The sequence below is a fragment of the Aureimonas glaciei genome, assembly GCF_014643375.1.
Classification (GTDB): domain Bacteria; phylum Pseudomonadota; class Alphaproteobacteria; order Rhizobiales; family Rhizobiaceae; genus Plantimonas; species Plantimonas glaciei.
In genome coordinates this window covers 111507-169177 of record NZ_BMJJ01000002.1, presented here as the reverse complement: position 1 = coordinate 169177, position 57671 = coordinate 111507, and the positions used below count along the sequence as shown (strand labels likewise).

General features: G+C 66.9%; 40 protein-coding genes and 1 tRNA gene (2 of these 41 cut by a window edge). 26 read left to right on the top strand and 15 right to left on the bottom strand.

Translation table 11 applies throughout. The features are described 5' to 3' along the window. A protein-coding gene (locus IEX88_RS04795; protein WP_188849446.1) for a hypothetical protein crosses the window boundary here: on the bottom strand, positions 1–11221 show its 5' portion. The gene continues 9278 nt to the left of window position 1, outside the view; 11221 of the gene's 20499 nt are visible here — the first part of the coding sequence; it begins with the start codon at positions 11219–11221; its stop codon lies off the left edge, out of view. Positions 11222–12166: 945 nt separating this feature from the next. Between IEX88_RS04795 and IEX88_RS04790 the strand changes: the two genes are divergently transcribed. The 9 genes from IEX88_RS04790 (at position 12167) to IEX88_RS04750 (ending at position 23610) form a co-directional block, all read left to right on the top strand. Next, a complete protein-coding gene (locus IEX88_RS04790) occupies positions 12167–14086 on the top strand; it encodes a methyl-accepting chemotaxis protein (protein ID WP_188849445.1) in 1920 nt (639 codons plus the stop codon). Position 14087: 1 nt separating this feature from the next. Continuing rightward, a complete protein-coding gene (locus IEX88_RS04785; RefSeq protein WP_188849444.1) occupies positions 14088–15551 on the top strand; it encodes a chemotaxis protein CheW in 1464 nt (487 codons plus the stop codon). Next, positions 15548–16633 carry a chemotaxis-specific protein-glutamate methyltransferase CheB gene (cheB, locus tag IEX88_RS04780; RefSeq protein WP_188849443.1) on the top strand — a complete coding sequence of 362 codons (1086 nt, stop codon included), beginning with the start codon at positions 15548–15550 and terminating at the stop codon, positions 16631–16633. The genes IEX88_RS04785 and cheB overlap by 4 nt, the downstream gene beginning before the upstream one ends. An 8-nt stretch (positions 16634–16641) precedes the next feature. Continuing rightward, positions 16642–17487 carry a CheR family methyltransferase gene (locus IEX88_RS04775; protein WP_244639846.1) on the top strand — a complete coding sequence of 282 codons (846 nt, stop codon included), beginning with the start codon at positions 16642–16644 and terminating at the stop codon, positions 17485–17487. Continuing rightward, positions 17487–19442, top strand: coding sequence for a chemotaxis protein CheA (locus tag IEX88_RS04770; protein ID WP_188849441.1), 1956 nt, complete (start codon positions 17487–17489; stop codon positions 19440–19442). The genes IEX88_RS04775 and IEX88_RS04770 overlap by 1 nt, the downstream gene beginning before the upstream one ends. Continuing rightward, positions 19439–19693: a hypothetical protein gene (locus tag IEX88_RS04765; RefSeq protein ID WP_188849440.1), complete on the top strand. Its 255-nt coding sequence runs from the start codon at positions 19439–19441 to the stop codon at positions 19691–19693. Before IEX88_RS04770 ends, IEX88_RS04765 begins: the two co-directional genes overlap by 4 nt. 69 nt (positions 19694–19762) lie before the next feature. Beyond that, on the top strand, positions 19763–20146 hold the full coding sequence (locus tag IEX88_RS04760) for a response regulator transcription factor (RefSeq protein WP_188849439.1): 384 nt from the start codon (positions 19763–19765) through the stop codon (positions 20144–20146). Beyond that, positions 20143–20790 (top strand): chemotaxis protein CheX, encoded by a 648-nt coding sequence (locus IEX88_RS04755; protein WP_188849438.1) that lies wholly within the window; start codon positions 20143–20145, stop codon positions 20788–20790. Before IEX88_RS04760 ends, IEX88_RS04755 begins: the two co-directional genes overlap by 4 nt. A 51-nt stretch (positions 20791–20841) precedes the next feature. Beyond that, positions 20842–23610 carry a hybrid sensor histidine kinase/response regulator gene (locus IEX88_RS04750; RefSeq protein ID WP_188849437.1) on the top strand — a complete coding sequence of 923 codons (2769 nt, stop codon included), beginning with the start codon at positions 20842–20844 and terminating at the stop codon, positions 23608–23610. Between the two features lie 199 nt (positions 23611–23809). Here the strand turns inward: IEX88_RS04750 and IEX88_RS04745 are convergent, their stop codons facing one another. Beyond that, positions 23810–24823, bottom strand: a complete 1014-nt coding sequence (locus IEX88_RS04745; protein WP_308423827.1) for a zinc-dependent alcohol dehydrogenase family protein — start codon at positions 24821–24823, stop codon at positions 23810–23812. Between the two features lie 153 nt (positions 24824–24976). On the opposite strand from IEX88_RS04745, the gene IEX88_RS04740 reads away from it, so the two are divergent. Then, on the top strand, positions 24977–25873 hold the full coding sequence (locus IEX88_RS04740) for a LysR family transcriptional regulator (protein ID WP_188849435.1): 897 nt from the start codon (positions 24977–24979) through the stop codon (positions 25871–25873). A 156-nt stretch (positions 25874–26029) separates the two neighbouring features. Here IEX88_RS04740 and IEX88_RS04735 read toward each other — a convergent pair whose 3' ends face one another. After that, positions 26030–26350 (bottom strand): DoxX family protein, encoded by a 321-nt coding sequence (locus IEX88_RS04735; protein ID WP_188849434.1) that lies wholly within the window; start codon positions 26348–26350, stop codon positions 26030–26032. Between the two features lie 107 nt (positions 26351–26457). Beyond that, positions 26458–27036, bottom strand: a complete 579-nt coding sequence (locus IEX88_RS04730; RefSeq protein WP_188849433.1) for a flavodoxin family protein — start codon at positions 27034–27036, stop codon at positions 26458–26460. Between IEX88_RS04730 and IEX88_RS04725 the strand changes: the two genes are divergently transcribed. From IEX88_RS04725 to IEX88_RS04685, 9 genes are all read left to right on the top strand, one after another. Beyond that, positions 27017–28096 (top strand): LysR family transcriptional regulator, encoded by a 1080-nt coding sequence (locus IEX88_RS04725; RefSeq protein ID WP_244639843.1) that lies wholly within the window; start codon positions 27017–27019, stop codon positions 28094–28096. The two genes, IEX88_RS04730 and IEX88_RS04725, sit on opposite strands and share 20 nt — an antisense overlap. 148 nt (positions 28097–28244) lie before the next feature. Continuing rightward, the gene (locus tag IEX88_RS04720) at positions 28245–28430 is read left to right on the top strand and encodes a DUF3606 domain-containing protein (RefSeq protein ID WP_188849432.1); all 186 of its coding nucleotides are present in this window, start codon (positions 28245–28247) and stop codon (positions 28428–28430) included. A 72-nt stretch (positions 28431–28502) separates the two neighbouring features. Further along, on the top strand, positions 28503–29255 hold the full coding sequence (locus IEX88_RS04715) for a histidine phosphatase family protein (RefSeq protein ID WP_188849431.1): 753 nt from the start codon (positions 28503–28505) through the stop codon (positions 29253–29255). After that, entirely contained in the window at positions 29252–30151 is a 900-nt protein-coding gene (locus IEX88_RS04710; RefSeq protein WP_188849430.1) for an NAD(P)H-hydrate dehydratase, read from the top strand. The genes IEX88_RS04715 and IEX88_RS04710 overlap by 4 nt, the downstream gene beginning before the upstream one ends. Before the next feature lie 89 nt (positions 30152–30240). Continuing rightward, entirely contained in the window at positions 30241–30963 is a 723-nt protein-coding gene (locus IEX88_RS04705) for a DUF72 domain-containing protein (protein ID WP_188849429.1), read from the top strand. Positions 30964–31295: 332 nt separating this feature from the next. Next, positions 31296–32456, top strand: coding sequence for a glycosyltransferase family 4 protein (locus IEX88_RS04700; RefSeq protein WP_373289548.1), 1161 nt, complete (start codon positions 31296–31298; stop codon positions 32454–32456). Positions 32457–32673: 217 nt separating this feature from the next. After that, positions 32674–34947 (top strand): UDP-galactopyranose mutase, encoded by a 2274-nt coding sequence (glf, locus tag IEX88_RS04695; protein WP_188849810.1) that lies wholly within the window; start codon positions 32674–32676, stop codon positions 34945–34947. Continuing rightward, positions 34947–38183, top strand: a complete 3237-nt coding sequence (locus tag IEX88_RS04690; protein ID WP_188849427.1) for a glycosyltransferase — start codon at positions 34947–34949, stop codon at positions 38181–38183. Before glf ends, IEX88_RS04690 begins: the two co-directional genes overlap by 1 nt. Further along, complete coding sequence (locus IEX88_RS04685; RefSeq protein ID WP_188849426.1) at positions 38183–40465, top strand: glycosyltransferase family 4 protein; 2283 nt, start codon at positions 38183–38185, stop codon at positions 40463–40465. Before IEX88_RS04690 ends, IEX88_RS04685 begins: the two co-directional genes overlap by 1 nt. 253 nt (positions 40466–40718) lie before the next feature. On the opposite strand, the gene phnE is transcribed toward IEX88_RS04685, so the two are convergent. The 3 genes from phnE to IEX88_RS04670 all read right to left on the bottom strand — a co-directional run bounded on the left by phnE (position 40719) and on the right by IEX88_RS04670 (position 43247). Next, positions 40719–41525 (bottom strand): phosphonate ABC transporter, permease protein PhnE, encoded by an 807-nt coding sequence (phnE, locus tag IEX88_RS04680; protein WP_188849425.1) that lies wholly within the window; start codon positions 41523–41525, stop codon positions 40719–40721. Then, on the bottom strand, positions 41525–42211 hold the full coding sequence (locus IEX88_RS04675) for a phosphonate ABC transporter ATP-binding protein (protein WP_244639839.1): 687 nt from the start codon (positions 42209–42211) through the stop codon (positions 41525–41527). Before IEX88_RS04675 ends, phnE begins: the two co-directional genes overlap by 1 nt. 178 nt (positions 42212–42389) lie before the next feature. Next, complete coding sequence (locus tag IEX88_RS04670; RefSeq protein ID WP_188849424.1) at positions 42390–43247, bottom strand: PhnD/SsuA/transferrin family substrate-binding protein; 858 nt, start codon at positions 43245–43247, stop codon at positions 42390–42392. A 103-nt stretch (positions 43248–43350) separates the two neighbouring features. Here IEX88_RS04670 and IEX88_RS04665 point away from each other — a divergent pair, with 103 nt between their 5' ends. After that, complete coding sequence (locus IEX88_RS04665) at positions 43351–44514, top strand: alpha-D-ribose 1-methylphosphonate 5-triphosphate diphosphatase (protein WP_188849423.1); 1164 nt, start codon at positions 43351–43353, stop codon at positions 44512–44514. Positions 44515–44518: 4 nt separating this feature from the next. Continuing rightward, a complete protein-coding gene (phnF, locus tag IEX88_RS04660) occupies positions 44519–45295 on the top strand; it encodes a phosphonate metabolism transcriptional regulator PhnF (protein ID WP_188849422.1) in 777 nt (258 codons plus the stop codon). Positions 45296–45564: 269 nt separating this feature from the next. Here phnF and IEX88_RS04655 read toward each other — a convergent pair. Beyond that, a tRNA-Pro gene (locus IEX88_RS04655) sits at positions 45565–45641 on the bottom strand. Between the two features lie 431 nt (positions 45642–46072). On the opposite strand from IEX88_RS04655, the gene IEX88_RS27365 reads away from it, so the two are divergent. Beyond that, entirely contained in the window at positions 46073–46159 is an 87-nt protein-coding gene (locus IEX88_RS27365; protein ID WP_444542184.1) for a small membrane protein YohP, read from the top strand. Positions 46160–46368: 209 nt separating this feature from the next. Further along, entirely contained in the window at positions 46369–47649 is a 1281-nt protein-coding gene (locus tag IEX88_RS04650; RefSeq protein WP_188849421.1) for an NAD(P)/FAD-dependent oxidoreductase, read from the top strand. A gap of 307 nt (positions 47650–47956) precedes the next feature. Here the strand turns inward: IEX88_RS04650 and hydA are convergent, their stop codons facing one another. From hydA to IEX88_RS04625, 5 genes are all read right to left on the bottom strand, one after another. Continuing rightward, on the bottom strand, positions 47957–49369 hold the full coding sequence (gene hydA / locus IEX88_RS04645) for a dihydropyrimidinase (RefSeq protein ID WP_188849420.1): 1413 nt from the start codon (positions 49367–49369) through the stop codon (positions 47957–47959). 11 nt (positions 49370–49380) lie between these two features. Then, positions 49381–50601 (bottom strand): cysteine desulfurase-like protein, encoded by a 1221-nt coding sequence (locus IEX88_RS04640; RefSeq protein ID WP_188849419.1) that lies wholly within the window; start codon positions 50599–50601, stop codon positions 49381–49383. 40 nt (positions 50602–50641) lie between these two features. Beyond that, a complete protein-coding gene (locus tag IEX88_RS04635) occupies positions 50642–51376 on the bottom strand; it encodes an amino acid ABC transporter ATP-binding protein (protein ID WP_188849418.1) in 735 nt (244 codons plus the stop codon). Further along, positions 51376–52050 (bottom strand): amino acid ABC transporter permease, encoded by a 675-nt coding sequence (locus IEX88_RS04630; protein WP_188849417.1) that lies wholly within the window; start codon positions 52048–52050, stop codon positions 51376–51378. The genes IEX88_RS04635 and IEX88_RS04630 overlap by 1 nt, the downstream gene beginning before the upstream one ends. A 423-nt stretch (positions 52051–52473) precedes the next feature. Further along, entirely contained in the window at positions 52474–53262 is a 789-nt protein-coding gene (locus tag IEX88_RS04625) for an ABC transporter substrate-binding protein (RefSeq protein WP_188849416.1), read from the bottom strand. Between the two features lie 223 nt (positions 53263–53485). Between IEX88_RS04625 and IEX88_RS04620 the strand changes: the two genes are divergently transcribed. After that, positions 53486–53902 carry a nuclear transport factor 2 family protein gene (locus IEX88_RS04620; protein WP_188849415.1) on the top strand — a complete coding sequence of 139 codons (417 nt, stop codon included), beginning with the start codon at positions 53486–53488 and terminating at the stop codon, positions 53900–53902. A gap of 22 nt (positions 53903–53924) precedes the next feature. Here IEX88_RS04620 and IEX88_RS04615 read toward each other — a convergent pair whose 3' ends face one another. Next, positions 53925–54677, bottom strand: coding sequence for a GntR family transcriptional regulator (locus IEX88_RS04615; protein ID WP_188849414.1), 753 nt, complete (start codon positions 54675–54677; stop codon positions 53925–53927). A 140-nt stretch (positions 54678–54817) separates the two neighbouring features. Continuing rightward, the gene (locus IEX88_RS04610; RefSeq protein WP_188849413.1) at positions 54818–55567 is read right to left on the bottom strand and encodes a GntR family transcriptional regulator; all 750 of its coding nucleotides are present in this window, start codon (positions 55565–55567) and stop codon (positions 54818–54820) included. Positions 55568–55800: 233 nt separating this feature from the next. Here IEX88_RS04610 and IEX88_RS04605 point away from each other — a divergent pair, with 233 nt between their 5' ends. Together IEX88_RS04605 and IEX88_RS04600 are read left to right on the top strand one after the other, a co-directional pair. Continuing rightward, on the top strand, positions 55801–56793 hold the full coding sequence (locus IEX88_RS04605) for an ABC transporter ATP-binding protein (RefSeq protein ID WP_188849412.1): 993 nt from the start codon (positions 55801–55803) through the stop codon (positions 56791–56793). A gap of 41 nt (positions 56794–56834) precedes the next feature. Continuing rightward, positions 56835–57671, top strand: the 5' portion of a protein-coding gene (locus IEX88_RS04600; protein WP_188849411.1) for an ABC transporter substrate-binding protein. It continues 453 nt past the right edge of the window; 837 of the gene's 1290 nt are visible here — the first part of the coding sequence; the start codon lies at positions 56835–56837; the stop codon falls past the right edge of the window.

Below are 57671 nucleotides of genomic sequence, written 5' to 3'. Positions count from 1 at the left end.
AGATCGTCAGGTCGGCCGCGCCAAGGCCAATGATGCCGCGCGCCGCGCCGGCCGGACTGCCGTCGAGGATGAAGCCGTCGATCAGGTTGCCGGAGGCGCCGAGCGTGATGACGTCGTCGCCGGTCCCGGAGGTGAGGGTCGCCGCGCCGCTGCCGGGGTCGCTGAGCGAGAAGACACTGCTGCCGAAGTCGATGCCGGTCGGGGCGGTGAAGCCGATCGAGACCGGGCCGTTGGCGAAGCCGAGGACCTGCTGGTCGTTCAGCAGCAGCAGGGTGTTGTCGGCCCCGGTCGCGAAAGCGGAGATCGCCTGGCCATTGTTGACGAGGACGATGATGTCGCCGACGGCCGCATTGGCTTCGGCATAGCCGAGCGTCGCCATGTTGGCGCTGTCGCGGCCGGTTCCGTCGCCGCCGCCCGTCGCCGCACCGTCGCTGTCCACATAGAAGACCCGGCCGATGCCGAAGCCGGAGCCCGGGCTGCCGTCGAGCAGCAGGTCCTGGAAGTTGAAGCTTGCCCCGGCCGGTACCGTGCCCGGCGCTGCGATGTCCACCGTCGCCTCGATCGTCGAGCCGCGGTCGCTGGATTCGCCGTCGCCGTAGGTGAACTGCGCAGCCGACCCGTTGCTGATGACCACGCCGGTCTCGACGCCGGCGATGCTGGACGACGCCCCGCCGGGATCGGTGTCGCCGAGGCGCACGATCTGGTTGCCGGCGACGCCGGTGAGGTCGACGCCGATCGTGGCGCCGCGGGCTCCGGCATTAATGACGTCGAAATCGCCCGCCGTGATTGCCGCACCGAGCGTCGCCCCATCGAGGTCGAAGGCCGTGCCGGTGCCGCCGGCAAGGCTGATGGCAAGGCTGGCGAAATCGAGGCCGGCCCCGAGCGTGCCGGAGACGTCGACGCCACGCGCGGTGATGCCGGAGAGGGTGACAGTCCCCAGATCGATGCCGCCACCGTCCGAGCCGACATTGTTGAGGCCGATGCCGATGGCCGCGCCATCGGCGGACACCGCGTCGAAGGTGAACCCGTCGGCGCCGATGGTGACGCCGTCGAGCCCGATGGCCTGCCCGGTCGTCGTGGTGATCCTGTTGCCGAGCCTCGCCGCCACGGCAATCGTTCCGCCGCCACTCGCGGTGAACCCGTCGCCGGAGGTCGTGTCGACGACCAGCCCATCGAGAAAGTTGATCGTGTGGCCGGCGTTGCTGATCAGCGTGACGGCATCCGCCGTGCCGGTCGTCAGCGACACCGGTCCCTGGAAGGACACGCTGCTGTTCTCGATGCGGATGCCGCCGGAGCCACTGGCTGTCAGCGTCAGCGGGAAAGCGATGGAGCCGAAATCGACGCCGCCGCTGGCATTGGCGATGTCGACGAGTACCCCGCCACCCGTCTTGGTGATGCTGTCGCCGCAGATTTCCACCGATCCCGCGGTTCCCGAAATGCGCACCGCCGCGCCGCCGGCGCCGCTGTGATCGATGTCCGAGCCGAAGCAGACCGTGCCGGTGCCGCCGCTGACGTCGACGCCGTCGCCCGCGCCGATCTGGGTGACGACGCTGCCGGCACTGACCAAGACGTCGCCGGCATTGTTGGCGAAGGTGTAGGCGTCGCCGCCGCTGGCCGTCACGTCCATGAACCCAAACGCGACGGTACTGCCTGCGACGGTGTTTTCGACCAGTATCCCGGCGCCGCCATTGACGGTCGTGCCGCCGACGGTTCCGAAGATCGTCACATCGTTCGTGGCGCCGCTGACCCGGATGCCTGCATTCGTGGAGCCGTCGACCACGGCATTGACGATCGTGACGTCGCCGTTGGCGCCGACCAGGTTGATGCCGTTGCCGGCGGACCCGCTGACGAAGAGTCCGCCGATCGAGATCGTCGCCGGCGAGTTGGTGATCGCCAGGCCGTCACCGCCGCTGTCGGTGATCGACGTGTTGCCCCCGAACGACAACGAGCCGCTGGCGCCGGTCAGCGAGATGCCGGCGCCGCTCGTGTTGGTGACGGTCAGGTCATCGGCGATGAGGCCGTTGATGGCGACGGCGCTGGTCACGCCGACCGAGCCGCCATCGATGCGGATGCGCGACAGTGTGTTGCCGTCGGAAAGGGTGACGACGGGGGCGGCGACCGTCGTGGTCAGCACGGGCGAGCCGTCGCCGGCGGTGTCCGTGATATTGCCGGCCGTCGCCGTGGTCTGGATGACGCCGGCACCCGCATAGGCAAAGCCGATGTCGAGCATGCCGTTCGGGGCGTCGAAGGCGCGCAGCTGCTGGTTCGCGTCGAGGGCGAGGCTGCCGCCGGCGCTGGCGGCGTCGATCGTTGCCGCGCCGACGGGGATCAGGAGCTCGGCATTGCTCGCCTGTGCGCCGGCGATCGAGCCGGGATCGCCGATCGTCGAGCCGGTGCCCGTACCGGTCGCGGAGAAATAGTAGGCGGTCGCGGGCACGAAGCCGGGGCCGGGCGCCGCCCCGAGGAAGTCGACGTCGAGGATGTTGTAGCTGCCGCCGGCAGGTCCGGGACTGGCGTCCAGCCGGTTCGTCGCTGTGATTCGGCTGCCCTCGTCCACCGAACTCTCGCCGTCGCCGAACAAGAAGTTGGCGATGTTGGCGTCGGCGAGTTGGATGCCGGTGGTGGGTCCCGCCGCATTGCCGCCGGCGCCGCCGATCGTGGCGCTCTGTCCTGCCCCGTTCGTGTCGCCGAAGCGCACGATGCCGGTGCTGGTCGTCAGACTCAGGTCGATCGCCGTCGTACCGGTGGGAGAGGTGCTGGTGAGGTCGAAATCCGTCGCCGTAAAGCCGGCGTCGAGACTGGCGCCGCCGAGATCGACGCCGGTCGTGTTGTCCGACTCCAGCGCGATCTGCAGGCTGTCGAAGCCGATCGCGCCGTTGGTGCCCGTCACGGCAACACCGGCAGCGCCGGGATTGGTCAGCGTGGTCGTGCCGGTGAAGGTCACCGTGCCGGCATTGCCCGACAGGGCGATGCCATTGCCGGCGGTGGCGCCGATCGCCGTAGCACCGAAGCCGATATTGGCCGTGGAGCCGTCAATCGAGATGCCGTCCGAGCCAGCGCCGCTCGTTCCGGCGATCGAGACGATGCCGCCGGAGAAGGCGCCGCCGGTGACGCCGGTGAGGCTGATCGCATCCGCATTGGCGACCGTGCCGGTCGCGGCCAGGCCGCCGAAGCTGACGCCGGTCCCGATGGCGACGCCGTTCATGCTGAGGATCTGGCCGGTGGTGGTGGTGATCTGGCGCGTGCCGGCGGCCGCGACGTTGATGGTCGTGCCACCCGACGCCGTGAAGCCGGCATTGGCGCCGGAACCGATCGACAGGCCGCCGAGGAAGGAAACGGTCGGCGTGCCGGCGCCGGACAGCACGACGCCGGTGCCAGTGCCGCCCGACGTGGTCACCGTTGCCTGGCCATTGAAGTTGTAGACCGCGGAGCCCGACGCCGCGGAGATGGCGATACCGGCATTGGCGCCGGTCTGCGTGGCGTTGACGACGCTGAAATTCGTCGTGCCGCCGGTGTTGCTGGCCGCGATGCCGCCGCCTGTCCCGTCAAGGTTCAGCGTGTTGGAGAAGCTCACCGTACCGCCGGAATTGGCGAGATTGACGCCGACGCCCGCACCGCTCTGCATGTGCGTGCCGGCGAACGTCACCGTGCCGGCGCTGCGGCCGGTGACCGAAAGGCCCGTGCCGATCGCGGTCTGGGTGTTGGCCCCAATGGTGACTGTGCCGCTGCCCCCGCTGACGGAGACGGCGCCCTGATTGGTTGCCGTATTGCCGATCGTACCGCCGGTCACCGTCACCGCGTTGGTGTTGCCGGTGATCGATAGACCGGCCCCGCCCGCGCCGTCGATGTCGACGCTGGCGAAGGTGACGTCGCCATTGGCGCCGACGAGCGCGATGCCACGATTGCCGGTGTTGTCGATCGTCGTCGCGCCGAAACTGACGGACGCACCGGCGCCGTTGATCTCGATGCCGTCGGAACCCGCACCCGATGTCCCGGCGATCGAGACGATGCCGCCGGAGAAGGCGCCCCCGGTGACGCCGGTGAGGTTGATCGCGTCCGCATTGGCGACCGTGCCGGTCGCGGCCAGGCTGCCGAAGCTGACGCCGGTCCCGATGGCGACGCCGTTCATGCTGAGGATTTGGCCGGTGGTGGTCGTGATCTGGCGCGTGCCGGCGGCCGCGACGTTGATCGTGCCGCCGCCGCTGGCGGTAAAGCCGGTGCCGCTGGTGGTGGTGATGACGAGGCCGCCGTTGAAGGCGACGCTGCCGGTGTTGTTTGCCAGCGTCACGCCGTTGGACGCGCCGGTGCTCAGCGTGACGACGCCGGTGAAACTGGCCGTGCTGCCGGTGGTGTTCTGGATCAGGATGCCGCCGGAGAGGCCGCTGGCCTGGATCGCGCCGGAGAAGCTGATCGTGCCGGTGGCATGGCCATCGATGGCGAGGATCTGACCCGCCGTGGATTTGGAGACCGATCCGGCATAGCTGACATTCGCCGTGCCGCCGGTGATCGCGACGGCGGTGCCGGTGGCGCCGCTGAGCGCGCCGGAGCCGAGCGAGACGGAGCCCCCGACATTGGTGAGCGCGACGTTGTTTGCCCCGCCGGTCGACTGGGTCGAGCTGAGATTGATGCCGGCGGCGACACCGTTCAGCGAGACCGCGGCCGCGCCGAGCGCCGACAGGGAGCCGGCGGTGACGTTCACCGCGCCGCCATTGCCGGCCGAGAGGGCGGTCACGCCCGTGGTCGCGACGCCGAGATTGGCGAAGGTAACGATCGAGGCCGTCCCGGCGTTGTCGATCGAGACGCCTGACGCGCCGAGCGCCGTCGTGCCGCCGAGATTGACCGTTCCGCTGAAAGTCACGGTGTTGGCGGCCAGCGCGCCGGAAATGGTGACGCCCCCGGCGCCGGGGCCATTGGAGGTCACCGTGCCGGCATGGGTGAAGCTGCCGCCCGTGCGGCCGGACAGGCTGACGGCGAGCCCGCCAGTGTTGGCGATCGAACTGGCGGCGTCGAAGTCGAGAGCGGCGTTGCCGCCGGCGACGGCGAGCGCCGAGGCGCCGGCGAGGTCGACATTCGTCGCGGTCACCGTGCCGCTCGCATTGTCGAAGCGCATCACGCCGTTCGCCGCGCCGGTCACCGCAACATTGGTCAGCGTCGTGGTGCCGGTGGCGTTCAGGAATTGAATGGCCGTGCCGGCGCTCGTCCCGGTGCTGGTGACATTGGTCATCGTGGTGTTGGCGCCGCCGATGACGAGGTCGACGGCGTTGCCGGAGAAAGCGATGCTGCTCAGCGTCGTGTTGGTCGCGGCGGGGAGGTTGATCCCCTGGACGCCGAAATTTCGGACCGTCATGTTGGCGATCGTCGTGCCGGATACGCCCGTGCCGGTGATGCCGCGCGCCGCGCCGGCAGGGCTGCCGTCGAGGATGAAGCCGTCGATCCGGTTGCCGGAAGCGCCGAGCGTGATGACGTCGGCACCGCTTCCCGATGTCAGGGTTGCCGCGCCGCTGCCGGGATCGGCCAGAGCGAAACTGTTGACGGCGAAGTCGATCCCCGTCGGGGCGGTGAAGCCGATCGCGACGGCGCCGTTGCCGAAGCCGCGAACCTGCTGGTTGGCAAGAAGAACCAGCGTGTTGTCGGCACCCGATCCGGCAGCAGAGATGACCGCGCCATTGTTGACGAGGACGATGAGGTCGCCGGCGACGGCGTTTGCCTCGGCAAAGGCGAGGGCCGCCGGATTGGCGCCGTCGCGGCCGGTTCCGTCGCCGCCGCCGGTGGCCCCGTCGCTATCGACGAAGAAGATCCTGCCGACGCTGAAGCCCGAGCCTGGGCTGCCGTTGAGGACCAGGTCCCGGAAGTTGAAGCTTGACCCGGCGGGCACGCTGCCCGGCGCCGCGATGCGGGTCGTTGCGTCGATCGTCGAGCCACGGTCGGTCGCGGCTTCGCCGTCGCCGAAGGTGAATTGCGCCGACGATGTGTTTGAGATGACCACGCCGGTCGCAACACCGGCGACGCTGGAGGATTGGCCGCCGGCATTGGCGTCGCCGAGGCGCACGATCTGGTTGCCGGCGACACCGGTGAGGTCGACACCGGTCGTGGTGCCGCGGGCGCCGGCATTGGCGACGTCGAAATCGCCCGCCGTGATCGCTGCGCCGAGCGTCGCGCCGGCCAGGTCGAAGCCGGTGCCGGTGCCGCCGGCAAGGCCGATGGAAAGGCTGCCGAAGGTGAGCCCGGCACCCAGGGTGCCCGCCACGTCGACACCGCGGGCGGTCATGCCGGAAAGCGTCACCGTGCCGAGATTGATCGCCCCGCCGGCGGCTGAGCCGACATTGGTCAGGGCGATGCCGGTCGCCGCCCCATTGGCCGAGAGCGTATCGAGGTTGAGACCGCCGGCGCCGATCGTCACGCCGTCGAGGCCGAGGGCCGTTCCGCTGGACGTGGCGATGGTTTCCGCGCCGGCCGTCGCTGTCACCGTGAGGCTGCCGCCACCGCTAGCGAGAAGGCCGACGCCCGTGGTCGTGCGGATGGCAAGCCCGTTGGTGACGCTGAAGCTGCCGGGGCCGCTGATCGAGACGCCGCCGCCCGCGGCTGCCGAGTTGTCGACCGACAAAGTCGTGAAACGGACCGTTCCGCTGCTGGCGGCAATCGAAACACCGGCGCCGCCGGTCGCCGTAACCGATGTGGACCCGGTGAAGGCGATGGTGCCGGAGGTTCCGGTCAGTGCGATGCCGGCGCCCGTGGTGTTGGCGATCCGGATCGTGTCCGCGGTGAGGCCGGCGACGCTGCTGCCGGCGATGCCCGACACACCGCCAGTGGTCGAGATCGACGATAGCTGGTTGCCGCTGGAAAGGTTGACGACGTTCGACCCGGCGGTGGTGGTCGTCAGCGTCGGCGATGCGCTGCCCGTCAGGTTGTTGATCGTGGCGCTGAGGGCGGAGATCTGGATGGTCGCCGGACCGGTGAAACCGACCCCCAGGGTTCCGTTGGCGGTCTGGAAGCCGCGCAGTTGCTGCGATGCCGCAAGGTCGAGGCTGCCGAGGCCGCCGCCATTGGCCGCATTGATGGACGTCGGTCCGATCGGGACGAGCACATTGGCACCGCTGGCCTCGGCGCCGCCCACCGAGCCGGGGTCGAACTGGGTGGCGCCGGTGCCGGTGCCGGTTTCCGAGAAATAGTAGACGGAGGCCGGGTTGAAGCCGGCGCCGGGCGCGGCGCCCAGGAAATCGACATCGAGGAAATTGTAGTTGCCGAGGGTTGGCGCGCTCGAGGCATTGATCCCCGTCGTTGCATTGATGCGGCTGGCGCGATCCGCCGTATCCTCGCCATCGCCGAAGGTGAAGGCGGCGTTGCTGCTCGCGTCGACGAAGACGCCGGTGGCGAAGTTGTTCAGGCTCGACGGGGTGTCCACGGCCGGGTTGGGCGCTGGCGAGACGCCGATGCGGATCGACTGGCCGCCGCTGACGCCGCGCAGATCGATGCCGATCGAGCCGGCCGGCGGCGTGCCGCCGGCACCCGTGGCGACGAACGATCGGGCGGTGAACGCGCCGGTCAGGACGGCGCCGTTGAAGTCGAGCGCGACGGCACCGGCCGCGACGCCGGTGATGCCGACATCGCCGAGGCTGATCGCTCCGTTCGTACCCGAAACGTCGATGCCGTTGCCTGCCGGAGCGGCGATGGCGACATTGCCGAACGACAGGCTTCCCGCCGAGCCGGAGACCGCCAGATTGGCGCCACCGGCAAGTGTGACCGGGCCGCCGAGAGCGTAGACGCCACCGACCCCGACGAAGCGTAGCCCGGTCCCGCCGGTCGCGGTGATCGAGGACGCGCTATCGAAGCTGACGCTGCCGGAATGGCCGGCGGTGACCGACAGGGCGGCACCGGCGCCCGAATGGGCGATGTCCGCGTTGATGCCCGCAAGCGCAACGGTGCCGCCCGTCAGCGCCAGCTGGCCGATCGTCGAATTCTCGATTCGCCCGGTACCGGTCGCCGCCGTCAGAGCGAGCGACGTGACTTGGCTGCTTTGGACGCTCACGCCGCTGATGCCGTTGCCGAACACCGCGATGGCACCAGCACCGTTGTCGATCACCGTCCCGAGCAGGGCGTTGTCGCTGCCGAGGACCAGCGTATTGCGGCCTCCCTCGGTCGTCGTCAGGCGGGGCGCGCCGCTGCCGGCATTGGGGTTGCGGACGATGTTGGCATCGATGCCGGTGACCAGCAGGTTGGCAGGCGCCCGGCCACCGCCCAGATCGATCAGGTCCCCCGACAGGAAGCTGACGACGCGCTGGCCCGACGCCAGCGTCACCGAACCCGGCGCGCCCTGGATCGCTGCGCCGGCGTCGATGACGTCCTGCCCGGCGATCTGGTTGTCGACCAGCGCCAAAACGTCGGCACCACTGGCGATCGCCTGCGCCAGCGTCCCCGGGTCGTTCGCGGAACCGTCTACAATGCCAGGATTGTTGCTGCCATCGGCGTCGACATAGAAGACCTTGATGCCCATCAGGTCGGAGAAATCGCCGACAAAGGTGACGTCGCGGAGATTGTAGAGGCCGGTCGTGGCATTGAGCCCGGCGATCTCGAGCGGCCGGGCGGCGTCGATCAGGCTGGCGCGCCCGTCGGGATCGGTGGCCGAGCCGTCGCCAAACTGGAAGAGGCCGGTCGCCGCGGCGTTTCGCAGGTCGATGCCGACGGCGACGCCGCTGATGATCCCGGACTCGCCCGTCGTGACGTCGAAAATGTTCGTCGAGCCGGAATAGTCGATCCCGACGGAGCCGGCGGCGCCCGTGCCCGTGATGTCGAGCGTCTGGAAGGCCAGCGCCACCCGCGTCGACGCGAAGCCTGCCTCGTCCGTCAGGTCGACGCCGGTACCGGTACCGAGGCCGGTGATGTCGACATTGCCGAAACGGACGCTGCCGTTGATCCCGGCAATGTCGATGCCGTCGAGGCCGGGATGGGCGATCGCGGTATCGGCGAAGGTGACCGTGCCGGCATTGTCCGCCAGCATGATGCCGGTGCCGCCCGGGTTGGTGATGGTCGTCGTCCCGAAGGAAATCGCCCCGGCATTGCCCGCGAGCTCGATGCCGTCCCCAGCGGCGGTCGTCACGGACGTGGTGCCGAAGGTGAGCGACCCGGTGTTGTTCTCGGCGAGGATGCCGTCGCCGCCGACATTGGAGATCGCCGTCGTGCCGAAGACGAGGTTTCCGGCATTGTTGGTGGCCACCAGGCCATCGCCGGCGGCGCCGCTGATCAGAAGGGAGTCGATCACCAGCGCCGGCGTGCCGGCGTCGCGGGCGATGATGTTGTCGAGGAACAGGCCCTCGCTGCCGCCGGATCCCTGGCCGGCGGCGTTCGTCGAGGAGACCGTGCCGAAGCGGGCGGCCAGCGCCACCGGATCGATGTCGATCGCGGTGCCGCCCACCGTGGTGATGGCCCCTGAATCATTGCCGAAACTGAAATCGCCGCCGGGCCCGCCGCGATCCCGGATGAACAGGCCGGCGCCGTTCGCGTTGGCGATGAGCAGGCTGGCAAAATCGAGGTCGCCGGCCACCTGGTTGAGGCGCAGGCCGTCGCCGAGGATGGCGGCCGGGTTGGCCGGGTTGCCGATGGTCAGATCACCGGCCTCGACGCGCTGGAAGCCGGCCGCTGCCGGGTCGGCGTCGAACACGACGCCGTCGAAGAGCACGCCGCCACCGCCAGCGCTGGCGACGCTGACGCCGCTGAAGCCGGTCACCGTCGTCGTGCCGCCGCCGAGGCCGTTCACGGCGATGCCGGGCCCGCCCGTGCCGGAGACCGACAGGCCGGTGATGGCCAGCGTGTTGGTGCCGGTGGTGTTGACGATCGAGAAGCCGGCGGCGGCGCTGCCGGCGATGGTGACCTGCTGCAGCGTCAGCGCGCCGACATTCGTGCCGGCGATGCCGTTGAGGCCGCCGGTGAGGGTCAGGGCCTGGAGTTGATTGCCCGCCGCAAGCGAGAGGACGTTTGCGGTCGGGATCCCGACGATCGTCGGTGCCGTCTGCCCCAGTTGGAAACTCGTGATGGTCCCGTCGGCGAGACGCACCGGGACGACCACGCCGCCGCCGACGAGACGCTGGCCGTTGGCAAGCGTCACGCCCGGCGTGTCGATCGTCCCGTTGCTCCCCTCGGCGACGATCGTGCCGTTCACGCCGGCCCGTTGCACGGCGTCTTCCAGAGTGGTCGGATCGCTCGGCGATCCGGTGCCCGCCGTTTCGGCACCGTCTGCGAAATAGATCGAATCGAGCGGCAGGCCGGTCAGCGGGTCAGTCACCACGCGGGGCTCGAGGCTTCCCGTCACCGTCGAGCGTGTCCGCTCGGACGTGTGGATGCGCGTCGTGCGCACCACGCGCTGTGTCATCCGCTCTTCGATCGGCGAAAGCACGCGTGCATCCGCGTCGGTGCGCGCGGGCACGCCGAGAGGAATGCGCAGGCGCATCTCGCCGGCGAAATTCGTGCCATGTTCCTCATCATGGGTGAGGCCTGCCGAAAGGATGAGGTCGGCACCCGGAACGCTCTCGCCCATCACATCGCGGACGCTGTATTCCAGTCGGCCGCTGACCCCGGTGAAGCCGTCGACGCCGTCGCCGTCGTAGTGATAGGCGCCGGCGAAGACCTTCAGCTGGTCGTCGAGCCGGTCGAAGCCGATCGGCAGGTTGACGCCGATCTCGCCCTCGACGCCTGTCAACGGCACCTCGTCGACCGTGATGCGGCGGCTCGTCACCTGTTCCACGAGCCGGTTGTCGAGCAGGGTCAGCGTTCCCGGCTGGCTGATCGCGACGGATTCGTCGGATATCCGGTCCGCGCCCGAGAAAGGCAGTTGCACGTTGATCCGCGCCTCGGCGGCGGTGCCGATCGCCTCCGCGCCGAGCGAGACGGCGCCGAACGTGTTCCCGTCCTCCGTCTGGGTCATGTCCAGGGCCACGATACCGCCGAGGATCAGGTCCGGGGTGACGATGGTGCGATAGCCGACGCCGAAGGTCCCGTAGACTTCGGAGTCGAAGTCGCCGTTGATCCCGGCGTCGATGAAGATCATCGAATCCTGATTCTGCAGCAGGGGAACGAAGAATTCGACTCCGGCTGCCGAATGCTCGCGTGCGGTGCGCCCGACAATGTCGGCGTGGGCGCCCCAAAGCGGCATCGTGGCCGTGGCTTCCTGTGCGCGTGCCGAGCCATTGGCCGAAACGCACATCAAGGCCGCCAGGCAGGTGCCTGTCATCAATCGCTGCGATCGCCGAGAACGCATGAGGTCCGATCCCCCTCCGGTTCAACCTCACGATCCGGAGCCTGAGCGGATATCAGCACAACTTAAAAGGGATGTCTAAAAATAAGACGGCGAGAGATTACGTTTCGGCACCACCGGCATCAGCGCAGCACCAACGGCTTCTCCCAAAGCGGCTCCAAACGATTGAACCAGTTCATCAATTTTCCGGCGTGGCACAATAGTCGCAGCGGGGCTTTTCTGTCATCAGAGGCCTCGATCCTGCACAAATCGATGCCGTCAGCTTAGAGTCCGGCTCAGGCAGCATAATTCAGGGAACAATCGGATGTGACGCTCAGCATGAAGGCAAGACCCGAATCTGGCGCGCACATCGGAGAACAAGTGTAACCTTTATATCGATCGCAGCGGGAATGGGCCCCAGATCTCAGTCGAGTCCTGACCTTGCCTCCGAGAAAACATTGCGGTGACAGAACAGGTTATAATAGCGCCACCATAACGCCGAGAACGGCGAAGCAAATCCCGTGCGCTGCGCGATTTCTTGATCGCTCGGGGGCAGAGCACTACCAGCCAGAGTCGGCTTGATCTTGGCGTCGAGGCAGCGACCAAGCGTGTCCGCGATCAGGACGTCGCCGGCTGGCCGCCCCTTCCCGGCCCGCGTCGTTTGGAGGGAGAGGCGGTAGCGGCCGGGCTTCGCCAGAGCCCCTTCCCTGTTCAGCACCTAGCCAGTGCCAAGCCGCTTTGACGTGAAGTGACCGCAACCGGCCTTGTACTGATGACCGGCGGTGAAAGTGGACACGCCCGTGTTCGCCGCAGGCAGTGGTAGTCGCTAAGTTCATGGCCGAAAGCCAAGCCCGTCTTACTTGCTCGCTTGAACGTCGAACTGTAGGATAGCAAAGGCATCTTCCGTCCGGCGCCCGGCACGGCCTATCTATCGGGAAACAAATGGCACTGGTGAAAACGTCGACCCTCGCGGGTAAGGGGCGCCCGCGCACTGGTGCCGTGGAAGAAGCGGCGAAGCCGGCGCCCAAGCCGAGGCGTCGGATCCTGCGACCGGCAGGATCGACGGAAACAGCCGCCGAGCGGATCGGTGCGGCGACGGAGGAACTGGCGAGCGGCCTGACGGAAGCGGCGGGCGCTGCCGAAGAGCTGCGCCGTGCCCTCGAGCAGATCGCCAGCGCTGCGGAAGAAGCGGCAGGGGCCTCGCATGAATCCCTGGCCGCCATCACCGCCCTGAACGATTCCTTTGCGCAGGCCCGCCAGCAGGCAGACGATTCCCGCATGCGAAGCCTCAGCCTGCAGACGCAGCTGACGGAAGCGGCAGCGCAGATCGAACAATCGGTCGCGGTGGTCGAGGCGAATGCCGGCCGCCAGCTTCGCTCGGTCGACATGATTGTCGCGCTCGAGGAACAGGCGACCAGCATCGGCCAGATCACCCGCACGGTCGCCGACATCTCCGATCAGACGAGCCTCCTGGCACTGAACGCGGCCATCGAGGCGGCGCGTGCCGGCGATCACGGCCGCGGCTTTGCCGTGGTCGCGGACGAGGTGCGGATCCTGGCGGAAACCTCGGAGAAGCGGTCGCGCGAAGTCCAGAACCTGGCGGGGCAAATCGGCAGTGAAGTGCGCTCGATCGCCGAACGCATCCGCGACACGGCGATGCGCGCCAGCGATGACGCGGCGAACGGCCGCCGTGTGTCGGCGGAGCTCGAGGGCGCGCGGGCGAGCCTCTCCTCCCTGGTGGAAGGCAGCCACCAGATTCTCCTGTCGACGATCGAGGCCGATTCGGCGGCCGGCGAAGCGGTCAAAGGCGCTGAATCCGTGTCGAGCGCCGCGGAGGAGCAGTCTGCCGCCGCCGCCCAGGCGCAGCGGGCGGTGCAGCAGCAGAGCCAGTCGCTCGACCAGAGCCGGGATACGGCACAGTCGCTCGCGGAATGGGCGGAGGCCCTGACTGTCGGCCAGGAGGGCAAACTCGCCGGCCAGTTCGGCGCCGCCGCCGAAGAACTCTCCTCGACGGTGCAGGAGCTATCCGGTTCCGCCACCGAAATCCTTGCCGCCATCGACCAGATCAGCCGTGGTGCCCATATCCAGGCGGCGGCCACGACGCAGTCAAATTCCGCCATGGCGCAGATCCAGAAGGCCGCCGTGGCGACGGGCGAGACCTCGCATCGCGCCCTCGACCAGATCCAGCAGACGCAAGCTCAGCTGCGCGAGAGCCGTGCCTCGGTTGCCAAGCTGACCGCGGGCGTTTCCCTCGCCCTCGACGAGGCGCGGGCGGTGCTGGGCCTGGTGGACATGCTGGACGATTCCGGCCGGCGGATCGAGACGATCGTTGACGGCCTCGCTTTGCTTTCCGTGCAGACCACGATGCTGGCGGTCAGCGGCTCGGTCGAGGCGGCCCGGGCCGGCGACCAGGGTCAGGGCTTTGCCGTCGTCTCGACCGACATTCGCGGACTGGCCCGCAATTCCGCCGACAATGCCGACCGGATGAAGGATCTCGTCCGCATCATCCAGGCGCAGGTGCTCGCCGTGCGACGCGATCTCGATCAGATCACCGCCGTCTCGGAGAGTGAGGTGCAGAAGAACCGGACGCTGGACGAGCGTCTCGCCGCCGTCGAGGCGACGGCTGAAATCCTGCGCAGCGCCAATGCCGATATCAATGCCGGCGCGGAATCCATCATCGCCACGGTGACCGAGGTGGTGAAGGGCACGCATCAGATCGCCGCCGCTGCTCAGGAGACCGGCAGCGCGACGACCGAAGCCGCCTCGGCGGCACGGCAGCAGGCGCAGGGGGCGGAAGATCTTGCTGCCGCGATCGAGGAAATCGCCCTGCTCGCGAGCGAACTGCAGACGGCGGGAAGCTGACGTGCCGCAAACGCGGACCCGGGAAAGCCACCTACTGACATTCCGTGTCGGCGCCACCGAATTCGCCGTTTCGGCAGCAGAGGTCGCCGAGGTCCTGCGACTGCCGAAACTGACCCGGGTCCCGCTGGCGCCCGCCGGGCTGCTGGGCGTTACCAGCCTGCGCGGCGCGATCGTGCCCGTCGTCTCGCTGGCCAAACTTCTCGGCGAGGAAGCCGCGCCTTCCACCGCCAGCGCGCGCGTCCTGCTTTTGCAGCTGGGCACGCCCATCGGCATTGCCGTCGACGCGGTCGGCACGCTGACGAGGATGCGATCAGATGCCCAAGGTGAAGCTGCGCCGGCCGCCGGCCGTCTTTTCGTCCAGGGTGGAAAGACAGTGCGCAGCATCACGCTGTCCGACCTGATCCAACGGGAATTTGCCGGGCTGATGCGGGGCGGCGGACGTGCCGAGGCGCCGTCCGCGGTCGTCGGAACCGCGCGGCGCGCCGAGGCGGAACGGGTCTTCCTGACCTTCGACCTTGGCGGCCAGAGCTACGCTCTGCCGCTCGACGAGGTCGCCGAGGTGCTGGCGGCGCCGCCCGAGATCGCGACGGTGCCGCAGACCGACCAGGCGATGCTCGGTGTCGTCACCCTCCGCGACGCGCTCCTGCCGATCGCCTCGCTCGGGGCCTTGCTCGGTCTTCGCCCAGGGCCGGCGGACAGAAGCAGCGTTCGCATCGTCGTTGCCCGCATCGGCAAGACGCGGGTCGGATTGTTGGTCGACCGGCTGCAGACGATCCTCCGAGCCGCGCCCGAGATGATCGACGCCGTTCCGAGTCTTCTGGACCGGGGGCTGGGCGAGGCGCGGATCACCTCCATATGTCGCCTCCCCAGCGGACGGGGCCTGGTGTCGATCCTGTCGGCCGAGCGCCTGTTTCGTGACGAAGCCGTCGCTCGGCTGCTTGCCGATACCGGCCAGGAGACATCCGCGATGAATGACCCGACGCAAAAGGGCGCGGTCGAGCAGGTGCTGGTCTTCCAGCTCGGTGCAGAAGAATACGCGCTCCCGGTGTCTGCCGTCGGCGAGGTCATGCGGCTGCCCGACAGGCTGACGCGGGTTCCCCGGGCGCCTTCCTTTGTCGAGGGCGTGATGAACCACCGCGGCAAGGCGCTCCCGGTCATCGACCAGCGGCGCCGCTTCGATATCGACGGCGAGAGCGTGCCGGAGCGTCGGCGGGTCATCGTAACCACGATCGGCGGGCTCGAGGCCGGCTTCGTGGTCGACAGCGTCTCGCAGATCCTCGGCCTGACGCCCGACCAGTTGCGGCCGACACCGGAGATGACGGCAGACGGCGCCAGCCTCTTCAGCCGGGTCGCCGATCTCGGCGACGGACGGCTGGTACTGCTGATCGAGCCGCGGGAACTGCTGGACCGCGCCGAGCGGGACCTTCTCGCCGCGCTCGACACCGGGGATGCGGTGGCCACGTGACCCGTTTGCTCGTGGTGGACGATTCCGCCCTGATCCGCCGCCTGTTCGGCGAGCTCTTCTCCGATACCGGCGGTTTCGAGATCGCCTTCGCCCGCAACGGCGTGGAAGCCCTCCAGCAGATAGAGGCCTTCCAGCCGGATGTGGTGACGCTCGACGTCCATATGCCGGAGATGGACGGGCTTGCCTGTCTCGACCAGATCATGCTGCTGCGGCCCTGCCCGGTGGTGATGGTCTCGGCGATGACCGAAGCGGGCGCCGACGTGACGCTCGAGGCCATGGTCCTCGGCGCTGTGGATTTCGTCCCGAAGCCCGGCGGGGCGATCTCGTTGAAGATGGACGCCCTGGGTCCCCTGCTCGTCGAAAAGGTGCGGGCCGCGGCGACCGCTCGCCCGCCCAAAGCCTACCGGTTGGCCGAACGCCTGCGGCGCAGGAACGGCGAGCGCAAGCCTGCCGGGATGGCCCTGCCGCAGCCGTCCGAGCGACCAGCCCCCCTGCCGCGTCCGGGGCCCTTCGATGGCTTGGTGCTCGTCGGCACCTCGACCGGCGGCCCTCCTGCCCTCGATGCCTTGCTCGGATGGTTGCCGGCAGATTTCCCCTGTCCGATCCTGGTGGCGCAGCACATGCCGGCAACCTTCACGGGACCGCTGTCCCGACGGCTCGACAAGCTCTGCGCGCTGACGGTGGTCGAAGTGACGCGTCCGACGCCGCTTGCCCCCGGCCATGTCTATATCGGCAAGGGCGATGCCGATCTGATCGTCGGCAGCCGTCCCTCCGGCCTCGTCGCGCTGCCGGCGCCCTCCAAGGCAGAGTACCGCTGGCATCCGAGCGTCGACCGGCTGGTCAGCACGGCGATGGACCATGTGGCGGCGGAACGCCTGATCGGCATCCTGATGACCGGCATGGGCAATGACGGCGCGGCCAGCATGACCGAGCTGCGCGAGAAAGGCGGGCGCACCATTGCCGAGTCCGAGGAGACGGCGGTGGTGTGGGGCATGCCCGGCGAGCTGGTGCGCGCCGGTGGCGCCGACTGGGTGGAGCCGCTCGACGAAATCGCCGGCCGCCTGCTCGAGCTGGTTGGATGAACCGGCGCATGGCGGAGGACGAACCCGATGTCCTGAGCGTGCCTGACCTCCAGCGGTTCTGCGAGTTTCTCTACGCGCGCACCGGCATGCAGTTCAACGAGACCAAGCGCTACTACATCGACCGCCGGGTGGCCGAAAGGATGGCGGCCAACGATGCGGCCTCCTTCGCCGCCTATTTCCAGCAACTGCGCGCCGATGCGGTCGAGGCGGAGCAGCTGATCAACAGCTTTACCGTCAACGAGACCTATTTCTATCGCGAGGACTATCAGTTCCGCTGCCTCAGCCGCAGCATCCTGCCGGAAATTGTCCAGAGCCGGGCGCCGGGCGACAAGATCCGGATCTGGTCGGTACCCTGCTCGACCGGCGAGGAAGCCTATTCGATCGCCATCTGGCTGCTCGAAAACTGGCGACTGGTCGATGTCTACAACATCGAGATCGTCGGGTCGGACATCGACACCCGCGCGCTCGGCGATGCCGTCGCCGGCTATTTCGGCGAGCGGGCCCTTTCACGCTTGCCGGCCGAGCTGCGCGACGCCTATTTCGAAGCCGAGCAAAAGGGCCAGCGTCGGCTGGTCGGTGATCTTCGGGAATCCGTCAGCTTCACTTCGGTGAATCTGGTCGATCCCGCCTCGACCATCGTGCATGGCAATTTCGACGTCATCTTCTGCCGGAACGCCCTGATCTATTTCGACGATGATTCGCGCCGCACCGCGGTCCACAACCTCTACGCTCAGCTCAATCCCGGCGGCTTCGTCTGCCTCGGGCATTCGGAATCCATGTCGCGCATCACCGATCTTTTCCAGATGCGGCGCTTCGAGGATGCCATCGTCTACCAACGCCCGAAACGCGCGTGATGGACGAGCTCCTCGAACAGTTCCTGATCGAAGGCCGCGAGCTGGTGCAGCAGGCTTCCGACGACCTGCTCGCCCTGGAGCAGAGTCCGAGCGACGCGCTGCTGATCGACAGCGCCTTCCGCAGCATCCACACGCTGAAGGGCTCGGTCGGCCTGTTCGACTTTGCGCCGATGGGCCTCGTCCTGCATGCCGCCGAGGACCTGCTCGGCGCGATCCGCGACAAACGGCTCGCGGTAGACCGCGACAATGTCGACGGCCTCCTCATCGCCGTCGGACAGACCGAGCGCTGGATCGACGCCATCGCCCATGCCGGGTCGCTGGCGGAGGATGCGGAGGACGTGGCCCGGCTCCTCGCGGCCAATCTCCGGGAACTGCTGGGGCTGTCTCCGGCGGCACCACTGCCCGAGCCGCTTCCGGCGCAGGCGGGCTGGATGGACCGGCTGCTCGCCGACCGGCTCGAAAATCCTTCGGACGAGCCGGTGCGGGTCGCCGTCCGGTATCTGCCCGATTCCGGCGCCTATTTCCGTGGCGACGACCCGATGGCTTTGGTTCGCAACGTCCCCGGCCTTGTCGCCTTGCGGATCGGCCTTCGTGACGCGGGCCCGGCTTCGGGCGACTACGATCCCTTCGCCTGCAATCTCGTCGTCGAATTCGCCTCGTCCGCCGCGCTGGAGGATGTGAAGGCCAGCTGCCGCTTCGTCGCCGACCAGGTCGAAATCGTTCCCATCACGACGAAGCCCGGCAAGGCGGCGCCCGTGCCTGAGAGCAGGCCCGTGGATGCCACCAGCAAGACCCTGCGCGTGGATTCCCGCCGGATCGACACGCTGGCGGAGATCGCCGACGAGCTGGTGGTGATCAAGAACGCTCTGTCCGACCTCACGGTCGAGGCCGGTACGGCCCTCGATCGAGATGCCCTCGTCGAAGCCCTCGCCGAACGGCAGGCGGTGCTGGAACGGCTGGTCGGCCGACTGCATCGGACGGTGATGAGCGTGCGACTGGTACCGCTGACGCCGGTGCTCAGCCGGTTCCCGCGCCTGGTGCGGGAGATCGCGGCCGGGCTCGGCAAGGAGGTCGACCTCCGGATCACCGGCGGGCAGGTCGAGGTCGACAGGTCGATTGCCGACGGCTTGCTCGACCCCCTGACACATCTGATCCGCAACGCGATGGATCATGGCGTCGAGTTTTCCGACCAGAGGCGGCAGGCGGGCAAGCCGCCCCGCGCAACGGTGGAGCTGGGCATCAGCCGGCAGGGCGACCATCTCCTCGTCCAGTTGCGGGACGACGGCCGCGGCATCGACCCCGGCGCCATCCGCCGGGTCGCGCTCGAACGGCAGCTCATGGGCGCGGAAGAGCTGGCGGCATTGCCGGACGCGAGCGTCATCGACCTCATCTTCCGGCCCGGTTTCTCGACGGCGGACCAGGTCACCGATCTCTCCGGACGCGGCGTCGGCATGGATGCCGTTCGCGCCGCCGTCGGCCGGCTCGGTGGCAAGGTGTCGCTGGAAAGCGTGCTCGGCCAAGGCACCACGGTCCGTCTGGTCCTGCCGCTGAGCAATGTGCTGACCAAGGTCGTCCTCGTCGCCTGTGCCGGCGAGCGCTATGGCGTGCCGATGGAGGCGATCGTCGAGACGGCGAAGATCGACGCTGAGCGGATCTTCCCGGTGCGCGCCGGCCGCGCCTTCATCCTGCGCGAGCGGACGATTCCGCTGCTGGATCTGGCCGTGCTGCTGGGTATCGCCGAGCCGACGCCCCCAGACCTGGAACACAAAGTGCTGGTGATCCGGATGGGGTCGGAGCTCGTCGCGATCGGTGTCGATGCCTATCTCGACCGGCGCGAGCTCTCGCTGCGGCCGATGCCGCAGCTTCTTTCGGGCATGCGCGGCATCGCCGGAACCGCCCTGCTCGGCGACGGGCAGATGATCCTCGTTCTCGACGTTGGAGACTTGATCGGATGACCATCAGGCTCGAAGACCCCGTCATTCATCTCGAGGGATCCTGCCACGTCGAGGAAGCGGAAACGCTTCTGACATTGCTGCAGGCCAAGAATGAACGGATTCTGGATCTGAGTGCCTGCGATCACCTCCACGCGGCACTGGTGCAGGTGATCCTCGCCCTTCGTCCGCCGGTTCGCGATAGCTGCTCGGACGCCTTCCTCCGTCGCTGGGTACTACCGGGCTTGTTGCGCGCGGATAGCCAGGCGCGGTAAGGCACGGCGTGCCGTGTGCTACACGACCTGAGCGTCCTTCCGGACAAGATGCCACTGAAAGGGATGACGATGGAAACCACGGTACTGATTGTCGACGACAGCAAGCTGGCAAGGATCGTCGTCGGCAAGACGGTCGCCGCGTTGCAGCCGGACTGGACCCGGATCGAGGCCGGCAACGCCGACGAGGCGCTGGCGATGTTCGACGCCCAGACGGTCGACGTCGTCCTTCTCGATTTCAACATGCCGGGGCAAAACGGCCTGGAGCTCGCGGAAGTCCTGCGCGCCCGCTTTCCCGACATGCCGATCGCGCTCGCCACCGCCAACGTCCAGGACGAGATCATCGCCCGGGCGCGCGCGGTGAACGCCACCTTCATCAGCAAGCCGGTCAACGAGGATGGCCTGCGGGGCTTTCTCTCGGGCGCGGCCCTGAAGCTGCGCTCGGCCCGGAAATGACCGCCATCCTCCTGACGGAACTCGAGCACGACGCGCTGACCGAGCTGGTCAATATTGGCGTCAGCCGGGCCGCCGTCAGCCTGCGCAAGATGATCGGCGATCAGGTTCTGCTGTCGGTGCCCTCGGTCGAGATCATCAGCCGCAAGGAAGCGGCGACGCTGATCCGCGAGCGCGAGGTCGACCAGCTGGTGGCGGTCCGCCAGTTCTTCGAAGGGGCCTTCTCCGGCCACGCTCTGCTGATCTTTCCGGAATCGAACAGCCTCGAACTCGTGCGCGCCGTCACCGGCGACGTCCTGTCGGCGGACGAGGTCCAGGAGATGGAGCAGGAAGCTCTCTCCGAGACCGGCAACGTCGTGCTGAACGGCTGCCTCGCCTCCATGGCCAACATGCTGCAGCGTCCGCTGACCATGTCGCTGCCTGAAGTCCATCGGGGCGACGGCCAGCGCCTGTTCGAGCTGGCGAACAAGCCTGCAGACAGCGGCGTGGTTCTGTTCCTCTACATCAACTTCACGATCAGCGGCCGCGACATTCGCGGTTATATTGCCATGCTGATGGATCTTGCCTCGCTCGAGGCGCTGAAGCAGTTGATCGGTGAGTTCCTGGAGCGGATCATGGACCCCGAAGGCATCACCGGTGGCGTATAGAACGGTAGCGACAGGCCTAACAAGGTGACGACGGGGTCGAAAGAAGTGTCGATGGCGCCAGCGACGGCAGCTTCACCAATGCTCGGGCTGGAAAGCCTGCGGATGTCGTTCGGCCCGATCCTGGAAAGCCTTATCCAATCCGGCCAGGCCATCGCGATCGCCGACCACCGCTTGCCGGACGATCCGCTCGTCTTCGTCAATGCCGCCTTCGAGAAACTCACGGGCTATGCCAGTGACGAGATTCTCGGGCGCAACTGCCGCTTCCTGCTGGCGCCGGATGCCGACCCTGCCACGCGGGCGCTCGTCCGCAGCGCGCTTGCGGAGAAGCGTCCGGTCACCGTCGAGATCCGCAATGCGCGCAAGGATGGCTCGACCTTCTGGAACCGCCTGCATCTGACGCCGCTGGCCGATGCCAGTGGTGAGACGGCATTCTACCTCGCCGCGCAGAACGACGTCACCTACGAACTGGCGCGTGCGCAAGCGGAAGAGGAGCTGCGGGCGGTCCACGCGCGGCTCGCCGAAGGCAAGGATCTCAGCCCCCTGGCGCGTGCGGTGCGCGGCGCCGTCGGCGCGTGGGAATGGGATGTCCAGAGCGGTCGCCTGTATGCCGATGCCCGCTTCGCCGAACTCTGCAGCCTGAATCCGGTGGAGGCCGTCGCGGGTCTGCCGACCGAGGCCTTCTTTTCGTCGGTTCATCCCGAAGACCACATGCGCGTCAGGATCGCCGTCGCCGGCATCCTGCGCGGCACCGAATTCCTGTCAAAAGATTACCGCCTCGTGGCCCCGAACGGTTCGACACGATGGGTTTCGGCACAGGGCAGCGCCGAACGGGATGCGGACGAAAATCTCATCCGCTTCACCGGCATTCTCGCCGACGTCACCGAGCAGAAGCGGGCCGAAGAAAAGCTTCGCATCGCCCAGAAGGCGGGGGGCATCGGCACGTTCGAATTCATGAGCGGGTTCGGCACAGTGGACGTCTCGGAGCAGTTCTGCCAGCTTCTCGGCCTGCACCCGACCGATGCCCTGCCGGTGCGCACCATCAACGCCGTCGTCCATCCCGGCGACCCTCCCCTGATCGGGAACCAGGGCGACCAGCTCGACGGTGAGCTTGGGCACCGCGAGTTCCGCATCATCCGGCCCGACAACGGAGAGGCCCGCTTCATCGCGCGGCGCGGCGAGCGCCAGCGGGACGGCCACACCTCCGGGCACCGGTTCATCGGCGCGATCTACGACATCACCTCCTTCAAGGAGGTCGAAGACAAGCTTCGGGTGCTGTCGGAAACGCTGGAGGCGCAGGTCCAGGAGCGGACCAAGGAGCGCGACCGCGTCTGGAACAATTCGCGCGACCTCCTGGCGGTGATCGACTCCGCCGGCGTGTTTCGCTCGGCCAATCCCGCCTGGCGGGCCGTGCTCGGCTTCGAACCGCAGGATCTCGTCGGCGGCAACCTCCTGGACCGGCTTGATGTCGCCGATGAGGTCGGACGGATCGCCGTCCGCGGAATCCCGGTGCTCGGCCTCACCGACATCGAGACCCGTTGTCTGCACCGGGATGGCGGCCTGCGCTGGATCGTCTGGAATACCTCGAACGAGGGCGACCTCGTCTACGTCTATGGGCGTGACGTCACGGCTGAGAAGGCACGGGCCGAAGTGCTGCGCCAGACCGAGGAGCAGCTCCGCCAGTCGCAGAAGATGGAAGCCGTCGGCCAGCTGACAGGCGGCATCGCGCACGACTTCAACAATATGCTGACCGGCATCATCGGCGGCATCCAGATGGTGCGCAGCCGGATCGCCAAGGGCAGGACCGGCGAAGTCGAGCCGATCATGGATGCCGTCGTGGCCTCGGCCCAGCGCGCCGCGTCGCTGGTGCACCGCCTGCTGGCCTTCTCCCGTCGTCAGCCCCTCGACCCGCAGGCTGTTGACGCAAGCGCCCTGGTGGCGTCGATGGAAGATCTGCTGCGCCGGACTTTGGGCGAGCAGATCGATCTGAGGGTGGCAGCCGACCCGGCGACCTGGTCGGCCTGGAGCGACGTCAACCAGCTGGAAAATGCCATTCTCAACCTCGCCATCAACGCGCGAGACGCCATGCCGACCATCGGCACGCTGACGATCGCCACCGGCAATGTCCGGCTGAACGCTGCCGATGTCGCCGGCCATCCCGGCCTGAAGATCGGCGACTACGTCGAGGTGAGTGTCAGCGACACGGGCGAAGGGATGCCGCCGGAGGTGGTGGCCAAGGCTTTCGACCCTTTCTTCACCACCAAACCGATCGGCCAGGGGACCGGCCTCGGCTTGTCGATGATCTACGGCTTCATGCAGCAGACCGGCGGCCATGTCACGATCGACAGCGCGATCGGCCGGGGGACGACAATTCGGCTGTTTTTGCCCCGCGACCTCGGTGCCACGGGCACGGCCGCCACAGCGTCGTCCGTCTCCCCCGTCACCGCGCCGCGCGGATCGGGGGAATCGATCCTCGTGGTCGAGGACGACATTTCGGTGCGGCTCTTGATGGTCGAGGTCCTGAAGGAACTTGGCTATGCCGTCCTGACCGCTTCGGCCAGCACAAGCGCCCTGCCGATCCTGGCTGCCGACGGCCCCATCGACCTCCTGATTTCCGACATCGGCCTTCCCGGCATGGACGGCCGGGAACTGGCCGAACAGGCGCGGCGACACAGGCCAAATCTCAAGGTGCTCTTTGTCACCGGTTATGCCGCCAAGGCCGCGGTCCGATCCGACCTGTTGGATCCCGGCATGGATCTGATTTCAAAGCCCTTCGAAATCGACGCCTTCGGCGCCAAGGTCAGGCAGATGATCCAGCAATAAATGCTGGCTGCCGATGCTTGGCTCCGTCGGGCGATATTCTGGCCATCGCACGCTGCAGCTGCCTGTCCGCTTTTGAGGCGCCTTCGCGGATCGCTGCCGTTCCGCAAAACAACCCATCATGGTCATTCCCGAACGTGATGGGTCATCTCGAAAGCGGACGCTCTGAAGGGGGTGGACGAGACTTCCTCGGCGCTCTGCCTCACCCCATCATGTCGATCACCACCTTGCCGAAAGCGCCGCGCGCGAGGTGCTCGAAAGCGGCGGGCAGTTCGGCGAGCGGATAGCGCGCATCCACGACCGGCCGGATGCCGGCTCGGTCGACCGCCCGCACGAGGCGCTCCAGTGCCCGGCGGCTGCCGGTGCCGATCCCGTGAATGGTGATGTTCTTGAGCATCAGGGGCATGGCAGGGGAACTGAACTCGAAGCCCTCGAGAGCGCCGATCTGGCAGACATGGCCGCCGACGGCGGCGAGTTCGACGGATTTGCCGAGATGGGCTCCGCCGATCACCTCCAGCACGATGTCGGCACCGCGATCGCCGGTGATCCGGTAGACCGCCTCCATCCAGTCTTCGGCATCGGCATCCACGAAGTGATCCGCACCCAGTGCGCGCACCCGCGCCTCGTTAGCGGATTGGCCGCAGACGATGACCTCGGCACCGCTCGCTTTGGCGATCTGAAGACCAAACAGCGCGACGCCGCCGGTGCTGGGGATGAGAACGGTGTCGCCGGTGCGCACGCCGGCGCTTTCCACCAGCGCAGACCAGGCTGTCAGCCCCGCCACCGGCAATGTTGCCGCCTGCCAGGGTTCAAGGCTCGCCGGCGCCTTGACGAACCACAGCTCCGGCATCGCGACGTATTCCGCCAGGACACCCGGATAGAACCCGCCGAGCGTCTGGTAGGCGGGAGTGCGGGCGGTGCCGGGACGAAGCCCGTCGATCCAGTCCGGCGTCGGCGTCGACACCACCCATTCGCCGACGGCGAAGCGGCTGGCTCCCTCCCCGAGGGCCACGATTTCACCGGCAAGGTCCGACCCCGGCGTGAAGGGGAACCGCAGCGGCAGGCCGCGTCCGCTCTCCACCACCATCTTGTCGCGGTAGTTCAGCGCCACGGCCGCCGCCCGCACGAGGACCTCCCCCCTGCCGGGCGTCGGTATCGGACGGTCGCGCAATTGCAGGTGGTCGAGCCCGATCGCATCGATCTCCCAGCGCCGCATGGTGGTCATCGCTCACATCCTCTCTTTCCGGAGCCGGAGGCCACTCCATCGACTGGCGATCGGCGCGCTCCGGTGTCGAGGGCAATGTGCGCCGTGGCATTGTACGAGAGAATGGTGTTAATCCGGCATCATTCGTTGCGCTGGAACTGTACAATGACGCCCGCTGAATTCGCCGAACTGCGTGCCTTCACGCTGGTGGCAGAGGAGCGGAGCTTCCGCCGCGCCGCCAAACGGCTCGGCCTGTCGCCCTCGGCCCTCAGCCGCACCATTCGGTCGCTGGAGGAGCGGTTGGGCGTCCGGCTCCTCAATCGCACGACGCGCAGCGTTGCGCCCACGGAGGCGGGTCAGGGCCTCTACGCCCGCATCGAGCCCACTCTGGCGGAGATGGACGCCGCCCTTCGCGAGACCGGCGCCTTCCAGGCACAACCGAAAGGCCTCGTGCGGATCAACCTGCCGAGCATTGCGGCAAGGCTTGTGGTGATGCCGCGTCTCGGTGCCTTTGCTGCCTCCTTTCCAGGGGTCGAGCTCGACCTCGTCGTCGACAACGAGATCACCGATATCGTGGCAAAGGGTTTTGACGCTGGCGTGCGGATCGGCGGCCAGGTGAACCGGGACATGATCGCGGTGCGCCTCACCCCGGACCTTCACACGGCCGTGGTCGGCTCACCGGCTTATTTCGCCGCGCACTCGCCGCCAGTGACCCCCCAGGACCTTTCCCGTCACCGCTGCCTCAGCTACCGCTGGGCCGAAAGCGGCGCCCTTCTCCCGTGGCGCTTCGCGCGGACCGGCAGGCCAGCCGCGACGATCGTGATCGGGAACGTGCTCACCACCAACGATACCGATCTCTTGCTCGCTGGCGCCCTCCGCGGCATGGGCCTTGCCTTCCTGCTGAAAGACTTCGTTGCCCCCTATCTCGAACGCGGCGAACTGGTACGGGTGCTGGCGGATCACGACGAACTGCTGCCGGGCTTCCACCTCTATTATCCCAGCCGAACGCGGATGCCGGCGGCGCTGCGCGCCTTTATCGACTTCATGAAGCTTGTCGACTAGCGGCTCGAACAGCACTGGAGACGGCGGAGCCGAATTTCGGAACCCATGGTCGACTCTCCTGCGGCCGTCATGCCGTGGCGAACGGGCACCCAACCGCGCTCGTCCGATCACGTCGAGGCATCGCCTCGTCGACGATCCGTTGCGGCGAGTTGAGCTTCAGGAGGCGACGCCGACCAACAGGAGAAGGGCGACGAAGACACCGATCGGTACGAGGTGGGAAAGCTCCCGATGGCGCAGGACGGTCGCCGCCGCCGCCACCATGACCGCCGCGCCGAGAAGCAAGCCTGCGCGGCGGCTGGAGGGGACGGCGATCATGACGGCGACCGCCAATTCCAGGACGCCGGTCACCCGGCACCACCAGGCAGGATAGCCCCAGCGGACGAAGCTATCCCGCTGGGCGGCCCTGCCCGCAGCATTGACCAGGCCCGCGCCCGCAAAGGCCGCGACGGCAAGCCAGATCGAGATGGTGTGCAACATGTCCGATGGCTCGTTTCCAATGGGGCGATCTGGTTTTTCAAGCGCGGCGATGGCCAGCATCCCGCCGGCGGCGCGCCCATCCGCGTACCGGGGTGAGCTTGGGAAGCTCAGCTGGTCGGCGGGGCCAAGAGCCGGGTGGCGACGTCCGCAACCCTGGCGCCGTAGAGCCGGCAAGTCTCGAGGTCGCCTGACGACATCTCGTCCGGCGCGGCATCCGCGTCGCACTGCGTCATCGGGGCGATGTAGGAACCCATCCGGTTCAGGTCGTCGCGCTGGGACGCCTTCACGTTCGCCGGCTTCATGGCGAGACTGACCCACAAGCCGCCGTGCTGGCCCGCCAGAAGGACGAAGTATTGCAGCGTGTTGAGCTTGTCGCCGTTGATGCTGGCGCTGTTCGTGAAGCCGCCGAACACCTTGTCCTTCCACTTCTCCTCGAACCATGGCTTCGAGGACGTGTCGGCGAATTTTTTGAACTGCCAGCTCGGACCGCCCATGTAGGTCGGCGAGCCGAAGATGATGGCGTCGGCGAGGGCAAGGGCGTTCCACTCGTGGTCCGAGATGTTGCCCTCGGCGTCGATTGCGATCAGCAACGCCGACGCGCCTTCCGCGACGGCCTCCGCCACGCGCTTCGTGTGTCCGTAGCCGGAGTGGTAAACGACAGCGGTCTTGGCGCTCGATTGGGTCATGGTGCCTCCGTGCGCCTCGACGATCGTCGTGATGACGATGCGATCCGACACGCTTCATTCCCCATCGATACTGTGCTCTCTACAGCTGATAAACGCCGCCAACAGGAACGCACTGTTCCTTCTGGATCGGCCAATAGAGAGTCCGCAGATGCAGAACCTGGAGCTGACTCTGATCTTCATCAGGGTCGCCGAGATGGGCAGCTTCACCCGGGCGGCGGACAGCCTCGGCATCCAGAAAGGACGCGCCTCGACGGCGGTCCGCCGGCTCGAGGAGGAAGTCGGCGCCCGGCTGCTGCACCGGACGACGCGAAGCGTCCACCTGACGGAGGACGGACGCGCGTTTCATGCAAGGGCCCGCGACGTGCTGGCCGACGTCGACGAACTGCATTCGATGTTCGCGGGAGAAAGCGTGGCGCTCCGCGGGCGTCTGCGGGTCGACCTGCCGACGGAGATGGCACGCACGACGATCGTTCCGGCCTTGCCGGACTTCCTGGCGGTCCATCCCGAACTGGAGCTGGAGCTGTCGAGCACGGACCGACAGGTCGACCTCGTCCAGGAGGGTTTCGATTGCGTCCTGCGGATCGGACCGATCGGGGACGAGACGCTGGTTGCCCGGCGGCTGGGACAGTTGCGCATGGTGAACGTCGCCAGTCCCGCGTACCTGGCGCGACACGGCATCCCCCGATCGATCGACGACCTGAGGCACCAGGGGCATCGAACGATCCACTACAGCCGGACGCTCGGCGCCAAACCCTATGGGTGGGAGTACCCCGACGGCGTCGGCGGCACTTATGCGACGCTGCCCCTGTCGAGTGTCCTTCAGGTCAACAGCGTGCAGACCTACGAGGCCGCGGGCCTTGCCGGCCTGGGACTCATCCAGGCGGCGCTGATCGGGGTGCAGCAGCATCTGGAGACAGGAGCCTTGGTGGAGATCATGCGCGATTTCCGGCCCGCGCCGCTCGATGTCTCGCTCGTCGTCGCCCATCGCAACAACCTGTCGCGCCGCGTTCGCGCCTTCATGGGTTGGATGGAGAGCGTGCTGTCGCCCTATCTGGAGTAGAGGCCGATGGAGAATGACGCGGCAGGCACCCCCGCTCGGTAAAGCTTCGCGTCGAGCGCAGAGGATCCGCCCACCCTGCCCGATGCAAGCGACGCAACTCTCTGATGACAAAAGCGTTACGGCCTGATCGAGAGCAAGGGAGGCCGAGATGGCGGAGAAGCAGACACCGCGCGGGAGAGCCCAGGATCGGGCGAAAGTCGCCGGAGGACAGGCATACGAGGTCGCGTACGAGGCCAAGAAGGAAGGCGTCAGCCGAGGCGACGTCCGTGAGGCCGTCAAGGGCGTCGGCAACAGCCGCAAGAAGGTCGAGGAGCAGCTCGAGAAGGACGAGTAGCCACGCCTCTCGCGCCGACGGCTCTTCGAGCACGGACGATGCTCATGCACGATAAGGAAAGCGACTTCCCCGATGACCATGACGTGGCCCTCGCGGCTTTGGATCGTCCGCCATGGCGAGAGCCTTGGCAACGTCGCGCGCGACGCGGCCATGGCGGCCGACCTCGCCCGCATCGATATCGCCCATCGCGATATCGATGTCCCCCTAAGCCCCCTCGGGATGGCGCAATCACGGTCGGTGGGACGATGGTTCGCCTCTTTGCCTGAGGAGGAGCGTCCCGAAGTCGTCCTCTCGTCGCCCTACCTTCGCGCTGTCGGCACCGCCTCCGCGATCGTCGAGGAAGCAAGCCTTGGAAGCAGCACTTGGTTCGTCGACGAGCGGCTGCGAGAAAAGGAGTTCGGCATCCTCGATCGGCTCACACGCTTCGGTATCGAAAGCGAGCATCCGGACCAGGCCGAATTCCGGCAGCTTCTCGGAAAATTCTATCACCGGCCGCCCGGTGGCGAGAGCTGGTGCGACGTGATCCTCCGGCTTCGCTCGATGCTCGACACGGTCAGCCTCCACTATAGCGGCAAACGGGTGTTGATCGTCGGCCACCAGGTGGTGGTGCTGTGCCTGCGGTACATTATCGAGAAGCTCGACGAGGAGCAGATCCTTGCCATCGATCGGGAAGGTGACGTCGCCAACTGCGCGGTCACGGAATACCGCACGCTGGCCGACGGCGACGGCGAACTGAAGCTCGAGCGCTACAACTTCGTCGCGCCTCTTCTGGAAGAGGGCACCGAAGTCACCGACGAGCCAGACGCCCGCATTGCCGCGCGATGAGCGACGCCATCCCGGTAGACCCTAATTTTTTACGCCGGCATCCTTTGCCTGAGATCGAAATATCCGCGGGCAAGGACGAACGGGGCACGGTGCTGATCATCGGCGCTAGCCGCGAGGTTCCGGGCGCCATTCTCCTCGCTGCGGAAGCGGCGCTGCGGGCCGGCGCGGGAAAGCTTCAGATTGCCACCGTTGCTTCCGTCGCCCTGCATCTGGCGCTGGCCATTCCCGAAGCGCGCGTGATCGCGCTCGAGGAGACGGCGGACGGCGAGATCGATCCTGGCTGCGCATCCCGCCTGGTCACCGAGGTGGAGAATGCGGATGCCGTTCTCATCGGGCCGGGAATGGCCGACGAGGGCGGCGCTCGCGCCCTCTCGCTGGCGCTGCTGGATATGGGGGGCAAAGCGGCCTTCGTTTTCGACGCTGCCGCCCTGACGGGTCTTCGCGACGAGCTGGAGGCGCTTTGCGCCTGTGGACGCGGATTCGCGATCACACCCCATCCCGGGGAGATGGCGACTTTTCTCGGCATCCATAAAGACGTGGTGGTCGGGGACCCCGAAAAGGCGGGAATGCAAGCTGCCGCTGCCGTCGGCGGAGTCGTCGCCATGAAGGGGCCGAAGACCTTCATCTGTTCGCCCGATGGCGGGTTGTGGTCTTGCGAGGGCGGCGGGATCGGCATGGCCACCTCGGGCTCCGGCGACGCGCTGGCGGGTCTCATCGCAGGATTGGCGGCGCGTGGCGCCTCTCCGTTGCTGGCCGTCCAGTGGGGCGTCTTCCTGCATGCAGAGGCAGGGCGGCGGCTGGCAAATCGGATCGGCACGGTCGGCTTCCTGGCGCGCGAGCTGGCCGGGGAAGTGCCGGGGATTCTGGCCGAGCTGTCCGCGCCCGGAAGCGCATAGTTCTGTCCGCGTCGCCCAGCCTGATCGCCGAAGACGATCGCTCGCAACGGATGTCTGCGCCCGAAGACGAGAATAGCAGGAGGCAAGGATTGCCGGTTCGCGTTGGTACTGCCGGCTGGTCGATCTCAGCGGTCGCGCGAGATCAGTTTCCGGCCGCCGGGACGTTGCTCGAGCGCTACGCGCAGCGATTGTCGATCGTCGAGATCAACACCAGCTTCTACCGTCCCCATCGCCGCACCACCTATGAGAGATGGTCGGCCTGCGTGCCCCCGGACTTCCGGTTCAGCGTCAAGCTTCCAAAGGCCATCACGCACGAGCGCCGTCTCCTGCACTGTTCGGACCTGATCGAGCGGTTTGCGGCGGAGAGCGGAGGGCTGGCGGAGAAGCTCGGAGCGGTGCTGGTGCAGCTTCCGCCGAGCTTCGCCTTTCCCGGTGATCTGGCGGAGCGATTTTTCGAGGACCTGACGGCTGCGACGGGTGCCCGCGTCGTCGTGGAACCCAGACACGCCAGCTGGTTCTCGGCGAAAGTCGAGGCGATGCTGATCCGGCAGCAGGTGGCACGGGTCGCCGCCGATCCGCCCCTGCATGGCTCGGGCGGACAGCCGGGTGGCTGGCCGAAACTGGCCTACTTTCGCCTGCACGGGACGCCGCGGATCTACGCTTCCCCCTATGACCAGCCATCGCTTGCAAGGCATGCCGCGAACGTCGCATCGCTGGCAATGGGTGGTGCCGCCGTCTGGACGATCTTCGACAACACGATGCACGGTGCCGCGGTTGAGAATGCTCTCCAGCTGCGGGGTCTTACCAGCTAGTCGTGCCCGCATGCGGCCACCGATTGGCTTGCCTCCCGTGGTGTTGCGCATTCGGGACGGCTCCCCGATCAGGCCTCTTGGTGGCTGGCGCCGTTTGCAGCTCCGCTGCGCCGGAAGGCCGCGCCTGGTCGCGGACCGACAAAGTTTTACCGGCTAATTAAAAGTCGATCGGGCAATCGGAACGCAGTTTCGTGGCGCCCGCTTACGCCCCCGGGAAGCAATGGAAATCACGCTATGATCCACCACGCGGGCGTCAGAAATTCTGGTTTTGGGCTCCGCGATGCGGACGCCGACAGAGGCCAGTGCCGGTCGGCAGACTGATGGCGATGCCGTTGACGCGATCACCCTCGGTGGTGGTCATCAGTGATTTCGTCGAAGGTTGGCCTCCAGCTTTCGGTGACGACACCGGATTCGACAGCGCCGGTTCCGGGTGGTGCAAGCGGCTGGTCGACCAGCCGTTTGCGCCGGTCGACGATATCGATCCAGCCCGGGGCGCCCTCGATGTCGTCGGTGGCTATCTCGAACGACTCCCCCTCGCCTGCATCAAGGAAGGTCTCTGCGACCATGCCGAGATCTGGCATCACTGGCGGGGAGAGGGGCCGGGGCCGTTCCGGCGCGACGGTCCGCTTCTGGCCCGGCGCAGTTTTCGTCTCGACCACGAGGGAGCACCCTTTTCGTCGAGGGATATGCTGGAATTCCTCGAGACCGTCGGTGTGCCGCATATCCTCTGCGTCTATGGGCTGGGCGTCGACACCGAGATCCTGTCGGCCTGCGCCAACAGCTTCAAGATCTACAACTCGATCGATGCGCCGGCGCTGCGGGTGCCTGCCGAGGTCAGCGGCCTGTTCGACCTCGTTCTAACCGGTGCCGACTGGCAGACGGCGGAAGTTCAGGCGCGACATCCCGGCATGGCCTGTGCCGTCATGCCGATCGGGCCGGAATTCGCCGACCCCCTGACCTTCCGGCCATTGGGTCTCGCCAAGGACTACGACATCGTCTACGTCGCCGCGGCACAGCCCTACAAGCGGCACGACATCCTGTTCGATGCGCTGGAGCGGCTGCCGCCATCCCTGCGCACGCTCTGCGTCTTCGGCTATGGCGAGATGGCCGACGACCTGCGCCGCCGCGCGGCGGACAGCGGGCTCGACGTCGATTTCGTCGGCCCGCCGGGCGTGCCCTTCGAGGAGGTCAACCGGCTGATGAACCGCGCCCGTATCGGCGTGGTCTGCGGCGTCGACGACGGCGCCCCGGCGATCCTCACCGAATACATGCTGGCCGGCCTGCCGGTGCTCGCTAATGCCCGGCTCAGCTGCGGCCGCCAGTTCATCCTGCCGGAGACCGGAAGGCTGGCCGAGGCCGCGGATTTCGCCGGCGCGATCACCGCGATGCTGGACGATCTGCCGGCTTTCTCCCCGCGGCAGGCGGTCCTCGATCGCTGGGCGTGGCCGCACACGATCACTCGCCTGCGCGGACTTATAGCTAAGACCAGATAAAATCAGGCTCGCCGATATTGCGTCGCGGAACCGTCGTCTTCAGTCGCCGTTCAATGATGCCTCTTGAACTGTGAGCATTTATCCCTTGTCGACATCCTCTCCTTCATTATCAAATTCAGTTGATCGGAGTGCGGGGGAGATCGGATCGGCAGGAAATGCCGTGATATGCTTTTCACATCTTCGCTGGGACTTCGTCTTGCAGAGACCGCAGCATCTGATGCGGCGCTTTGCGGCAGGGCGGAAGGTCTTCTTCTTTGAGGAGGCGATTCCCTGCGACCACCCGCTGGCCTATCTCGAATACCATCCCTTCCCCGCCGACGGCGTGATCGCGCTCCGACCGCGCCTGCCGCACTGGTGGAGCGAGGCCGAGCGCGAAGCCGGCTTGCGCCAGCTCCTCGACATGCTCGTCGCCACCAGCATGACCGCGCCGCCGGTGCTGTGGTTCTACACGCCGATGATGTTCGCCTTTGCCGGGACACTGCCGGCTGCCGCGGTCGTCTACGACTGCATGGACGAGCTCGCCAGTTTCCGTTTCGCCGACCAGCGCCTGCAGGGTCTCGAGCGCGCGCTGCTCGCCCGCGCCGACGTCGTCTTCACCGGCGGCCATAGCCTGTTCGAAGCGAAGCAACATCTGCACGGCAATATTCACGCCTTTCCCTCGGCCGTCGACGGGGTGCATTTCGGCCTTGCGCGTCAGGCGGAGACGCGCGTTCCCGCCGACCAGGCGGGGCTGTCCGGGCCGATCCTCGGATTCTTCGGAGTCATCGACGAACGCCTTGATCTTGCGCTCATCCGCTCGCTGGCCGAAGCGAGGCCCGACTGGCAGATCGTGATGGTCGGTCCGGTGGCGAAGATCGACCCGGCCGACCTGCCACGCCTGGCCAACATCCATTGGCTCGGCAATCGCGCCTATGCCGAGCTCCCGTCCTATCTCGCTGGTTGGGACGTCGCGTTGATGCCGTTTGCGATCAACGAGGCGACGCGCTTCATCAGCCCGACCAAGACTCCGGAATATCTCGCCGGCGGCGTTCCCGTCGTGTCGACGCCGATCACCGACGTGATCCGGCATTACGGCCAGCTCGACGCGGTGACGGTGGCGACGACGCCGGCGGCGTTCATCGCCGGCTGCGAGGCCGCCCTCGCGCTGCCGGCCGCGGGCTCCTGGCGCGCCGAGGCCGACGCCGTATTGGCGGATATCTCGTGGGACCGCACCTTCGCGTCCATGGACCGCCTCGTCGTCTCGTCGATCCGGCGTGCGCGGCCGCAGCATTCGGGCTCCGGCCGGGCCGATGCGGCCAATGATTCCGGTCCTGCCAGCCCGGCGCTGCGCAGATCCGGCCGCGCCCCCTATGACGTCTTGGTCGTCGGTGCCGGATTTGCCGGTTCCGTGCTGGCCGAGCGGCTGGCGGCAGGTTCCGGCAAGCGTGTCCTTGTCGTCGACCGACGCGACCATATCGGCGGCAACGCCTACGACCATCTGGATGCCGCCGGCGTGCTCGTCCACCGCTACGGTCCCCATATCTTCCACACCAACAGTCAGCAGGTGGTCGACTATCTCTCGCGCTTCACCGCCTGGCGGCCTTACGAGCACCGCGTGCTCGCCAGTGTCGGCGACAAGCTGATGCCGATGCCGATCAACCGCACCACGTTGAACCTTCTCTACGGCCTCGACCTGCAGGACGACGCGGCCGCCGCCGCCTTTCTCGCGGCCCGGGCCGAACCGGTCGAGACCGTCAGGACCTCGGAGGACGTCGTCGTCGCCGCCGTCGGGCGCGAGCTCTACGAAACCTTCTTTCGCGGCTATACTCGCAAGCAGTGGGGCCTCGACCCGTCCGAGCTCGACAAGTCGGTCACCGCGCGCGTGCCGACCCGCACCAATACCGACGACCGCTATTTTCAGGACACATTTCAGGCGATGCCGGAAAAGGGCTACACCGCGATGTTCGAGCGCATGCTCGACCATCCCGGCATCACCGTGGAGACCGGCGTCGATCACCGCGACCTCGGTGACCTCGACGTCGCGACCACGATCTACACCGGTCCGATCGACGAGTTCTTCGACTTCCGCTTCGGCAAATTGCCCTATCGCTGCCTCGCTTTCCGGCACGAGACGCACGACACGGAGACCTTCCAGGCCGTGGGCGTCGTGAACTACCCGTCGGAAGACGTGCCCTATACCCGTATCACCGAATACAAGCACCTGACCGGCCAGCGCCACGCCCGCACCAGCCTGACCTACGAGTTTCCCTGCGCCGAGGGTGACCCCTACTATCCTATTCCGCGCGCCGAGAACCAGACGGTCTACCGCCAGTACGAGGCGCTCGCGGCGACGCGGCCGGATGTCCACTTCGTCGGGCGGCTGGCAACCTATCGCTACTACAACATGGACCAGGTGGTCGGGCAGGCACTGGCGACCTATCGCCGGATGACGTCTGAGAAGGCGGGGGCTCCGGTTGGCACCGGCACGGCGGCAGCCCTGCCGACGTCCTGATGCGGGCAGTCCACGGCCGGCCGCGCCGCCTGCGCGTCTGTCTGGCAACCGATAGTCTGGAGCCATCCGGCGTCGGCGAGCATATCCTCCTCCTCGCCGAAGAACTGGCCGGGACAGTGGATGTGGTCATCGCCGCTGCGCCGCAGTCCGGTCTGCTGGACAGTGCCGGGCGGCGTGGTTTCGCGCTGCGCGATCCCTCCGACGTGGCGGATTTCGCCGGCTGGCTGGGCGCTATCGACATCCTGCACGTGCATGCCGGCATCGGTTGGGAAGGCCACGAGCTGGCGCGTCTCGGCCGCACCGCCGGTGTCCGAGCGGTGGTGCGCACCGAACACCTTCCTTACGTGATCACCGATCCCGCGCAGGCCCGGGCCCATGCCGAGAGCGTCGCCCTGGTCGACCGGCTGATCTGCGTCTCGTCCACCGCCGCCGCCAGTTTTGGCGCCGTGGGCTTGGACAGCCTGCGGATCGTCACCATTCCCAACGGTGTCCGGCCGCGGCCGATTGGCGATGGCCAGCAGATCCGGCGGGAACTCGCCCTTGCCGACGACGCCCCGGTGCTGCTGACGGTGGCCCGCTTCACCGAGCAGAAGGGACACGCCGTCCTGATCGCCGCGCTGCCGGCGGTTCTCCTGGCCTATCCCGAGGCTATGCTGCTGCTGGCCGGAGCCGGACCACTGCGCCCCGCGATCGAGGCCGACATTGCCCGACGCGGCCTCGGCGACCGGGTGCGCCTTCTCGGCAGCCGCGACGACGTCGGCGACCTGCTGGCGGCGGCGGACCTCTTCGTCCTGCCTTCGCATTTCGAGGGCCTGCCGCTGGTCGTGCTGGAGGCGATGGCCGCCGCCGTGCCGGTGGTGGGCACCGCCATCGGTGGCACGATCGAGGCGGTCGAGGACGGGGTTGCCGGCTGGCTGGTGCCGCCGGGCGAGCCCGCCGCGTTGTCGCGCGCCGTGATCGCCGCCCTCTCCGATCCGTCCGCCGCGCGCGCTGCCGGCTGTGCCGGGCAGGCGCGCTTCCGCCGCCAGTTCCAGGCCTCGGCGATGGCCGAGGCGACCCACCGCGTCTACCGCGACCTTGTTCCAGACCCTCAGCAGGATGACCGCATGCCCCCCATCAGAATTGGTTTCATCGGTGCCGGCGGCATCGCCCACCGCCATCTCGGCGTGCTCGAAGGGTTCGACGACGTCGCCGTCGTCGCCTTCGCCGACACCGATCTCGCGCGTGCCACGGAAGCCGCAGCCCGTTTCGGCGCGAAAGCCTTCGACGATCACGAGACGATGCTGGACGCGGTCGAGCTGGACGCCCTGTTCATCTGCATTCCGCCCTTCGCCCATGGCGCGCCCGAACGCGCCGCGATCGCGCGCGGCCTGCCGTTCTTCGTCGAGAAGCCTGTGTCGCTCGATCTTGCCACGGCCGAAGAAATCGCCGCGGCCGTGGCTGAAAAGGGGCTGATCACTGCGGTCGGCTATCACTGGCGCTATCTCGACACCGTCGACGAGGCCCGGGCGCTTCTCGCTAACAATCCGGCGCAGCTCCTCTCCGGCTACTGGCTGGATTCGACGCCGCCGCCGCAGTGGTGGTGGCATGAAGACCGCTCCGGCGGCCAGATGGTCGAGCAGGCGACGCATCTCATCGATCTCGCCCGCTTCCTTGTCGGCGAGGTCGACGAGGTCTATGGCCGCGCCAGCCGGATCGACAGGCCGGAGTTTCCCGGCCTCGACGTCGCGACCGTCACCACGGCCAACCTCACCTTCGCCTCCGGCGTCGTCGCCAATCTCTCCTCCACCTGCCTGCTCGGCTGGAGCCACCGCGTCGGCCTGCACATCTTCGCCGACAAGCTCGCCATCGAGCTGACCGACCGCGACATCATGGTCGATACCGGCCGCGGACGCCCGGTGCGTGGCGCCGACGGCGATCCGGTCTGGCGCGAGGACCGCGACTTCATCGACGCGGTGAAGGGCGGCGAGAACCGCATCCGTTCGCCTTATGCCGAGGCGCTGCGCTCACATCGTCTGGCGCTCGCCGTCGTCGAATCCGCAAGCTCCGGCGCGCCGGTGAAGCTGACGCCGGATGCCGCGCCCGCCATGACCTACGCGCCGCTGCAACACCCGCCGCGGCCGGCGCCTGAGCCGAGGCACGGCCACCGCGAGGTCCGCTCGCTGGGGGTCGAGCGGCCGGGCGAAGCCTATTTCTTCGGCTATGACGAGGGCCCGCCCAATGACGCGCAGGTGCGGCTCGACACGCTCTACACTGGCTTCTCCGCCGGCACCGAGCTCACCTTCTACAAGAACACCAATCCCTATCTGCATTCGCGCTGGGATGGGGGTCGCGGCGTCTTCGTGCCGGGCGAGGCCGGCCAGCACTTTCCCGTGCCCTTCCTCGGCTACATGGAAGTCGCGCGCGTCGCCGAAAGCCGCCAGCCGGCCTTTGCGGTGGGGAGCACGGTCGCGTCTGCCTACGGCCACAAGTCCGGCCATACCGCCGACCCCTTCCACGAGGTGCTGATCCCGGTGCCGGCCGACATCGACCCGATCCTCGGCATCTATGTCGCGCAGATGGGCCCGATCGCCGCCAACGGTATCCTGCATGCCGATGCCGAACTGGGAGGGCCGAACGTCACACGCCTGGGCGAAAGCCTGACAGGGCGGCCGACTCTGGTGATCGGCGCCGGCGCGGTGGGCCTGCTCACCGCCCTGTTCGCCGCAAGGGCCGGTGCGACCGAAGTCGTGATCGCCGACCCCTCGCCTTTCCGAAGGGCCAAGGCCGAAGCGCTCGGCTTCACCGCCATGGACGAGGGCCAGGCGTGGAACCATGCCAAGGCCAACTGGCACCATGGCGGCGGCGACCGCGGCGCCGACGTCGTCTTCCAGACCCGGGCCGACGCCCGCAGCCTCCACGCCGCGCTGCAGGCACTCAGGCCGCAGGGCACGGTCATCGACCTCGCCTTCTACCAGGGCGGCGCGGACGCGCTGCGCCTCGGCGAGGAGTTCCACCATAACGGCCTTTCCATCCGCTGCGCGCAGATCAACCGCGTGCCGCGCGGGCTCGGCTTTGCCTGGCACCGCCGCCGCCTCGCGGCGGAGACGATCGGCCTCCTGCAGGAGCGCGGCCGCGACATCGCAGCCGAGATGATCACCCAGGTCGTGCCCTTCGACGAGGCCCCGCGGTTCCTGAAGCATCTCGTCGACGAGCGCCCGGATTTCCTGCAGATCGTCTTCAAGGTGCAGGATTGATGCCTCCGGCTGCATCCGCCGAAGAGGCGGCGCCCATCCGCATCCTCTTCGTCTTCGCCTGGCTGGTGGTGGGCGGAGAGGAAACCGAGGTGCGGCTCCTCGCCGAGCATCTCGATCCCCGGCGCTATCGCCTCGACGTCGTCGCCTGCTTCCGCAAGCCCGGCATGCCGGAGCAGACCCATGCGCAGCTGCAGGCGCTCGGCGTCGACGTCGACCGCACGCCCTACAACCTCTCCTTCGAGGACACGGTCTCCTATCTCGCGGGCAAGATCCCGGGCTACGACATCGTCGTCTCCTGCCAGAACGTTGCTGACATCTACCCGCCGCTGGAGCGGCTGCATCTCCGCCCGCCGCTGATCGAGCATGGCGGCCTGGTTTCGGAAGCACTGGGCGGGCCAAAGCATCTGACGGCGCGCTATGTCGGCGTCTGTCGCTCGATCCGCGATGCCGCCGCCGGCCGGATGCCGGGGCGCGAGCACCACGCCCTCGAAATCCCGTCGATGGTCGATCTCTCCGCCTTCGACCCGGCCGACCGGGCGGCGACGCGCCGGGCGCTCGGCATTGCCGACGGCGTGCCTCTGGTCGGATGGGTCGGCCGGCTCGATCCGAAGAAACGCGTCGAGGATTTCATCGACGCCGCGACCCTTGTCGCCAGGACCCGTCCGGATGCGCGATTCCTCGTCATCGGCGGTCCCGACGCCTTCATGCCGGAATATGCCGAGGCCTTGCGAGCCCGCGCGGCGGCGGCAGGCCTTGGCCCAGCGCTGCGCTTTCTGGGCGACCGGCCTGATATTCCGCAGCTTCTGTCGGCGCTCGACGTCTTCGTCTGGCTGTCGCGCGGCGAGGGCATGCCGCATGTCGTCGCCGAAGCCGGCGCGGCCGGCCTGCCGGTGGTCGTGACCGCCGACAACGGCACGCTGCAGCAGGTGGAGGAAGGCGTCAGCGGCCTCTTCGTGCCGCATGAAAATCCCTCCGCCGTGGCCGCTAGCGTTCTGCGTCTCCTCGACGATCCCGGTCTTGGCCGCCGCCTGGGGCAGGGCCTCCGCGACAAGGTCGCCAGCACCTATTCGACGTCCGTCGTCGTCGCGCAGTGGGAGGCGCTGTTCGAGGGCGTGCTGGCGGAGCGCCGGCAACAACCCCTCCCGGCCCCGTCCCTGTTCAAGAGCTTCTTCCACGGCGGCTTCGAATCTTCGACGCACCGCCGCGCGCACGACCGCCGCCGCGTTGACATGATTTCCGCGACCCGTCACGACACAGAGGCGGAGAGCGACTTCCGCGTCCTGCAGCGTCTCGGCATCCTCACGGTCCGCGACGGGCTGCGCTGGCACCTGATCGAGACGGCGCCCGGCGCGTACGATTTCACCAGCCTCGTCTCCCAACTCGCCGCCAGTCGCGCCACCGGGATGCAGGTGATCTGGGACGTCCTGCATTATGGCTGGCCGGATGACCTCGACATCTGGGGGCCGGATTTCGCGCCGCGCTTTGCTAATTTCGCCGCCGCCGCGGCGCGGGCGATCGCGGCTGAGACGGACGGCCCGCCCTTCTTCGCCCCGGTCAACGAAATCTCCTTCTTCGCCTGGGGCGGCGGGGATGCAGCCTATCTCAACCCGTTTGCGCGGGGGCGCGGCCACGAAATGAAAGTGCAGCTCGCCCGCGCTTCCATCGCGGCGATGGAGGCGATCCTGGCCGCCGTGCCGGCCGCCCGTTTCGTCCACGCCGACCCCGTCATCAACGTCGTCTGCGACCCCGCCCGGCCCCATGAAGCGGGTGCGGCAGAAGGCCATCGACAGGCCCAGTTCCAGGCCTGGGACATGCTGGCCGGCCATTCCTGGCCTCAGATCGGCGGCCGGCCGGCTCTGCTCGATATCGTGGGGGTCAACTATTACTCGAACAATCAGTGGATCCACGGCGGCCCGCCGATCGACCGTTTCCATCCGCACTACAAGCCGTTTCGCCGCATTCTGATCGAGACCTATGCCCGCTACGGCCGTCCGATCTTCGTCGCCGAGACCGGGATAGAGGGCCTCCACCGCCCGGACTGGCTGGCCTATGTCTGCCGCGAGGTGCGCGCGGCGATGGAGTCCGGCGTACCGGTCGAAGGCATCTGCCTCTATCCCGTGCTCGACCATCCCGGCTGGGACGATGAGCGCTACTGTCCCAACGGGCTTCTGGAATTCGCGCCAGTGACCAGCCTGTCGGCCCGCTCCTTGTATGATCCACTCGTGCAGGAAATGGACCGACAAGTCGCCGAATTTCGACACTTCCACAGCCTGTGGAAATAGGCCGGGCTCGTCCCGCGCGAGCGCGGGCCTGCAGCCGAGGTAAGCTGTCGCGAAAGCGGGACCGCTCATCTTCGAAGCGCGCCGTCCCGCTTTCGGTTGTTCTTCCTGCCGACAAAGCTTCGCGCGTCAACGCCGACCCAGCGAGGAAGCCTGTCCCGTTCACGCGCGTCGCGATGCCGGCGCGATCGGGCGAGGCCTTCGCAGGCGACTGGGCAGGATCGGCGTTGCGACAAGGCCTTTCAGAAAGCCGCGGCTACTGAAATTTGGTGCGCAGCCGATCCGTCACGAATTCCATGGTCACGACGATCGCAAAGATGGCGAGGATGATCGCCGAAGCGTTCTGGTACTGGAACAAGTCGAAAGCCACCTTCAACTCCTGTCCGATGCCGCCGGCACCGACGAGGCCCAGGACAACCGACGAGCGGACGGCCTTTTCCAGCGCGAAGAGCGAGCTGTTGATCAGCGTCGGCATGATATCCGGCAGGATGCATCCACAGAGGATGCTGAGGCGGGAGGCGCCGATCGCCTTCAGGGCCTCCTGCGGTTTCTTGTCGGCCTCTTCCATCGCTTCGGCAAAGAAACGCCCGCAGAATCCCACCGTATCGACGACGATCGTCATCGTACCGGCAACGGCACCGAGGCCCACGGTCGACACGAAAAGCAGCGCCCATACCAGATCGGGTACGGTGCGACACAAGGAGACCAGAGCTTTGGGGATTTGTCGGAACGCGCTGATCGGAGAGATGCCGCGAGCTGACAGCCAGGCGATCGGCAAGCTCACGACAACGCCGATCACCGTCCCCACCAGAGCGATTTGAAGCGTCTCGAGAATGCGCCAGCCCATCCGCTGAAGGAACGCCGGATCGGTATTCGGCGGCAGCATCCTGTCGACCAGGTTGAGCATTCTCGGCATGCCGGAGATCAGCTTTTCCGGCGACGGCGCGACCTGACCCAGTGACACGAGGAAGACGGCCGCGAAGGCGATGAACATCGTGAAGGAGAAGGCGGATACCGAGGGCAGCCTGGATGGCGTGGCGGACGAGGAAGGAATGCCAGCCATCAGAAAACGCCGTCCAAATCGGAGTTGCGGACAAGCGCCGTCGGCAGATCGAAGTGCACCTTGCCCGCCTTCAAGGCGATGACCCGGTCCGAATAGTCCAAGGCGTGCTGCATATCGTGGGTCGTGTAGACCAAAGTGATGGCGTGCTCTCTGGCGAGGTCGGAGAAGATCGACATGATCTCGCGGCCGACGGCGGGATCGAGACTGGCTGCAGGCTCGTCTGCGATCAAAAGCTTCGGCCGGCGAATGAGGGCACGCGCAATGGCTACGCGTTGCGCCTGCCCCCCGGAGAGCTGATCGGCACGAGACCCTGCTTTTTCGGATAGGCGCACATCGGCGAGGATGCCCATTGCCTCTTCGCGCCAGCTTTGGTTCGCCAGTGATTGATGCCAGCCGCGCCATCCGCCCGGCAGACCGAGCTTGCCCTGGATCACGTTCGTCAGAACCGACTGCCGGCCCACCAGCCCGTGGTTCTGAAAGACGAAGCCGACCTGGCGTCGCAGCCGCAGCAACTGGGCCGGCGTCGTCTTCGCCGTCAGTTGCTCGCCGAGGGTCGAGATGTCGCCCTGTGTCGGTGGCAGGAGGCCGACCAGACATTTCAGGAGGGTCGACTTGCCGGCCCCGTTCGACCCGATCAGCGCAACACGCTGATCGGCCCGGATCTCTATCTCCACCGCCGAAAACACGGAAGTGCCAGGGACATACGACTTCCCGAGATCACGCGTACGGATGATAACCGGCGCGTCACCCGAGTTCCTTGCGCCACCGTCCCCTCGCCCCGCGCCCTGCCGCGGGGCTGCGGTATCATGGCGACGGGATCGTGTACCGAGATCGGGCGCAGGAGTGTCCAGAACCGACAAGGCGCTACTCGACGAACGAAGAGAAGGTGTTGACGCCGATCGTGCGATACATCGAGCGCACGTAGTCGTAGTCGCTGTCCTTGATGTCGACGAGGAATGTCCCGCCCTTGAATTTCTGATTGTCCTCGCCCTGGAGTACGGCGCCCATCAGATCGCCGCCGTGCTCGACGAAGGCATCCCGAATTTTGGTGAAGACCTCCTCGGGGATGTCCTTGCGTGCAACGAGAATGTCGTTCGGGAGATCGCGGCCACGAGCCAGAACCGCAAAGGCTTGGTCGGGAAAGGCTTTGCGGATCGAGTTGAGGTGTCCGAAGTTCAGTCCGACGGCTGCGATGTCGCCGCGGATCAACGCTTCGGCTGCGACGTTGCGGGAAATGATGGTGGGCTCATAGTCCTTGCCGTAAACGACGCCTTGATCCGCCAGGGCCTGGGCTGGCCCAAGATGCTGTGACGTCGAACCGACCGATCCGAAGGCGATCGTCTTGCCCTTCAGGTCGTCGAGTTTCCGGATGGGTCCGTTGGCCAAAACTGCGATCTGCGCGAAATAATCCGGACGCTGCCAGGCGACCACGATCCGGAGATCGCTGAGTTCCTTCATGACGACGTACTCTGCCGGACCCGTGAGGACGAGTTCGACCTGGCCTGCGTTCAATGCCTCGACGGCCGCGGTGCGCGAGCTCACCGGAATGAGTTCGATGTCGAGGCCGGTCTCAGCTTCGAGGGCCGCCTGGAAACCGCCGAACTCCTGCTGGAGCGCCTCCAAGCCCTCGATGTCCGTGACGGCAAAGCGCACGGGATCTGCAAGTGCGGGGCAGGACGCCAGGATCGTGGCGGTGAGCGCGACCATGAGAGAACGGAGCATCTGGTTTTCCTTGCTGTATAGACAGGAGATTGGTTTCAGCGGTATCTGTATAGACAGCGCGTGACGCGCGCATGACAGGGCTGATGCAGCAAGGCACGATGCGATGGGCTATTTGATCGAGAACGGGTTCTCTCTTGTGGGAGACGGCTGGAGCGACGGGGCGATCTGCGTCAGCGGCGACCGGCTGTCGGCGACCGTTCAGGATGCTCGGCGCATCAATGCCCACGGCCTCCTGGTCTTGCCGGGGATAGTCGATGTTCACGGCGACGCGTTCGAACGCCAGATCATGCCGCGTCCGGGCGTCCGCTTCGATACCCGGATGGCGCTGCTCGATACGGACCGCCAGCTGGTGGCGAACGGCATCACCACCGCCTTTCATGGCGTTACAGTCTCCTGGGAGCCTGGCTTGCGTTCGATCGATGCGGCGCGGGCATTCGTGCGAGCCCTCTATGCGCTGCGGGACCGGCTGAGCTGCGATACGCGCCTGCATCTGCGGTGGGAAACCTTTGCCCTCGATGCAGTTGCGGAAGTCACGGAATGGCTGTCGCTGACGCCGGCGCCGATCCTCGCTTTCAACGACCACACCACCGGATCGGTGCTGAAGGGAAACATCGCCCGCAAGATCGGGCAGATGGCGGAACGGTCGTCGTTGAGCCGCGACGCGTATATGGATCTCCTGGCACGGGTCTGGGATCGACGGGATGACGTGCCCGACGCGATCACCGCCATGGCAGCGTCTGCCCGCGAACGCGGCAATATGCTCCTTGCCCACGACGAGTCGTCGCCGGAGGACCGCATGCAGTTTCGTTCGTTAGGCGTCCATTCCTGCGAATTCCCACTGAACATAGAGACAGCGCAAGCCGCCAGGCTGGCGGACGAGGATGTCATCCTCGGTGCGCCCAATGTTGTGCGAGGCGGCAGCCACAATGGCGCCCTTGACGCGACGGAGGCCGTTCTGGATGGACACTGCAGCGTTCTCACCAGCGACTATCACTATCCCTCCCCGATCCATGCCGCGTTCAAGCTGGCCGATGGGAACATGGAAGCAACGGCTCGCTTCTGGCCTCTCGTTTCTGCCAACCCGGCAAGGGCGATCGGACTCATGGATCGTGGGAGTCTGGAACCGGGCCATCGAGCCGACCTCATCCTTGTGGATGCTGCCGACAAGCATCACCCGGAAGTGGTCGCGACAATGGTCAAAGGGAAGTTCGTCTACATGCGTGATTTGCTGGGGTCACAGCCGGCCCTTGAGAGAGAACCGGCTTAGCAAGATGGGCATTGCCAGTCCCGACAAAGGAGCCGTTGCCTCCAGTGCGCCAGCGTTCGAGGACTTCGTCTTCGTGCCACGCAGCGACATTCCTCTTTGGCGACAGATCTATAACCACCTCGTTCAGTTGATCGACGATGGCCGCCTTATTCCCGGGAGTCGGCTTCCAGGGGAGGTTCATCTCGCTGAGGCATTTGGGGTCACTCGCATCACGCTGCGACGCGCATTGCAGCAGATGCAGCAGGAAGGCCACCTGACTTCCCGCAAGGGAGTTGGCGTCTTTGTCCGAAGCCCGCCTTCTGTCCTGTCCGTGCGAGACGGAAGCCGTTTTTTTGAGAGCCTCCGCGCCGACGGTAAGATTGTCGACACGGCGACCCTCGTGCTGGAGGAAGAGGATGCTGACGCTTTCGCCCTCGAGCAATTGAAGCTTGCAGAGGGTTCCAAGGTGATTCGGCTTTGCCGCGTGCGCTCAGCCGATGGTCAGCCGATCCAAATCAGTACAAAGCTCTTCCCGCTTCACGTTCTACCGGACTTCGCAACGGTGTACGCACGTCGCCAGTCGGTCACTGACGTGTTCGTCGCGCACGGCATTGCCAAGTACCGCCGGCTCGAGACCAGAATCAGCGGGGGCTTCGCCACCGCCGACGAGGCCAAAAAGCTGGCTTTGACGCCTGGAACACCTTTGTTTCGCACCAGCTCCATCAACTGCGACGACAAGGGTCACCGCATCGAATGGAGCTCCGGTTGTTGGCTTCTGACGTCCGTCGATTTCGCTTTTTGACGGTGTTGTTGCGTCCAGCTGGCGTACACCGGTGGTCGTCAAAGGGCTGCGCCTGCACACCCACGTAACACGATAGGCGTCGACTGAGCCCAGAGAGGCGCGGTCGACTCTTGCGCTCGACCGCTTCAAGATCGCGGAATGACTGCCCGGCCTCGAAACCGACGTTTCGATCGGCGTTGCTGTCGTTGCATTCGGTGGTCGAAGGGATGGTCGCTGATTTGGTGGTCGCTGGCGGCGCGTCGGGAAGGCCAGATCAATCAACGGCGTGCTGGTCGGAGTGGCAGGATTCGAACCTGCGACCCCCTCGTCCCGAACGAGGTGCGCTACCAGGCTGCGCTACACTCCGTGACCTGCGGGGCAGTCTATAGCGGCCCGGTGCCCGGCTCGCAAGGTGGCTTCGCCGAATTCTTCACGGTCTCGGCCGGCGCCTGCATCGGCCGGGTCCGGCCGCGCGATCCGGGGGCGGGCAGCGCGTACCCGCCGGGCTCGTTGCCGGGCCGTGACAGGCCTTCACGGCTCGTCAAACGAGGTCGCCGACAGGATGGGCGATCCCGGTCGATCGAGCGGGATGATCGCCGCGACAGGTCCTTCTCTCCCCCGTCTTGGGCCACAACGCACCATGAGCATCCCGCGGGCGTCGACCCGGGCACCGTCGACCGCCGCCGTGTCGGAGCGGGCCCGAAGACACTTGACGAAGCCGACGGTTCGGGAGGGGAACGGAACCGTCCAGCTGCCGTTTGACCCACGCGCCCCGTCACCCCTCATCTGGAGAACACCATGCTCAAAGGTATCGGCATCGTCACCATCATCATCTTCCTCATCGGCCTGGCCGTCGTGATCGGGCTCCTGAAACTGATTTTCTGACGGTTTTACCCGCGTCCTCGGGACGGCTTCCGGGACTCTCCGCGTCTGGGCGACGGCCTGAGCCGGTCGATCGACCGGTGAGAAGGAGGCGTCGCCAGAATTAGATGCTGACAGGCCTGTCCGGCGCTTGCCGGCGCGGCCGGTATCAGTCTTGGTGGGGCGATCTGAGGCCCGCGACATGCGGCCTTCCCCTGTCGCCGGACGCCCCCATGCTCGATGATCCCCGCACCCACGGTCTCTGGGAAAGAACCGCGCCCGCTGCTTCCGCGACAAGCCGTCTCCTGGGCAATCATTCGGCCGACGTGGTGGTCGTCGGCGCCGGCTTCACCGGGCTGTCGGCGGCGCTGCATCTGGCGGAGGCCGGTGCGCGTGTGGTCGTTCTGGAGGCGGTCGATGTCGGCTTCGGCGGCTCGGGCCGCAATGTCGGCCTCGTCAATGCCGGCATGTGGGTGATGCCGGATGCCCTGCCCGGCGCGCTCGGCGCCGTGCACGGGCAGCGCCTGCTCGACCTTCTGGGACAGGCGCCCAGCGTCGTCTTCGACCTCATCGACCGCCACGGCATCGACTGCCAGCCGGTCCGGACCGGGACGCTGCATTGCGGCGTCGGCGCCAAGGGCGCGGCCGATCTGGCCGAAAGGGCCCGGCAATGGCAGGTGCGCGGCGCCGATGTCGAGCTGCTCGACGCAGCCGAAACCGCCCGACGCGTCGGCACCGGCGCCTACAGCGCTGCCCTGCTCGACCGGCGCGCCGGCACGATCCAGCCCCTCGCCTATGTGCGCGGACTGTCGCAGGCAGCGGAGGCGGCGGGAGCCTCGATCCACGCCGCCAGCCCCGTCACCGCCTATGCCCGGGAGGGCGCGCGCTGGCGCGTCGTCACCGATGCCGGCTCGGTGACGGCGGACTGGGTGGTGGTCGCGACGAACGCCTATACCGCGACGCCCTGGCCGGAGATCCGCCGGGAGATCGTCCGCCTGCCCTATTTCCAGATCGCCACGGCGCCGCTGTCGCAAAATCTCGCCCGCTCGATCCTGCCGGAGCGGCAGGGATGCTGGGACACCAAGGACGTTCTCTCCTCCTTCCGCTTCGACCGGGACGATCGCCTCGTCTTCGGCAGCGTCGGATCCCTGCGCGGCAGCGGCGCGGCGATCCATCGGCGCTGGGCGCGCCGGAGCCTGGAACGCCTGTTCCCGCAGCTCGGTGGCGTCGCCTTCGAGGCCGAGTGGTTCGGCCAGATCGGCATGACCGCCGATTCACTGCCGAAATTCCATCGGCTGGACGAGCGGGTGGTGTCCTTCTCCGGCTATAACGGCCGCGGCATCGCACCGGGCACGGTGTTCGGCCAGACGCTGGCGGCGCATATCCTCGGCCGGCTGCCGGAGGCAGACCTGCCGCTGCCGGTGACAGAGCCCGTGCCGCAGCGTTTTCGCGGCGTCCGCGAGGCCTATTACGAGGTCGGCGCGCAGGTTGCGCATCTGTCGTCGAAGATCTGAGGCTTCCGGGTCTCGGGTGCCCGCCCATCGACGCCGGCGCGAGATACCCCCCTCTGGCCTGCCGGCCATCTCCCCCTCAAGGGGGGAGATCAGTCTCGTCTATGGGAAAGTCGACATCAACGACCGTCGGCGTTTGGCCGATCTCCCCCCTTGAGGGGGAGATGCCCGGCAGGGCAGAGGGGGGTGTGCAGCGCGCCATCCCGCATACGGAACGCCCCCCGCTACCCTCAGCGCGCGATGGCGTAGGCCTGCATCAGCCGCGGCGGCGTGGCGGCAAGCCGTCTCTCCCGCGCGACGGCAACGAGGTTCACCCGCGGGCCGCGATGAGGCTGGACAGGCCGCGGCTGCGATAGGCGCCGTCGCCCTTGGCTCCGACGAGGGCACCCTCGCGGATCATCACCTTGCCCCCAAGAATAACCGTCGTCGGCCAGCCCGTGACGGCCAGGCCTTCATAGGGCGAGTAGTCGGCGCCGTCGTGAAGCTCGGCGTGGCGGATGGTGCGCTGTGCAGTGGGATCCCAGATCGCGATATCGGCATCGGCGCCGATGGCGATCGTGCCCTTCTGCGGGTAGAGGCCGTAGACCTTGGCCTGGTTCGTCGCCGTCAGCGCGACGAAGCGGGAGAGATCGATGCGCCCCTTCACCACGCCCTCGGAGAAGAGGATCGGCAGCCGCGTCTCGACGCCCGGGATACCGTTGGGTATGTGCCGAAAATTGGCGGCGCCCTTCGGGTTCAGCTTGCCCTCGGGATCGTCGTAGCGGAACGGACAGTGGTCGGAGGAGAAGAGGTCAAAAGTCCCCTCCTCCAAGCCGTTCCAGCAGGCCTCCTGCTCGGTTTCATCGCGCGGCGGCGGCGAACAGACGAATTTTGCGCCTTCCCAGTCCATGCCCTCGAGGTCGGCGGCGGTCAGCATCAGATATTGCGGGCAGGTCTCGGACACCACCTTGCGGCCGCGGGCGCGGGCGCGCCGGATCTCCTCGATCGCCGCGCCGTTGGAGACGTGGACGATGACGACGGGGACGTCGACGATTTCGGCCAGCGACATCGCCCGGTGTGTCGCCTCGCGCTCGGCGGCGACGGGCCGGGTCGTCGCATGCGCGCGCGGCCGCACCTCGCCTTCCGCCTCGTGCCGGCCGATGAGGTAGGCGATGGCGTCCTCGTTCTCGCAATGGACCATGACCAGCGCCCCGGTGCGGCGCGCGACATCCATGGTGGCGAGGATCTCCGCATCGTTCAGCCGGAGGCCCTCATAGGTCATGAACACCTTGAACGAAGTGTAGCCGTCGGCGACGAGCGCCGGCAGTTCCTGGCCCAGCACCGCGGCGGTCGGGTCGGAGACGATCAGGTGGAAGGAAATGTCGGTGTAGCAATTGCCCTCGGCGAGCGCATGGTAGCCGGTGAGCGCCTCGCGCAGGCTCTGGCCCTTCTCCTGTAGGCAGAAGGGCAGGATGGTGGTGTTGCCGCCGAAAAGGGCCGAGCGCGTGCCGGATTCGAAGCCGTCGGCCATGACGATCCCCTCGCCCGAGGGCTGGGCGATGTGGACATGGCTGTCGATGCCGCCCGGCAGCACGTAGTGCCCGGTGGCATCGATCGTTTCCTTCGCCGGGCCGAGATCATGGCCGAGCTGGACGATGATGCCGTCCTTGATGCCGATGTCGCAGGAAAACACGTCGGAGGCCGTGGCCACCGTGCCGCCTGATATGACGAGGTCGAGATCCATGTCCGCCCCCCTCAGAGGTTCGGCTCGAGCGCGGCAATCAGCCGGTCGACCTCGGCCGCGGTGTTGTAGTGCACCATGGAGACGCGCACAGTGCCCTCCTGGGCGGCGAGCCCATGCTCCTCGACGAGGCGCTTGGCGTAGAAGTCGCCAAAGCGGATGCCGATCTTGTGGCCGTCGACGGCCTCGACAATGCGGCGCGAGTTCTCCTTGCCGACGGTGAAGCTGACGGTGGAGACGCGGTCGGCGATGGCGGTCGAGGTGCGGCCGATGATGCGCACGGAATTGCGGCTCGAGAGGAAATCCATCAGCTGCGCCGTCAGCGCCCGCTCCTGCTCGGCGATGGCGGCAAAGCCCGCCTCTATCGCGGGCCGGCCGGAAGCGGCGCCGCCCCGCGTGCCAAGTTCCTCGACATAGTCGACGGCGCCGATCGAGCCCCAGGCCGCCTCGTAGCTGACATTGCCCGGCTCCAGCTTGTGCGGCACGCGGCTCTTGTCGAAGAAATAGTGGTAGATGTTGTCGAGCTGCAAGAGCTTGTCGCGCTTGCCGGCCATCACGGCGAAATGCGGGCCGAACACCTTGTAGACGCTGAAGATGTAGTAGTCGGCGCCGAGCCCGGCAAAGTCGATGGCGCGGTGCGGCGCATAGGCGACGGCGTCGACGCAGAGCTCGGCGCCGCCGGCATGGACGATGTCGGCGATCTCGGCAATCGGGTTGATCGTGCCGAGAATGTTCGAGGCATGGGTGACGCAGACGAGCTTCGTCTTCTCCGTCATCATCGCCTTGAGATCGGCGAGGTCGAGCTCAAAAGTCTCGGGATCGCACTTCCAGAACTTGATGATGACGCCGCGCTCGGCATGCTTCAGCCAGGGGCCGATATTGGATTCGTGGTCGGTGTTGGTGAGGATGATCTCGTCGCCCGGCTGCAGGCGGCCGGTCATCGCCTCGGACAGGAAGCGGATGAGGATCGTCGTCGACGGGCCCATGACGATCTCGCCGGCGTCGGCGGCGTTCATGAAGGTCGCGAACGCCCGGCGCGCCTCGCTGACGCGGGCCGTCGAGATCTGGCTCGGCGCGTAGCTCGCGCCGGTCTGGACGTTCGACGTCAGGAGATAGTCGCTCACGCGATCGGCGACGCGCTGCAGCACCTGGCTGCCGCCGGCATTGTCCATGAAGGCCCATTCGCCGGCGAGCGCGGGGAACTGGGAGCGAACGAAATCGAGATCGAGGGTCATGCGTCTGCCTTGTCTGGCGCCGGGGCGCCGGTAGCTTGTTCTAATGGTTGAGGACGGCGTCGAGGAAGGCGCGAGCGCGCTCGTTCGTCGTCGCGGTGAAGAACACGTCGGGCTGGGAGATCTCCTTGATCTCGCCGGCCTCCATGAAGACGATGCGGTCGGCGACCTGGCGGGCAAAGCCCATCTCGTGCGTGACGAGGACCATGGTGACGCCGGAATGGGCGAGGCCCTTGATCACGTCCAGCACTTCGCCGACCATTTCGGGATCGAGCGCCGAGGTCGGCTCGTCGAAGAGGAGGATGCGCGGCTCCATCGCCAGCGCCCGGGCGATGCCGACGCGCTGCTGCTGGCCGCCGGAGAGCTGCGTAGGAAACTTTTCCGCCTGCTCGGCGATGCCGACGCGGCCAAGGAGCGTTCGGGCCTTCTCGCGCGCGGCGTCCCAGGAAAGCTTCTTCACCCGGACCGGACCGAGCGCGACATTGTCGAGGACAGAGAGGTTGGGAAAGAGGTTGAAGGCCTGGAAAACCATTCCGGTTTGCTGGCGTACCTTCAAGAGATTGCGGCCGCGCTCGACTCGGATGCCGCCGACAAAGACGTCGCCGGAATCGTATTCCTCGAGATGGTTGATGCAGCGGATCAGCGTCGACTTGCCGGAGCCGGAGGGGCCGAGCAGCACCACGACTTCGCCCGCGGCGACATCGAGGTCGACGTTCTTCAGGGCATCGAACTGGCCAAATCGCTTGCCGACGCCGCGCATGCGGATGAGCGGTTCCATCAGCGCGCCTCCCTTTTGGAATAGCGGCTCTCGAAGCGGGCGACGAGGCGCACCAGCGGCAGGAGCAGGAGGAGATAGAGGATCGCCGCGCCGATCAGCGGCGTCGGGTTGGCGGCGAGCGCCTGCGACTGCGTCGCTTGCTTCAACAGGTCCGGCAGGGCCACCACGGAGGCGAGCGCGGTGTCCTTCATGACGTTGATCGAATTGTTGGTGAGCGGCGGGATGACGATCCGGATCGCCTGCGGCAGCACGACGTCGCGCATCACGTTCCAGGCGGACAGGCCGATCGACTGCGCCGCCTCGAACTGGCCGCGCGGGATCGCCTCGATGCCGGCTCGGTAGATCTCGGCGGTATAGGCGCTGGACACGGTGGTCAGCGCGAAGCAGGCGGAGACGAAGGGCGACCAGCGGATGCCGATAAAGGGGAAGGCGTAGTAGACGATGACGAGCCAGACCAGCACCGGCAGCGCCCGGAACACGTCGATATAGGCGACGGCCAGAAACCGGAACGGCGCCGCGCCGTAGAGCCGGACCAGCGCCAGCACCATGCCGCCGACGAGCCCCAGCGCGATCGACAGCGCGCCGAGCGCGATCGTCACCCACAGGCCCTCGAGGAGCCGCGGCAGGCTCTGCCAGAGCACGTCGATGTTGAAGAAGGTGGTGACGATGTCCATCAGGGCTTTCGGGTGTGGGTCGGGGTGATGTCATTGACGCGGGGGAGCGTCGAGCTGCCGCTTCCCTTAGAGATTAGTCATCCCGGACTTGATCCGGGATCCATGCCAAATCGCCGAACATGATCGAGGGCGGTGGACCGGGTGCCATATCCTGAACCGGCTTGGCAATGACAGCGTCTCGGCATGGGTCCCGGGTCAAGCCCGGGATGACTACATCGGAGTGAGCGTTCCACTGGAAGACCGTCGCGGCCTGTGCAGATGAGCTTCTTCTCCCCTTCGGGGAGAAGGTCGCGGCAGCGGGATGAGGGGACGCCGGGTCAGAGCGTGGTGCCATCACCTCAAACGTTTGCCCCCTCATCCGGCCGTCGCTGCGCGCCGTCCACCTTCACCCCAGAGGGGAGAAGAATGGCGTCCGGCTGGAGGTCAGTCCGTGGTCTTCGGCGTCTCGGCCTCGGCGACGGAGCTGGTGGTATCTTCCGGCACGGTGCCGAACCACTTTTCGTGCAGCTTGGAGATGAAGCCCTCCTTCTTCAGGGCCGAGATCGCCTCGCTGGCCTTGGCGGTGAGCGGGGAATCCTTGGCGAACATCATCGAATACTGCTCGCCGGTCTTGATGCGCTCGACCACGGCGTATTGCGGCTTGTCCTTGATATAGTAGGCGACGGCGGGAATGTCGGAGATGTAGCCGTCGATGCGGCCGGCGGCGAGGTCGAGCATGGCGGGGGCGAGGCCCTCATAGCGGCGGATCTCGGCAATGCCGAGCTCGGCCTGCTTCTCCGTCGCGTAGATGTCGCCGGTCGAGCCGGTGTCGACGCCGACGATCTTGCCCTTGAGCGTCGAGGTGCCCTTCACGTCCGACGTCGTCAGCGCCGAGAGCGACTGGTCGCTGTCGTAATAGGGCTGGGCGAAGGAGACGGAGGAGAGGCGTTTTGGCGTGATGGTGATCGAGGAGATCGCCGTGTCGACGCGGCCCGACTGTACGGCCGAGAAGAGGCCGTTGAACGGAATGTTCTCGACCGCGATGTCCTCATAGCCGATGCGCTTGGCGACTTCGGTCGCCAGCTCGATCTCGAAGCCGACATTCTGGCCGCTGGCGTCCTGGAACTCCCAGGGAACATTGCCGATGTTGGCGCCGACTTTCAGGCTCTCGGCAAGGCTGGGATGGGCGAGCGCGAGGGTCGCGATCGCGGCGGCAAGGAGTTTCAGGCGCATCGTTTTCTCCAGGGGTGCAGGGTTGCGAGGACGAAGGCTCACGGCCCGCCGCTGGCATGAGGCACAGCGCGGCCGACAGGACGGGCGACCGCATCGACCGGCCGGCAGATCAGGCATTGCCTAATTTATGGGGCAAAGTGCAGAAAACTGCCCAAAAATTCTGCATGCATTTTCTAGGTCAAACTGTATGACTGTTTTTCGAAGATGGGAAGAGGAAAACGCGATGACTGCATCCAACCCGCCCGACGCCGCCCTCTCGGACGACGCCCGGATCGTGCGTGACTATCTCGAGGCGTCGATGATTCCCGATCCTGACGCCGCCGCCGCCTACATGGCGCCGGGCTGCACGATCACCTTCACCGGTGGCCGGGAATTCGATCACCCGCGCGGGCCGACTTCCGTCAACGCGGCGCGCTATGCCTGGGTGAAAAAGCGCATGCTGCGCTTCGACGTGGCGCCCGGCGACGGCGAGACCGTGGTCTACTCCACCGGCTTTCTCTATGGCGCCTGGCCTGATGGTACGCCCTTCGACGGCAACCGCTATGTCGACCGCTTCGTCGTGCGGGGCGGCGCGATCGTCAAGATGGATGTGTGGAACGACAGCGCCGAGTGGATTCTCGATCCCGCGCTGCGCCGCTGACCCTTGCGGGCGAGGACCGGCGTCAGCCGACCTTGGCGGGAGCCTTGCGGCCCTTGGCCGGCGGCTGGACCGCCTCGGCATAGGGCGCGAGGATGTCCATGAGGTCGCGGCCGCGCGGCTCCGGCGCGGTGAGCAACGCGCGCTGGGCGACGGCATCGAGATGCTCGGCCATCAGCGCCATGGCCTTGTCGCCATTGCCGGAAATCAGGGCGTCGAGCAGGCCGCGGTGCTCGCTGACGGCGCATTCGGACGAATGCGGGCGGCCGAAAGTGGCCAGCGCCAGGCAGGAGCGGTAGGCGATCTCGCGGACATAGCGGATGAGGATCGGCTTTTCCGTCATCTCCGCCAGAAGCACGTGAAATTCGGTGGCAAGGCGGATCGAGGTCGCCTCCGGGCCGCCATGCGCGGCTTCCTCGGCGGCGAGATGGGATTGGAGATCGCGGATCTGCGGCGGCGTGAGGCGGCCGACGAGGGCGCGCACGACGAGGCGCTCGAGCTCGATGCGGATATCGAAATCGTCGCGCGCCTCCTCAAAGGAGGGCGTCGCCACCACGGCCATGCGATTGCGCCGCAGCTCCACCAGTCCTTCCGAGGCGAGCTGGCCCAGCGCATGGCGGGCGATGGTGCGGCTGACGCCAAAACGCTCGCCGAGCTGGTCCTCGGGCAGCTTGTCGGCCGGCGCCAGCGCCCGTTCCAGGATCGCGCGGCGGATCGCCCGGCAGATGGTGCCGACCTTGTCCGCCGTCGCCTTCTTGATCTCGCTGTCGCCCCGCATGCCGATCTATCGTCCCTTCCCTTGAGCCTCGTGGTGATAGCGCCGCAGTGCACTCAAGCGCAATGCAGCGGCGGCATCGCACGATCTGGCCAATAAATCTGCGTTCACTTCATGCGGAATTGTGCATACAATGTGCGCAGCTAAAGCGGTGAGGAAAGGTCCGCGAAGAACGCCGACCGTCCCGGATCCGAACCCGGCGCGAGCGCTTCGGCAAGGCTCGAGCGCCGCGATGGCCGCGCCGAAAGATCGAGGCCCGCCAGAAGGTCGATGAGGTGTGTGCGCATCAGCGCCGCCGCCGTCTCGCCGTCGCCGGCTTCGAGCGCATCGACGATGGCGTGATGGGCATGGTTCGCGCACATCGACTCGGGCCGACGCCAATAGAGCGCCACCACCAGCGACGAGCGCGACAGCAGATCACCGACGATCGTCGCCAGCACGGTGTGCCCGGCCAGGCCGGCGATGACGCGGTGGAATTCGGCCGAGAGGAACACCGCCTCGCGCAGATTGTCGGAGGCGATGGCGGCGTGCTCGGCAGCCAGACACGCCCGGAGCCGCTCGCCATCGCTGGCCGTCATGCGGGCCGCGGCCATGGCGGCGATCGCCGGCTCGACGAGCGTCCGCGCCTCGAAGATCTCGCGCGCCTCGTCCGGCAGGGGATGGGCGACGCTGGCGCCGCGGTTGCGCTGGATCACCACCACGCCATCGCGGGACAGCGCCTGAAGCGCCGTGCGGACGATGGTGCGCGAGACGCCGAAGAGCTCGGCGATCTCGTCCTCGACGAGCTTGGCGCCGGGGTCGAGCCGGTGCCGGATGATCCCATCGTGCAGCGCGTCATGGATCGGCTTCCATGAGGCCTCCTCACCCTGCCGCGCCGCTCCCGGCTTCGCCATTTCCGCGCCCCTCGCTGATTGCGCCGAAGATGTCAGATGGACCGCTGCAGCGCAAAAGGAAATCGCGCACAAGGATTGTACACAATTTGTGCAGCGGAGCAGCGGCCTGCCGAAGGATGCGACAAGGACGCGTCCGCTTGCCTGCCCCGCGCGCCGGGTGTGCCGAAAAACGGCGCGCGCGGGCAATTGGCACGGGCGATGCATGGCGAGGTCAGGCATCCCGGGAGACAGGCATGAGCGACGGCACGCTGGAACTGGTCAAGGTCACCAAGCGCTATGGCGAGACGGTCGCCGTCGACGCGGTCGACCTGCGGGTTCCCGCCGGCACCTATTGCTGCTTTCTCGGGCCGTCCGGCTGCGGCAAATCCTCGACGCTCCGGATGATCGCCGGGCACGAGATCGCCTCCTCCGGGGACATCCTGCTCGGCCATGGCAACATCACCAACCTGCCGCCATCGAAGCGCGGCACGGCGATGATGTTCCAGAACTATGCGCTGTTCCCGCATCTGACGGTGCGCGACAACATCGCCTTCTCGCTGAAAATGCGCGGCCAGGACAAGGCGGCGCGCTATGCCAAGGCGGCGTCGGTGATGGAGCTCGTCGATCTCGGGCCCTTCGCCGACCGCATGCCGGCGCAGCTTTCCGGCGGCCAGCAGCAGCGGGTGGCGCTCGCCCGGGCCCTCGTCACCGATCCCGGCATTCTCCTCCTCGACGAGCCCTTGTCGGCGCTCGACCCGTTCCTGCGCCTGCGCGTGCGCACCGAGCTGAAGCGGCTGCAGCGCGAGCTCGGCATCTCCTTCCTGCACGTGACGCACGGCCAGGACGAGGCGATGGCGCTGGCCGACCTCGTCGTCATCATGAAGGACGGCAAGATCGAGCAATCCGGCACGCCGCAGGATGTCTTCCACCGGCCGCGCACCGCCTTCGTCGCCCGCTTCATGGGCGGCCACAACGTCGTCACCCTGGAAGGTCAGCCGCTGACCGTGCGCGCCGACCGCATCCGCCTCGGCCAGGGCGGCGAGGCGACGCGGACCCTGTCGGGCGAAGTGCGCGGCGTCGAATACCAGGGCGCCTCGGTGACCCTCGTCATCGCGACGCAACGCGCCGGCGAGATCACCGCCGTCATTCCCGAGGAACTCTACTTCGCGGCCGCCGCCGAACTCGGCGACACCCGCACCATCCATTGGGCCCGGCAGGACGAGGTCGTCCTCTCCGCCAGCGCCTGAACCCTTCCGCCCTCCCCGTCCCCACCGCACAAAGGACTGTCATGACCGCAAAGCTCATCACCGGCGTCAGCCGCCGCAGTTTTCTGAAGACCACGGCGGCCGTTGCCGGCACGCTCGGTGCCGGCAAGATCACCGGCTTTCCCTATGTCAGCGGCGCGCGGGCGCAGGAGGCCAAAACCCTCCGCTATCTCGGCACGGCGGTGAACCAATCCAAGGAGATCGCCGACAAGGTCAAGGAAGATCTCGGCATCACCATCGAATACGTGCCGGTCACGACCGACGAGGTGACCAAGCGCATCATCACCCAGCCCAACACTTTCGACATCGTCGATACCGAGTATTTCTCGCTGAAGAAGTTCGTACCGTCGGGCAATCTGATGGGCATGGACGCCACCAAGATCAAGGAATTCGACAACATCACGCCCGTCTTCACCAAGGGCGAAATCGGCGGCAAGAAGATCGGCGACCAGGGCACCGCGCCCTGGGAGGTTCTCTACCTCAAGGAGAACAAGTCGAAGGAATTCGCGACCGAGCCGACGCAGTGGATCTCGCTGATCCCGACGACGTACAATGCCGATACGCTCGGCATCCGGCCCGACCTCATCGGCCGGCCGATCGACAGCTGGGCGGAACTCCTGAACCCTGAGTTCAAAGGCAAGGCCTCGATCCTCAACATCCCGTCGATCGGCATCATGGATGCCGCCATGGCGATCGAAGCGACCGGCAAGTACAAATATCCCGACAAGGGCAACATGACCCGCGACGAGATCGACATGACCATCGCGACGCTGATCGAGGCGAAGCAGGCCGGCCAGTTCCGCGCCCTCTGGTCCGATTTCAACGAGAGCGTGAACCTCATGTCCTCGGGCGAGGTGGTG

Coding starts and splice junctions, on each gene's coding strand:
- IEX88_RS04790 (WP_188849445.1), top strand. CDS start 12,167: ATGGCACTGGTGAAAACGTCGACCCTCGCGGGTAAGGGGCGCCCGCGC.
- IEX88_RS04775 (WP_244639846.1), top strand. CDS start 16,642: ATGGCGGAGGACGAACCCGATGTCCTGAGCGTGCCTGACCTCCAGCGG.
- IEX88_RS04770 (WP_188849441.1), top strand. CDS start 17,487: ATGGACGAGCTCCTCGAACAGTTCCTGATCGAAGGCCGCGAGCTGGTG.
- IEX88_RS04765 (WP_188849440.1), top strand. CDS start 19,439: ATGACCATCAGGCTCGAAGACCCCGTCATTCATCTCGAGGGATCCTGC.
- IEX88_RS04760 (WP_188849439.1), top strand. CDS start 19,763: ATGGAAACCACGGTACTGATTGTCGACGACAGCAAGCTGGCAAGGATC.
- IEX88_RS04755 (WP_188849438.1), top strand. CDS start 20,143: ATGACCGCCATCCTCCTGACGGAACTCGAGCACGACGCGCTGACCGAG.
- IEX88_RS04750 (WP_188849437.1), top strand. CDS start 20,842: ATGGCGCCAGCGACGGCAGCTTCACCAATGCTCGGGCTGGAAAGCCTG.
- IEX88_RS04745 (WP_308423827.1), bottom strand. CDS start 24,823: ATGCGGCGCTGGGAGATCGATGCGATCGGGCTCGACCACCTGCAATTG.
- IEX88_RS04740 (WP_188849435.1), top strand. CDS start 24,977: ATGACGCCCGCTGAATTCGCCGAACTGCGTGCCTTCACGCTGGTGGCA.
- IEX88_RS04735 (WP_188849434.1), bottom strand. CDS start 26,350: ATGTTGCACACCATCTCGATCTGGCTTGCCGTCGCGGCCTTTGCGGGC.
- IEX88_RS04730 (WP_188849433.1), bottom strand. CDS start 27,036: ATGACCCAATCGAGCGCCAAGACCGCTGTCGTTTACCACTCCGGCTAC.
- IEX88_RS04720 (WP_188849432.1), top strand. CDS start 28,245: ATGGCGGAGAAGCAGACACCGCGCGGGAGAGCCCAGGATCGGGCGAAA.
- IEX88_RS04715 (WP_188849431.1), top strand. CDS start 28,503: ATGACCATGACGTGGCCCTCGCGGCTTTGGATCGTCCGCCATGGCGAG.
- IEX88_RS04710 (WP_188849430.1), top strand. CDS start 29,252: ATGAGCGACGCCATCCCGGTAGACCCTAATTTTTTACGCCGGCATCCT.
- glf (WP_188849810.1), top strand. CDS start 32,674: ATGCGGCGCTTTGCGGCAGGGCGGAAGGTCTTCTTCTTTGAGGAGGCG.
- IEX88_RS04690 (WP_188849427.1), top strand. CDS start 34,947: ATGCGGGCAGTCCACGGCCGGCCGCGCCGCCTGCGCGTCTGTCTGGCA.
- IEX88_RS04685 (WP_188849426.1), top strand. CDS start 38,183: ATGCCTCCGGCTGCATCCGCCGAAGAGGCGGCGCCCATCCGCATCCTC.
- phnE (WP_188849425.1), bottom strand. CDS start 41,525: ATGGCTGGCATTCCTTCCTCGTCCGCCACGCCATCCAGGCTGCCCTCG.
- IEX88_RS04670 (WP_188849424.1), bottom strand. CDS start 43,247: ATGCTCCGTTCTCTCATGGTCGCGCTCACCGCCACGATCCTGGCGTCC.
- IEX88_RS04665 (WP_188849423.1), top strand. CDS start 43,351: ATGGGCTATTTGATCGAGAACGGGTTCTCTCTTGTGGGAGACGGCTGG.
- phnF (WP_188849422.1), top strand. CDS start 44,519: ATGGGCATTGCCAGTCCCGACAAAGGAGCCGTTGCCTCCAGTGCGCCA.
- IEX88_RS27365 (WP_444542184.1), top strand. CDS start 46,073: ATGCTCAAAGGTATCGGCATCGTCACCATCATCATCTTCCTCATCGGC.
- IEX88_RS04650 (WP_188849421.1), top strand. CDS start 46,369: ATGCTCGATGATCCCCGCACCCACGGTCTCTGGGAAAGAACCGCGCCC.
- hydA (WP_188849420.1), bottom strand. CDS start 49,369: ATGGATCTCGACCTCGTCATATCAGGCGGCACGGTGGCCACGGCCTCC.
- IEX88_RS04640 (WP_188849419.1), bottom strand. CDS start 50,601: ATGACCCTCGATCTCGATTTCGTTCGCTCCCAGTTCCCCGCGCTCGCC.
- IEX88_RS04635 (WP_188849418.1), bottom strand. CDS start 51,376: ATGGAACCGCTCATCCGCATGCGCGGCGTCGGCAAGCGATTTGGCCAG.
- IEX88_RS04630 (WP_188849417.1), bottom strand. CDS start 52,050: ATGGACATCGTCACCACCTTCTTCAACATCGACGTGCTCTGGCAGAGC.
- IEX88_RS04625 (WP_188849416.1), bottom strand. CDS start 53,262: ATGCGCCTGAAACTCCTTGCCGCCGCGATCGCGACCCTCGCGCTCGCC.
- IEX88_RS04620 (WP_188849415.1), top strand. CDS start 53,486: ATGACTGCATCCAACCCGCCCGACGCCGCCCTCTCGGACGACGCCCGG.
- IEX88_RS04615 (WP_188849414.1), bottom strand. CDS start 54,677: ATGCGGGGCGACAGCGAGATCAAGAAGGCGACGGCGGACAAGGTCGGC.
- IEX88_RS04610 (WP_188849413.1), bottom strand. CDS start 55,567: ATGGCGAAGCCGGGAGCGGCGCGGCAGGGTGAGGAGGCCTCATGGAAG.
- IEX88_RS04605 (WP_188849412.1), top strand. CDS start 55,801: ATGAGCGACGGCACGCTGGAACTGGTCAAGGTCACCAAGCGCTATGGC.